The 57,671-nt window shown below is 50.4% G+C and carries 39 protein-coding genes (1 of these 39 running past the window's edge); 2 read left to right on the top strand and 37 right to left on the bottom strand.

From position 1 onward, the window contains the following. The 11 genes from QQZ12_RS15305 to recA all read right to left on the bottom strand — a co-directional run. Positions 1-1,562, bottom strand: the 5' portion of a protein-coding gene (locus QQZ12_RS15305) for a 2-oxoacid:acceptor oxidoreductase subunit alpha (RefSeq protein WP_102992612.1). Its footprint begins 199 nt before the window's first position; the window shows 1,562 of its 1,761 coding nt (coding positions 1-1,562); its start codon is at positions 1,560-1,562; the stop codon falls past the left edge of the window. Between the two features lie 245 nt (positions 1,563-1,807). Beyond that, on the bottom strand, positions 1,808-2,755 hold the full coding sequence (locus QQZ12_RS15300; protein ID WP_284724631.1) for a dipeptidase: 948 nt from the start codon (positions 2,753-2,755) through the stop codon (positions 1,808-1,810). A 75-nt stretch (positions 2,756-2,830) separates the two neighbouring features. Then, positions 2,831-3,091, bottom strand: coding sequence for a stage V sporulation protein S (locus QQZ12_RS15295; RefSeq protein WP_022737614.1), 261 nt, complete (start codon positions 3,089-3,091; stop codon positions 2,831-2,833). A gap of 121 nt (positions 3,092-3,212) precedes the next feature. Further along, positions 3,213-4,010 carry a TIGR00282 family metallophosphoesterase gene (locus QQZ12_RS15290; protein ID WP_102992614.1) on the bottom strand — a complete coding sequence of 266 codons (798 nt, stop codon included), beginning with the start codon at positions 4,008-4,010 and terminating at the stop codon, positions 3,213-3,215. A 55-nt stretch (positions 4,011-4,065) separates the two neighbouring features. Further along, entirely contained in the window at positions 4,066-5,610 is a 1,545-nt protein-coding gene (gene rny, locus QQZ12_RS15285; protein WP_154987713.1) for a ribonuclease Y, read from the bottom strand. Positions 5,611-5,822: 212 nt separating this feature from the next. Further along, positions 5,823-6,497 (bottom strand): ATPase, encoded by a 675-nt coding sequence (locus QQZ12_RS15280; RefSeq protein ID WP_102992615.1) that lies wholly within the window; start codon positions 6,495-6,497, stop codon positions 5,823-5,825. 1 nt (position 6,498) lies between these two features. Then, positions 6,499-6,744, bottom strand: a complete 246-nt coding sequence (locus tag QQZ12_RS15275) for a hypothetical protein (protein ID WP_102992616.1) — start codon at positions 6,742-6,744, stop codon at positions 6,499-6,501. A gap of 4 nt (positions 6,745-6,748) precedes the next feature. After that, positions 6,749-8,197: an AAA family ATPase gene (locus QQZ12_RS15270; RefSeq protein WP_284724630.1), complete on the bottom strand. Its 1,449-nt coding sequence runs from the start codon at positions 8,195-8,197 to the stop codon at positions 6,749-6,751. Further along, positions 8,194-9,174 carry a metallophosphoesterase family protein gene (locus tag QQZ12_RS15265; RefSeq protein WP_102992618.1) on the bottom strand — a complete coding sequence of 327 codons (981 nt, stop codon included), beginning with the start codon at positions 9,172-9,174 and terminating at the stop codon, positions 8,194-8,196. The genes QQZ12_RS15270 and QQZ12_RS15265 overlap by 4 nt, the downstream gene beginning before the upstream one ends. Then, complete coding sequence (locus QQZ12_RS15260; protein ID WP_022737607.1) at positions 9,174-9,827, bottom strand: RecX family transcriptional regulator; 654 nt, start codon at positions 9,825-9,827, stop codon at positions 9,174-9,176. Before QQZ12_RS15260 ends, QQZ12_RS15265 begins: the two co-directional genes overlap by 1 nt. 18 nt (positions 9,828-9,845) lie before the next feature. Continuing rightward, complete coding sequence (gene recA, locus QQZ12_RS15255) at positions 9,846-10,931, bottom strand: recombinase RecA (RefSeq protein ID WP_102992620.1); 1,086 nt, start codon at positions 10,929-10,931, stop codon at positions 9,846-9,848. 184 nt (positions 10,932-11,115) lie between these two features. Between recA and QQZ12_RS15250 the strand changes: the two genes are divergently transcribed. Further along, on the top strand, positions 11,116-11,403 hold the full coding sequence (locus QQZ12_RS15250) for a metal-sulfur cluster assembly factor (protein ID WP_375163200.1): 288 nt from the start codon (positions 11,116-11,118) through the stop codon (positions 11,401-11,403). A 45-nt stretch (positions 11,404-11,448) separates the two neighbouring features. On the opposite strand, the gene QQZ12_RS15245 is transcribed toward QQZ12_RS15250, so the two are convergent. The 18 genes from QQZ12_RS15245 to QQZ12_RS15160 all read right to left on the bottom strand — a co-directional run bounded on the left by QQZ12_RS15245 (position 11,449) and on the right by QQZ12_RS15160 (position 33,635). Further along, positions 11,449-13,032, bottom strand: coding sequence for a DEAD/DEAH box helicase (locus tag QQZ12_RS15245; protein WP_022737604.1), 1,584 nt, complete (start codon positions 13,030-13,032; stop codon positions 11,449-11,451). Then, positions 13,029-14,282, bottom strand: a complete 1,254-nt coding sequence (locus QQZ12_RS15240) for a competence/damage-inducible protein A (protein ID WP_102992622.1) — start codon at positions 14,280-14,282, stop codon at positions 13,029-13,031. The genes QQZ12_RS15245 and QQZ12_RS15240 overlap by 4 nt, the downstream gene beginning before the upstream one ends. Before the next feature lie 43 nt (positions 14,283-14,325). Further along, a complete protein-coding gene (pgsA, locus tag QQZ12_RS15235) occupies positions 14,326-14,910 on the bottom strand; it encodes a CDP-diacylglycerol--glycerol-3-phosphate 3-phosphatidyltransferase (protein ID WP_102992623.1) in 585 nt (194 codons plus the stop codon). A gap of 233 nt (positions 14,911-15,143) precedes the next feature. Next, positions 15,144-16,034, bottom strand: a complete 891-nt coding sequence (locus QQZ12_RS15230; RefSeq protein ID WP_189318834.1) for a RodZ domain-containing protein — start codon at positions 16,032-16,034, stop codon at positions 15,144-15,146. Between the two features lie 116 nt (positions 16,035-16,150). Further along, positions 16,151-17,584, bottom strand: a complete 1,434-nt coding sequence (locus QQZ12_RS15225) for a helix-turn-helix domain-containing protein (protein ID WP_189318835.1) — start codon at positions 17,582-17,584, stop codon at positions 16,151-16,153. Positions 17,585-18,156: 572 nt separating this feature from the next. Then, complete coding sequence (locus QQZ12_RS15220) at positions 18,157-19,050, bottom strand: helix-turn-helix domain-containing protein (RefSeq protein ID WP_284724629.1); 894 nt, start codon at positions 19,048-19,050, stop codon at positions 18,157-18,159. A gap of 26 nt (positions 19,051-19,076) precedes the next feature. Next, positions 19,077-20,291, bottom strand: a complete 1,215-nt coding sequence (locus tag QQZ12_RS15215) for a helix-turn-helix domain-containing protein (RefSeq protein ID WP_284724628.1) — start codon at positions 20,289-20,291, stop codon at positions 19,077-19,079. Positions 20,292-20,312: 21 nt separating this feature from the next. Then, positions 20,313-21,077, bottom strand: coding sequence for a DUF3388 domain-containing protein (locus QQZ12_RS15210; RefSeq protein WP_284724627.1), 765 nt, complete (start codon positions 21,075-21,077; stop codon positions 20,313-20,315). A 174-nt stretch (positions 21,078-21,251) separates the two neighbouring features. Continuing rightward, entirely contained in the window at positions 21,252-21,503 is a 252-nt protein-coding gene (locus QQZ12_RS15205) for a DUF3243 domain-containing protein (protein ID WP_022737596.1), read from the bottom strand. Between the two features lie 74 nt (positions 21,504-21,577). Further along, positions 21,578-22,330 carry an elongation factor P 5-aminopentanone reductase gene (ymfI, locus tag QQZ12_RS15200; RefSeq protein ID WP_102992629.1) on the bottom strand — a complete coding sequence of 251 codons (753 nt, stop codon included), beginning with the start codon at positions 22,328-22,330 and terminating at the stop codon, positions 21,578-21,580. Positions 22,331-22,383: 53 nt separating this feature from the next. After that, positions 22,384-23,676, bottom strand: coding sequence for an EF-P 5-aminopentanol modification-associated protein YfmH (yfmH, locus tag QQZ12_RS15195; RefSeq protein WP_284724626.1), 1,293 nt, complete (start codon positions 23,674-23,676; stop codon positions 22,384-22,386). After that, the gene (gene yfmF / locus QQZ12_RS15190; protein WP_284724625.1) at positions 23,663-24,961 is read right to left on the bottom strand and encodes an EF-P 5-aminopentanol modification-associated protein YfmF; all 1,299 of its coding nucleotides are present in this window, start codon (positions 24,959-24,961) and stop codon (positions 23,663-23,665) included. Before yfmF ends, yfmH begins: the two co-directional genes overlap by 14 nt. Before the next feature lie 149 nt (positions 24,962-25,110). Further along, entirely contained in the window at positions 25,111-26,148 is a 1,038-nt protein-coding gene (locus QQZ12_RS15185) for a BMP family lipoprotein (protein ID WP_284724624.1), read from the bottom strand. 99 nt (positions 26,149-26,247) lie between these two features. After that, a complete protein-coding gene (locus QQZ12_RS15180) occupies positions 26,248-27,183 on the bottom strand; it encodes an ABC transporter permease (RefSeq protein ID WP_102992633.1) in 936 nt (311 codons plus the stop codon). Next, positions 27,176-28,246 carry an ABC transporter permease gene (locus tag QQZ12_RS15175; protein WP_102992634.1) on the bottom strand — a complete coding sequence of 357 codons (1,071 nt, stop codon included), beginning with the start codon at positions 28,244-28,246 and terminating at the stop codon, positions 27,176-27,178. Before QQZ12_RS15175 ends, QQZ12_RS15180 begins: the two co-directional genes overlap by 8 nt. Next, positions 28,243-29,754 carry an ABC transporter ATP-binding protein gene (locus tag QQZ12_RS15170; protein WP_106342220.1) on the bottom strand — a complete coding sequence of 504 codons (1,512 nt, stop codon included), beginning with the start codon at positions 29,752-29,754 and terminating at the stop codon, positions 28,243-28,245. The genes QQZ12_RS15175 and QQZ12_RS15170 overlap by 4 nt, the downstream gene beginning before the upstream one ends. 327 nt (positions 29,755-30,081) lie before the next feature. After that, positions 30,082-31,110 (bottom strand): BMP family lipoprotein, encoded by a 1,029-nt coding sequence (locus QQZ12_RS15165; protein ID WP_022737588.1) that lies wholly within the window; start codon positions 31,108-31,110, stop codon positions 30,082-30,084. Between the two features lie 167 nt (positions 31,111-31,277). After that, positions 31,278-33,635, bottom strand: a complete 2,358-nt coding sequence (locus QQZ12_RS15160) for an FtsK/SpoIIIE family DNA translocase (RefSeq protein ID WP_284724623.1) — start codon at positions 33,633-33,635, stop codon at positions 31,278-31,280. 688 nt (positions 33,636-34,323) lie between these two features. On the opposite strand from QQZ12_RS15160, the gene QQZ12_RS15155 reads away from it, so the two are divergent. Further along, a complete protein-coding gene (locus tag QQZ12_RS15155) occupies positions 34,324-35,793 on the top strand; it encodes a phytoene desaturase family protein (protein WP_284724622.1) in 1,470 nt (489 codons plus the stop codon). Positions 35,794-37,094: 1,301 nt separating this feature from the next. Here QQZ12_RS15155 and QQZ12_RS15150 read toward each other — a convergent pair. The 8 genes from QQZ12_RS15150 to QQZ12_RS15115 all read right to left on the bottom strand — a co-directional run. Further along, positions 37,095-37,298 (bottom strand): YlzJ-like family protein, encoded by a 204-nt coding sequence (locus tag QQZ12_RS15150; protein WP_102992638.1) that lies wholly within the window; start codon positions 37,296-37,298, stop codon positions 37,095-37,097. Next, positions 37,295-38,059 (bottom strand): ClpP family protease, encoded by a 765-nt coding sequence (locus QQZ12_RS15145; protein ID WP_102992639.1) that lies wholly within the window; start codon positions 38,057-38,059, stop codon positions 37,295-37,297. The genes QQZ12_RS15150 and QQZ12_RS15145 overlap by 4 nt, the downstream gene beginning before the upstream one ends. 105 nt (positions 38,060-38,164) lie before the next feature. Continuing rightward, positions 38,165-38,650, bottom strand: a complete 486-nt coding sequence (locus QQZ12_RS15140) for a dihydrofolate reductase (RefSeq protein WP_102992640.1) — start codon at positions 38,648-38,650, stop codon at positions 38,165-38,167. Positions 38,651-38,680: 30 nt separating this feature from the next. Then, the gene (locus QQZ12_RS15135) at positions 38,681-38,809 is read right to left on the bottom strand and encodes a hypothetical protein (protein ID WP_284724621.1); all 129 of its coding nucleotides are present in this window, start codon (positions 38,807-38,809) and stop codon (positions 38,681-38,683) included. A gap of 325 nt (positions 38,810-39,134) precedes the next feature. Beyond that, positions 39,135-39,539, bottom strand: coding sequence for a hypothetical protein (locus tag QQZ12_RS15130; RefSeq protein ID WP_284724620.1), 405 nt, complete (start codon positions 39,537-39,539; stop codon positions 39,135-39,137). Positions 39,540-39,712: 173 nt separating this feature from the next. Further along, positions 39,713-41,659 (bottom strand): threonine--tRNA ligase, encoded by a 1,947-nt coding sequence (thrS, locus tag QQZ12_RS15125; protein ID WP_102992641.1) that lies wholly within the window; start codon positions 41,657-41,659, stop codon positions 39,713-39,715. Between the two features lie 401 nt (positions 41,660-42,060). Beyond that, the gene (locus QQZ12_RS15120; protein ID WP_284724619.1) at positions 42,061-52,755 is read right to left on the bottom strand and encodes a non-ribosomal peptide synthetase; all 10,695 of its coding nucleotides are present in this window, start codon (positions 52,753-52,755) and stop codon (positions 42,061-42,063) included. Positions 52,756-52,818: 63 nt separating this feature from the next. After that, the coding region (locus QQZ12_RS15115; RefSeq protein ID WP_284724618.1) for a non-ribosomal peptide synthetase at positions 52,819-57,671 on the bottom strand (4,853 nt) is incomplete at its 5' end.

Here is a 57,671-nt window from a genome sequence, read left to right as displayed (position 1 = left end):
ATCTCCGTCGGGAAAGGCAAGATTTGGCGGATGTGGGCATGATTCACTTTCAATCCTTCCGCTTCCAACCGCTCTTTTGCTTCCGTGATCGTACCGCGGGTGGAATTGAAGCCCACGATCAGAAGATCTGCCTCTTCATGTTGCGCATCCAGGAATACAGGGGTGTCGAAGTCGATGCCATTGCTCAACTTGGACAAGCGCTTATCCATCATCCGTTTGCGGTTGAGCGGATTTTCAGATGGACGCCCCGTTTCATCGTGTTCTACCCCGGTCACATGATGCAAGCCGTCTTTTTTCCCTGGCAGAACGCGGCGAGAAATGCCGTCTTCCGTGAATTCGTAACGCGGGAACAGCTGTGAATTTTCAAGCGGCGGCAACTCTTCGTTCCAGTCAACCAATTTCCCGCGCTTGATTTCGATCCGATCATAGTCAAGCGGATTGACGGTTTGCTTACCGAGGGAAAGCGCCAAGTCCGACAAGATAATAACCGGACATTGATATTGCTCCGCCAAATTGAAGGCTTGAATCGTGTCATAGAAGCACTCTTCCACCGTGCTCGGAGCCAACACGATTTTCGGAATTTCCCCGTGTGTGCTGTAAAGCATGGCCAACACGTCACTTTGCTCTTGCTTGGTCGGCAACCCTGTGCTTGGACCCCCGCGCTGGGTATTGACAATGACAGCTGGCGTTTCAGTCATTCCGGCGAGACCGATCGCTTCAGTCATCAAGGAGAGCCCCGGTCCAGCAGACGCCGTCAACGCACGCACGCCACCATAGTTGGCGCCGATCACCATCGTCATCGCAGCGATCTCGTCCTCGGTTTGCACTACCGTGCCACCGAGTTCAGGCAACTTTTTGATGAGGTATTCCATGATTTCAGAAGATGGCGTAATCGGATATGCCGCCATCAAACGCGCACCTGCAGCGACCGCTCCCAACGCAATGGCATCATTTCCGATCATATATAAGCGCTTTTTGCCATCAGATGGATCTAAGCGGAACTTTGTAATGGTGTTGCCGATCTGCTCTTGCACATACTCATGGCCTTTTGTGATCGCTTCCATATTTTTGTCTACTACTTTTTGGCCTTTTCGAGCGAATCTTTCTTCGATCACTTCTTTAAAGGCGTCAACCGACAGTCCCAGCAATGCGATGGAAGCACCCACGGCCACCATGTTTTTCATTTGGGCCATGCCAACTTCTTCCGCAATTTTGGTGAATGGAACTGCGAGAAGGTGTGCAGTTACTCCCTCCGGAACGGTTGGTTTAAATTTGGCATCAGCCAAGATCACACCATCTGCAATCAACTCATGCGCATTTAAGTCAATTGTTTCTTGGTCAAATGCAACAAGAATATCCAGCTCGTCGGAAATGGAGCGAACCGGGCTTGTGCTGATGCGAATCTTGGTATTAGAATGCCCGCCTTTGATGCGTGAGGAGAAGTGCCTGTAACCGTATAGATAATAGCCCTTGCGATTTAGTGCGGTCGACAATGTTTCCCCCGCACTGTCGATACCTTCCCCCTGCTGTCCGCCCACTTTCCACGAAAGCTGCTTAACCATGAACTCATCTCCTTTAATCCTGCCACACACTACACAATAATAAGAAATTTGCAACCCTCTTCACAAAGAAGAAGACGGAATAACGCTTCCTTGTGAGTGATAGCATTTTCATGTATTAATTCTAGTCCTCTACCCATTAAAAAGCAACCGGGTAAAGCCCGCTTACAACCCAATTTCTCTTTTTTTTAATCATCTGGTGCTTTTTGCGAAAAGGAGATCCACCTCACGTCTTTTTTTACGCTTTTTTATGGGGACAAATGTCTCTGGTAAAACTGTTTGCCGTTCTCCCAGCCCCACTTGCGGACGAGATCGTCTCCATACCTTTTTGACAAGGCTTCCACCAATTGCGGAAGTCGGCTGTAGCTCTCTAATCCGGGCAACTTGTTAGCAAACCCGTCAAAGTCTGAGCCAAAAAACAGATGATCCGCCCCCCCAAGAGCGCAAATATGCTCAACATGTCGGAGCACTTGGTCGATTGTGGCCTCAGCCGCGCAATGGTGTACAAACTCCGGCACAAACGTGACCCCGATCAATCCTTGGCGTTGGATGAGTGCTTCAATCTGCTCATCTCCTAAATTGCGTTTATGTGCGCACACCGCTCGACAATTGGAATGCGAAGCGAGAATGGGCAAGCCCGTTTCCTCAATCACTTCCCAAAACCCTCTGTCTGATAGATGGGAAACATCTAAGATCATCCCCAGCCGCTTCATCTCCATAATCACCTGACGCCCGAACCGCGTCAATCCCCCACCGCGCTCTTCATAGATGCCGTCAGCTACCTCATTGGCAAAATTCCAGGTCAACCCCATTTGCCGCACGCCGAGCCGGTGAAACAAGCGTAGATTGGCCAAGTCCCCATGCAAGGCGTCTGCCCCCTCCAACAGCAACAGCGCCCCGATGCGCCCATGTCCGCATTCATCCATTTGGCCTCCGTCGGTGACCAAGAAAACCCGCGATCCGTCGCGGACCACTTCCTCATAAAAAAAATCGATCTCTTTTAGCGCCACAGCCAAGCGTTGTTGCCGCGGCACCGACTCCGGCGTCCACACGGCAAACACTTGCATGGCCACATCCGCCTCACACAAACAATGATAAGAACTGTCCAACGGAGACCCTTGAGCATAAAAAGAACGGTACTGGGGATCGCGCCACATTTTACTCAACACGTCGCAATGACCATCTATCCACCTCATCCCATTTCCCTCCACTTAAAAAAAAACCTGTCTATAAAAATAAACAGGTTTTTTCGAATATATTGTTTCCATAAATTATCGAGGTTCCACGATTAATTTAATCGCGGTACGCTCTTCACCATCGATCACAATATCCGTAAAGGCTGGAATGCAGATAAGATCAATTCCACTCGGCGCGACAAACCCTCGTGCAATCGCAACTGCTTTGACAGCTTGATTTAGCGCCCCTGCGCCAATTGCTTGCATCTCTGCTTGACCACGTTCACGCAAGACCCCGGCGAGTGCACCAGCAACAGAATTCGGATTGGATTTTGCTGAAACTTTTAATACTTCCATGAAGGTACCTCCTCGATGGTTGAAGTGAGTCCACTACTTCTATCCTATTCGACCCACACATAAAAATTCCTTCTAATTTACATAGATACCGGTAAAAAATCATAAATAAATTTATTTATAATCAACCGATAAGAGGCATATCATCATCTATCCGAATCCGTTTAATTTTTTTCGCTTTCTTTGTTTCTTTATCAAAGTCAAATAACACGGCATTGAATTGCGTTCTGCCCTTCGCCACTTCAAAGCGCACAGGTAGCTGCGTGACAAATCGTTTGATTACCGCTGTTCTTTCCATACCGATCACGCTGTCGTATGGGCCCACCATGCCCACATCTGTCAAATATCCCGTCCCTTTGGGCAGAATCTTTTCATCCGCTGTCTGCACATGGGTGTGCGTGCCAACCACCGCTGACACTCTGCCATCGACATACCAGGCAAACGCCTGCTTTTCAGACGTCGTCTCCGCGTGAAAATCGATCAGGATATAGGTATTGTGCGAAAGTTGTTGCAACAGGCGGTCGGCGGTGCGGAACGGGCAATCAAGCGCCGATTCCATGTACGCTCTTCCCATCAAGTTGATAACCGCCAGTTTTCCCCCTTTTGTTGACAAGACAGTCATGCCTTTTCCGGGGGTGCCTTCCGGAAAGTTCGCTGGTCGGATCAAATGGGCTTCCTCATCGATAAAGTCAAAGACTTCCCCTTGCCCCCAAGCATGGTTTCCCAGTGTGACACAGTCGATCCCGGCATCGAGCCATTCGCGCACAATCGCGCGTTGAATGCCACGTCCGTTGGCGGCCGCGTTTTCACCGTTAACCACAATCGCATCAGGTGAGTACATTTGCTTCAGTTTTGGTAAATATGTCTTTAGTGTTTGGCGACCAATGTTGCCCACTACATCGCCGATCATTAATACTCTCATATATGGTTTGAGCCTCCAAACTCTTTGTAAAAAATAAAGCGGCCCAAAGGCCACTTTATTTCGCGTACTCAACCGATCTCGTTTCCCGGATGACCGTTACTTTGATATGGCCGGGATAGTCCAGTTGGTTTTCGATTTGCTTCGTGATTTCACGGGCCAACCGCGTCGCTTCTGCGTCATCCACTTCGTCCGGCTTCACTATGATCCGCACTTCCCGTCCAGCTTGAATGGCATATGATTTCTCCACACCATCAAAAGACTCGCAGATTTCCTCCAGCTTTTCCAAACGTTTGATGTACGCTTCCAGCGTTTCTCTCCGCGCCCCCGGTCTGGCCGCGGACAACGCATCTGCCGCCCTAACCAAAACCGCGATCACGCTGGTCGCTTCACAGTCCCCGTGGTGGGAAGCGATGCTGTTGATAACAATGGGATGCTCATTGTATTTCTTAGCCAATTCGACACCGATATCCACGTGCGACCCTTCGATTTCATGGTCGATCGCTTTACCGATATCATGCAACAGCCCTGCTCGCTTCGCCAAGTGAATATCTTCACCCAGCTCAGCCGCCAACAATCCTGACAGATGGGCTACCTCCATCGAATGCTTCAACACATTCTGTCCGTAACTTGTTCGGAATTTCAATCGGCCGATGATCTTGATCAAATCTGGATGCAAACCGTGCACGCCCGTTTCAAATGTGGCTTGCTCCCCATATTCGCGGATGCGCTCGTCCACATCGCGGCGTGACTTTTCCACCATCTCTTCGATTCGCGCCGGATGAATACGTCCGTCGGCAACCAATTTTTCCAGCGCCACGCGGGCCACTTCACGGCGAATCGGGTCAAACCCTGACAAGATGACGGCTTCCGGCGTATCATCAATGATGAGGTCGATCCCGGTCAAAGTTTCCAATGTGCGGATATTGCGCCCTTCCCGACCGATGATTCGTCCTTTCATTTCATCATTTGGCAAGGACACGACGGAGACGGTCGTTTCCGCCACGTGATCCGCCGCGCACCGTTGGATCGCCAACGACAAGATCCGGCGAGCCCGTCGATCTCCTTCTTCGATCGCTTGCTGTTCCATCTCTTTGATGATTTGCGCGGTTTCATGACGCATCTCATTCTCCACTTTCGCCAGAATGAGCTGTCTCGCTTCTTCGGTGGTTAATCCAGATATCCGTTCCATTTCTTTTCTCTGTTCCTGGTATAGCTCATCAATCTCTTGTTGGCGTAATCCTATTTCCTTTTCTTTTCCGTTCAGTTCATCTTCACGCTGTTCAATTGCATGTTGCTTGCGTTCGAGCGTCTCTTCTTTTTGATTTAACCGGCGTTCGATTCGTTGCAATTCGTTGCGTTGCTCGCGAATCTCTTTTTCCGCTTCACTCCGCAGGCGATGCGCTTCATCCCGCGCTTCAAAGATCTTCTCTTTTTTGAGCGCTTCTGCTTCTTTGTCAGCTTTCTCTATGATCTCGGCAGCTTCCTTCTCGGCGCTTCCGATTCTTGCTTCTGCTGCCGTTTTCCTCATCCAGTATCCCGCACCGAGTCCGACTCCGAGAGAGGCAAACAGCAGAATGATGTCAATCGGTTCAAACACCATCGTTCCTTCGCTCACCTCCTCTTTTTCTATTTAGAAAAACAAGACCGATGAACTCGGTCTTCGCTTGTAGTCCGTCGTCATGTCTTGCTATACCAGGTGAAGGCTGGAAAAAACCAGCTAGAACCATTTTCCACTTTACTAACAAACGTTTTCAGTTGGAATCAGGGTGTCTTTGCCCCAAGAGAGGCAAAGACACAAGTCAATTGTATTATTTATGCAATCCCATTGTCAAGGCGACCGCTTTGTTCAACAACTGATTTTCCGCCTTGCAAGCGCACAAAGTAAGCCGCATCGGCCGATTCCGTCAAATGGATGTTATGGGTCACCAAAATCACTTGCCGTCCAAAGGTCTCCCCGACCGACTTTAGAAACTCAATCATCGGGACGATATAATCTTCACTCACATGCTTACCCGGCTCATCGAGAATAATCGGTCCGCTCAATCGCGGTTTCACCGTTTCAATCAGCGCGATGCGCAAAGCCAGCGAGACGATGTCCACAATGCCCCCACCCCGGGCTTCTTGTGGCCTGTTTTTAATTTCTTGCCCGTCCCAAGTCGAGACGACGTAAAATTCAGCCGTCGGCGTCCCGCCATGGTCCTTCAATTCAATCTCAAATCGAAACGCCGACCCAAAGACGTATTTCAACGCATTGGTAACCAGTGTCTCCAATTGTTGTTTTGCCTGCTCGCGGGCGTGTTCCGCCGACAATTGGAACAGCACCCGCACTTTTTCCAGCAAATCGCGCTCATTGAGGCACACTTGCCACCGCTCTTCTGTTTGTTTCAATTGCCCCAAATATAAGTCACGTTCCGATTTGCGCACAATCAACTCGTTTCTAGCACGGGACAACGCTTCTTTCAATTGGGTAAACGAAGACTCGGTCATATTACTTTCTCAGCTCCTGCGGTAAATAGCCCCACGCCTTTTGCAGCTCTTCATTGATCTCTTTTTCCAAGCGCCGGATTTCTTCCTCCAATTGCTCCGGCTCCACTCCCAATTCACGTACTTCTTTGATGATCTCCTCTTCGTTGCGCATCAGGCTCTCCAGCTTTCCCTCCGCTTTCAAAAGCTCGTTTTTCGCTTTTTCCGTTTGCGCCCGCAACAACTCGATGCTTTTTTCAATATCGTTCATGGGTCTACCCTCCCAAATATTCGTTGATCAAGTGTTCCATGTCATGTTCTTCAATCGGCCGTTTGCACATCGGACAATTGCCCAACCGCTTCATATGAGCGGCCAGTTCCTCGGTCAACCGCTTGATCTCTTCTTTTTTGTCGCGGCAAAACGCCTTGCCAATCTGCACCCTCCTCGACACATCCGACCATTGCTTATACAATTCGACCAATCGGTTTAACCGCACCTTCTTCATGGACAAAGCGGGGAGCATCTCTTGCCACACTGCCGGAACCCGCTCATTGCGGTCGATGATACGTTTCCATTGATCGCTCTCTTGCTGAATAAGCTTCCATCTCCGTTGCAATTGCACCAGTCTAGCCAAGCGCTCTGCCTGTTTTTGAAGATGTCCGACTGCCTGGTCCGCATCACGGACATGCACCAATGCTTGCAAGCGATTCTCCAAACGCAGGCGTTCGGCATGATGCTCGTCCCATTTGCGTTTGCTTTCGACATAACGAACCAGGCGATCATGACGCTGTTTTAACGAATCCAGCTCCGTTTCCAATCTCGGCAAGGAAGCAGCGGCCTCGATGATGCGGCTCACTTTCTCCTTTTCCAGACGCAAACGCCCCCATTGCTCATAGGCTCTTGTCAACAAGCGGTATCGAAACTTCTGCGTCTCCAGTTGTTGGACGATTCTCTCCGCTTCGGGCAACTGGCGCAAGCTAGCGATAAATTGCTCCGTTCCCGCTTTGGCCATGCCAAGGAGCCCTAACTGCTCTTGGGCCTTGCGCAACCGTTCGCACAGCGCTTTCAGCTCCGTCGCCTTGCTGAAAGCCTCTTCCGCAAGCGACACTTGTTCTTCCAACTCCGCAATGTTTTCATACGGTTGCAGTTTTTCTTTGATCTCGTCCCGGGATTGCTCGAGCTGTTTGATCTGAGCATTTATCTGCTGACGGTCGGCGCTCGCTTTTTTCAAAGCGTAATCGATCAGATGCGCCCCACTGATCCGCCCGATTGTCTTGGCTTTATTCTGGTTGGATTCAAACAAAAGAAACGGGCTCTCCAATTGGGTGCCAAAGTGGACATACAATTCCTTTTGATCCAGCTTGATCGGCTCAATGCCATGAGCGTCGACGATTTCTTGAGGTACCATGTTGCCGAATCCCTCAAATACCTGTTCTTCTTCGCCTGGCTTTCGCAACAGATAACGATTGACAGAAGTACTGCGCACCCGCACCACTTCCGTCCCGTCGGCAAAGGTTAAGCTGACCCGGCATTCTTTGGCACCGCTCCGGATGTAATCTGAGCCGCGCGGTACATTGAACAGCACCCAACGGATGGCCCGCAAGATGGCGCTTTTCCCACTGTCAGACGCGCCTACAAACACGTTTAACCCATCCGAAAAATCAATCGTTGTATGCTGATGCGACTGGAAGTTTTCGATCACCAACTTCTTAAAGGTGCTCAATGCCCGGCCTCTCCTTTCTCTTGTTCAATGGCGATCCGCCGTTGGGCTTCAAATTTGACTTCTTCGTCTATCCCGTTGAGGCGGGAGATTTCGTCGATGATATCCATCACGTCCACCGCTTGAAAGTCCGTTGCAGAGCGGATCTGTTGGACGAAAGAAGCCAGTTGCTCCTGCCGGTACATGTTCTTCTCAATATAGGAACGATCCAGCACCTCTTCTCCGCTTGTGGCCGAACGAAGGGGAATCAGGCTGATTTGAATCGACTCGCCCAGTTCGATCAAGGCGACTTGTGGCATCCGCTTGATTTCCGACGGGTGGTTATTGATGCGGGCCAGCGCCCCCGGATTGACAATATATTTGCCGGCGCGGTGTTGCAACGGAAATCCCGCATGGTAATGGCCGGTCAATAAAATGTCCACCGTGTCACACCAAACATCCCCCACCATGGTATGCGGTACCCCGTCCGGCAACGCGCGATCCACCAGCATGCCATGCACCATGTGAATGCAGTAGGCCGCTTCGCATTCGTTTTCCACATGGTAATCCAAATGAACATCCCGCTTATCCAAATCATAATGAAAAGGTTGCCCGCTGAGTTGGACGACCAAACCATCTTTCTCCAGCTTGACCTTCTGTCCATCGCTAATCAGCCGAATCGTGCCAAATGCATCCAGCAAGCCCAACATGGTGCGTTCAATCGTGCTTGGATTGTGACCGTAGATATCATGGTTGCCAGCAATGGCGTAAATCGGTGCGCGAAACCGACGAAACACTTGCGCAAACTCGCGCACAACGGCCGGGGACAGGTTGGGGCGGTCAAACACATCGCCCCCATGTAATACGAAATCGACCTGTTCCCGTTCGGCGATTTCAATCACTTCCTCAATCTTGCGCCGGATGGTGAGTTGAAAGTCATCCGTTCGGCTGCGCGGAGAGGTTCCCCGGATATGCGTGTCAGTAAAATATAAAATCCGCATCAACCATTCCCCTTTTCAGCTTCATCACGATCGCGAAATTCCCGTAAAATCTCATACACTAACGATACAGGATAACCTTGCCGTAACAAATACTGCCCCAATCTGCGCTCAATCGTCGGCCAAGGTTCTCCGCATATACGAAGATAGCGCCGTTCGGCAATCTTCATTGCCAGCTGGCGCTGTTCTTCTTCGTCCATCTCTGCAAGCGCCTCATCAATATGAGATGAAGCTACTCCTTTTTTGGTCAATTCCTGACGCAAACGAAGCGTGCCGTACCCTTTGTGCCGATGCCGTTCGGCTACCCAGCTCTTGGCGTACTGGCGATCATCTAGGAAGCCCTGCGCTTCCATCTCCTTGATCGCCTGTTCACCCAAAGCCGCCTCATACCCCTTCTCTTTGAGATGTTGCTTCACTTCGTATACCGTGCGCGGTTTGTAAGAGAGATACCGCATCACGGCCTGCTTCACCTTGTTGTACTCTTCCGCTTGCAACAACTCTTCCAATTGGGACGGCTCCATTTCCATCCCTTTGTACAAATGGAATTTGACCAGCACATCTTCGTGGACAGAACAAACTTCAGTCCCATCCACGAAGATCCGGTAACGCTTCGCCTGCTTGGAACACTTCTCAATTCGGGTGATGTAATTGGTCACTTGTGGTCACCCTTCAGCTCACACCTCAAGAGAAGGAGCGGTCTCCTCTTTTTCTTTCGACTTGCGGCCGCGCTTCTCTTCCTTGGCCGGCTCTGCCGGTTTCTCTTCGACTCGTGTCAGGGGCAGGTCGTGGTGCGCACGAATTCGATTTTCAATCTTCACTGAGATTTCTGGGTGATCCTTGAGGAACTGCTTCGCGTTTTCACGGCCCTGTCCGAGGCGATCCCCCTCGAAGGAATACCATGCTCCGCTCTTATTGACAATGTCCAGTTCAGCCGCGATGTCAAGTACGCTTCCCTCTTTGGAAATCCCCTCGCCGAACATGATATCCACTTCCGCTTGCTTAAACGGAGGTGCGACCTTGTTTTTAACTACTTTGATTTTGGTCCGGTTACCGACCATGTCCGTTCCTTGTTTGATCGTCTCTTGGCGGCGCACTTCCAGGCGAACGCTGGAATAGAATTTCAGGGCCCGTCCACCCGGTGTCGTCTCTGGGTTGCCGAACATGATACCCACTTTTTCACGAATTTGGTTGATGAAGATGGCGATGGTTTTGGACTTGTTGATCGCTCCTGAAAGCTTGCGCAACGCCTGGGACATCAAACGGGCTTGCAAGCCGACATGAGAGTCACCCATCTCCCCTTCGATTTCCGCTTTCGGCACCAATGCCGCTACAGAGTCGATAATGATGATGTCCACGGCTCCACTACGCACCAACGCTTCGGCGATCTCCAGCGCTTGTTCCCCCGTGTCTGGTTGGGACAACAACAACTCATTGATGTTAACACCCAATTTTTGCGCATATACAGGGTCCAACGCGTGTTCCGCATCAATGAAAGCCGCAGTCCCTCCTACGCGTTGCACTTCGGCAATCGCATGCAAAGCGACAGTGGTCTTACCGGAAGACTCAGGTCCATACACTTCGATAATCCGACCCCGTGGATATCCGCCAACACCCAGAGCGATATCCAGAGCCAGCGCCCCACTGGAAATCGTCTCCACTTGTGGAGTGGTTTCTTCCCCCATCCGCATGATTGAGCCTTTGCCAAATTGCTTTTCTATTTGTCTAAGTGCCATTTCTAACGCCTGACGACGATCTGACATGCACAGTTCCTCCTCTTTCCGCTTAATCACATATACCCATCATAACCTGTTTTGACTCATCTGCCAAGATCATTTACGAACATTTATTCGTTTTTTTGCAGGTGTCGGCAACAGCAAAATGTGGTACATTACAAACAGAAAGGGGGATATTCGATTGGATAAAGAGAAATGCAAAGAGCGCATCATGGAACAATTGGAAGAAGTAAACGACCCAGAGCTGAACATCGACATCGTCAACCTCGGCCTCGTCTATGGGGTGGATATCGACGATGATGGACGCGTTCAAGTGACGATGACATTGACAGCCATGGGGTGCCCGCTCGCCGGCACGATTGAGCAACAAGTGCGCGACGCCGTTCAAAAAGTGGATGGGGTGACAGATGTGCAGGTAGATATCGTCTGGAACCCCCCATGGGACAAAAGTCGCATGTCCCGCTTAGCCAAAATCGCGCTCGGTATTCATGATGGTTGAAATAAAAAAAAGACCGCCCACACATTGCGTCGGGCGGTCTTTGCTTTATCCTTTATTGCGCGGTCTTGCCGGTTCCATGTTAACACGGGCCCCGTTGATTTTGGATTGGCGCAACGCTTCATAAACGAATGGCGCCACATCCTCCGGCACTTCTACAAAAGAGAAGCGATCATAAATGTTGATCTTACCTACTTGCCGTAGGCCAATCCCCGCATGTTCAGCGATCGCTTTAGCCAGCTCTTGCGGATTCAGATTGGCATTGCGTCCTACATTGATGAAGAAGCGTACCATCCCGGGCGAAGCACCTGTTTCCCCAAAGTGGTAGGTTGCATCGATATTCTTGACAAACCGCTCCGAGAAAGCTAGGTACATGGCCGCAGCAGCTACTTTCTCCGCAGAAAGCTTCTCATTCATCTGTTCGATCATTTCTTCAAACAACGAGAGATCCGCATCTGATTTCACAATCTCTTCGATTTGACCCATCCAGCTTTGTTGTTGCTTCGCGGCCACTTCTTCCAAGCTGGGCAACTCCCGCGCCCGCAGTTTAACGCCTGTCTCCTGTTCAATGGTGCGCAATTGCTTCATTTCCCGCGGTGTGACAAGCGTGAGAGCAAACCCTTTGCGGCCCGCACGTCCCGTCCGTCCGATGCGGTGCACATAGCTCTCCACATCTTGCGGGATGTCGAAATTGATCACATGGGAAACGCTACCCACATCGATGCCGCGGGCGGCTACGTCGGTCGCAACCAACAATTCAACTTCTCCCTGGCGGAACGCGTTCATCACTCGGTCACGCTGTTGCTGTGCCAAATCCCCATGCAGGCCGCCTGCGAGATACCCTCTAGCCTGGAGCGCGTCAGTCAGTTCATCGACTCCTTTTTTGGTACGGCAGAACACAATGGACAAATCGACTTCCTCACTGTCCAAAATCCGGCACAACGCATCGATCTTATGGTTTTCCAACACGCGATAGTATACTTGCTTGATAACCGGAACTGTCACTTCCCCGCGATTCACAGTAATATACTTGGGTTTGCGCATATATTTTTGCGCCAATTGCCGGATCGTTGTCGGCATCGTCGCCGAGAAGAGCAACAATTGCCGTTGCTTGGGCAGGTATTGGAACACCGCTTCAATGTCGTCGATGAAACCCATGTCCAACATTTCATCGGCTTCATCCAACACCATAATCTCTACACTGGAGGTGTCAATCGTTCCGCGGCGCAGATGGTCGAGCAAACGGCCGGGGGTGCCGATAACCACATGAACCCCTTGCTGCAACGCTTTAATCTGTCTGCCAATCGCTTGGCCTCCGTAAATCGGCAACGTCTTCACCCGCTTGGGCCGGCCAATCCGACGCATTTCTTCAGAGACTTGGATCGCCAATTCGCGGGTCGGCGCCAATATCATCGCTTGCACCGCTTGATGACTGGTATCGATCCGTTCCAACACCGGAATCCCGAATGCCGCAGTCTTTCCGGTACCGGTTTGGGCTTGCCCGATCACATCTTCCCCGCGCAACACTGCGGGAATGCACTCCGCTTGGATCGGGGAGGCTTCCTCAAAGCCAATATCTTGAATGCCTTTTAAAATTTCTTTGCTTAACGCAAATTGGTCAAAACGACTCATCGTGTTGTTTCACCTTTCTTTAAGCATTGCTGAAGAATGAAGCAAGCTTGTTTGGCTGCTTGCAATTGAATTCGCCTACGTGAGCCCCTGAGTTGCAACCGATAGACGCGAACCGGTCCGGATGCTTCCTTCAAGCCGATGAAAACGAGCCCCACCGGCTTCCCTTCAACCTCATCGGGTCCGGCGACACCTGTCACACTGAGCACAAAATCGGTAGCAAACTGCTCCCGCACCCGCTCAGCCAAGGCCTCTGCCGTGTGGGAACTGACCGTTCCATGCTGCTCCAAGATCTCTTCAGGCACGCCGACCACTTGTTCCTTGCTAAACGCGGAATAAGAAACAATGCCCCCCATAAACGCCTGACTGCTCCCCTTCATGGATGTAAGCAGATGGGACAACATCCCCCCGGTGCAACTCTCGGCGACCGCCACGGTTTTCCCTTGTTGAATCAAAGAGCGCATGACCACTTCCTCCAGCGGTTCCTCACGCTCACTGTAGCAGTAATCTCCAGTTCTCTTCAGCACTTCTGTTTTTATTGGCGCGATCAACTCCCGCGCTGCCGACTCTGTAGCTGCCCGAGCAGTTAACCGCAAAGTCACGCCTGCTTCTTTCGCATATGTAGCGATGATGGGATTGTCATTAGCTTCAATCAAATCTTTGCAAGTCTCTTCAAGGAGCGACTCGCCAATCCCAAAAAAGGATAATGCCTCGGACACCAACGCTTGCCCACTAGCAAAGGTGTCCAAGATATACGGACGAACTTGTTGCTCAAACATGGGGATCAATTCACGCGGTGGACCCGGCAGAAGCACGTAAGTCACGCCGTCTTTGGAAACAGCCAATCCAGGTGCTGTCCCATGCGCATTATGAAACACAACACCATCTTCAAAAACATGGGCCTGCTTGTAATTATTGGATGGAATGTTTCGCGAACGCCCTTGAAACCACTCTTCCAACGCAGTCACTACAGCAGGATCCCGCACCAATGGAATCCCCAAAAAATCCGATAGCGTTTCCTTTGTCAAATCATCAAGCGTGGGGCCGAGTCCGCCACACAGGAAAACCAATTGAGAGCGCCTATGCGCCTGCTCAATAACTTCCATCAACCGCGCTTGATCATCACCAACAGAAGTGTGAAAAACCACTTCCACTCCAAGGGAAAAACACTCGCGCGAGAGATAGGCGGAATGTGTGTCCACCGTTTCACCCAACAACAGCTCCGAACCGACCGTAATCACTTCCGCGCGCATGCCATCGTTCCTCTCTAACGTAACTTCCTTCCAATGCATTGGGTTACTGCAAATGGGTCATCGAGACGATCTTTCTGTTTTTGTAGAAATAATCAAGTCCGGAAATCACCGTCACGATAACCGCAAGCCATGTAACAATTTCTGAGAATGGAAAAGAGATCGAAGAAAACGGGACATTGTTCAGCATCAACGCCACAATGGCGACGATCTGAGTGATCGTTTTCAGCTTCCCCAACGGACTAGCCGCGATGACCACCCCTTCAGCCACCGCAATCATCCTCAGACCTGTGATGGCAAATTCGCGACTGATGATAACAATCGCAATCCACGCTTCCAGGCGTTGCATTTCGACAAGTGAAATCAATGCCGCCGTAATCAATAGCTTATCGGCCAAAGGGTCCAAAAACTTACCCAATGTGGTCACCATTTTGTTTTTGCGGGCCAGATACCCATCAAGCCCGTCGGTGACGGCAGCCAAAATGAAAATGAAGGTGGCAATAATCTCACTTACTGTTAGGGTAACGCTTCCCACCTGGACGTAGCCCATATTAAAGCGAACCAACAAAAAAAGCATCACGACTGGTACTAAGAAGATACGGGCCAGCGTAATCTTGTTGGCTAGGTTCACCTTAACCAACCTCCCTGGCTATGACAGATTCACTCAGATAGTAATGTAATTTATAGCACCATCTTAAACCAAGAACCATCTATTTGGTCAGATGGGAAATAGCTGAATAAGCGGGCCCGTCAGCACCCTTGTCAGCACACACCCCTCAAGCCAAAGCTTTCCTAGTGTAATTCTTTCGTAAGTATAAACCAACCGGCTAGGCGGTGTCAAAAAAGAGCAGGGATTCCCCTGCCCTATTCCGTGCTTTCTTGTGCGGACGAGTCTTCCCCGGTTGCGTTGGCCATACGCACTTGGTAAAGCGACACTTCTTTTTGCGTTGAGGTGTCGATCAACACTCCGTTGGCAAACAACGCCACTTGATCGGGGTTATCTAAGCGCACGGACAACCACTTGTCGTCGTTGAACGTCATCGTCTGGTTTGCCTCCAGCCGCTTGTCGAACAGCGCTTTTCCTTTCGGGCCGCCAGCGCGCACACGGATATCCGTCGGTTTTTTGGCCGTGATTTTGACCATCACCTGATCTGCGTTTTCAACTTGATAAACATCGCCAAACTCATAACTGTCTGAGGTTTGAACCAGCATCACGCGGGGGCGCTGCTTGTTTATCGCGGGCGCATCGCTAGGCTTCGCCTCCGAGTCAGCGGAAACGACTTTCACTTCTTTGCCTTCGCTGACCACTGTCCAAGTAACCACCGCCCCGATGGCGAGCACGGCGATTACCGCAGCCGCCACCCAGACGACTTTGTTTTGAGACAGACGGTTCCACCACTCATTGATTAAAGCCGCCCGGCCGGCATCATCCTTTGCCCGTTTGGACCGCTCTTTTCTACTTAACGAGGCAACGGGAACGGCACTGCCAACAGCGGCCTCTGCCTCCATGGAGGATTGGTTTTGTTCCTCCCATTTTTTGTAGTGGCTCAATAAAGGATTGGGGGCCACATTCAAAACACGGGCGTACGTACGGATATATCCTCTTACGTAAACCGGATCCGGCAACTTCGAAAATTCGGCGCTTTCAAGCGCTTCTATATAGTGCGGCTCAATTTGGGTTAACTCCGCCACATCCGACACGCTCAGTTGTTGGTTTTCCCTAGTTGTTCTCAATTGTGTAAAAGGGTTAGGCATTTCACCCATGTACCTCCTATAGGGATGATTGAACAGAATTAACTCCTACAGTATAGCTCACAGGGGAAAGATTCGTCAAAAAAGCAAGCCTGTGTGTGGTTAGGCTTGCTTTTTCGCTATTGGTTATTATCTTGTTTGAGATGAATGAACGTCGCCGATTTCTGCACTGGTTCCCCATTGACTGTCACTTTGGCATTGTCCGGTTTGTTGAGATAGATGTAGATATCAGGACTCTGTGAAAAGTCATGCTTGTAAGTGAACGACTTGCCCTCACTCACCCTTACATCTTTAAACGGACTTCCATCGGCTCGGTGACGAAGATCAAGTCCCAACTCTCCCAAAGCCTCCACCTTGATCTCCGCCCCCGCTCCACTCACTCGGTAATGGTCGGTTGTCTTTCCGCTACTGATAAACTTAAGCGTAGTTGTAGGCGAGGGTGTTGGCGTCGGCTCCTGATTTGGCGCCGGCTGTTGGGATTTGGTCTCGCCTGTCGTGATTTGCTCCTTGCCCTTGCTATCTTCGTCATCCCCAACAAAGGAGGCGACGCCCCAAGCAATCGGAATACACAAGGCCAAACTAGCCGCCGCGATGATCACAGAACGCTTAGGAGCCTTGAACTTCGGCGTGGAGACCTTTTTCGGCTTCTTGTTTTTGACGGCACTTCTAGACAGCGATGGCATTTGTACGGCCTTCTGATCCGTTGGATCATGTTGCTCCTGCTCTTGGGAAAACGGTTCACGCACCGACGGCAATGGATTGGTGGAGCCTGTATCCACCTTTTTCATTTGGGCGGTGCGCGATAATATGCTCTTTGGCCCGGTGCTGGTCGGGTTTAATTTTTGGTTGTCCCGCGTCCGCCTTGAATGCAACGTGTGCGCAAGTGTCGACTCCTGGCTGAGTGGGGTCTCCTCCGGCGGTTGCGGTGCCGTGAACTTAGGCTGATTAAATGTAGCTTGGGCATTCCCCGGAATGGTCTGCTCCAACTCTTGTTTTTGGGAAATTGCCTTCATCATGCCCGTCGTCCGTTGGTAACCCACATCCCGGCGTGCCAGCTCTTTGTCCCTGCGCAACTTGTCGCTTTCTGTGCGCTTCGCGGTCAATGCCGTTTGTGTGTTGATGCGCGATTGAGCAGGTTTTTGGTTGACTGTTGGCAGACGGAATGCACTCGTCTGCTGCCCAACCGGCTTGTGAACACCCGTCGCCTGATTGATGGTGGGCAGTTTGCCAGTCAACTGTCCAGCAAACGAATGCGTTTGGGTCTGCGCTAAATCATTTTCGGTAATGGCTTTGAGAACAGTTGTATTGAAACGTTCCGCCTGCTCCATTTTGCGATATTGTCTCAAAATATGATGAGGTTCAATTTTTACACAATTGGCATATGAGCGAAGGTACGTACGTACATAGAATGGACTAGGCAATTTATCAAACTCGCCATTTTCGATTGCAATCAAAAAGGATTTTTGAATTTTCGTCTTTTCCTGTAATTGATCGAGGGATAGACCAATCGCTTCGCGGGCTTGTCGAAGATATGAGCCGATTTCGACAGACACCCCAGCCACCTCCTGAAAGGCTGTCAATAAACATGATCCAACCTTCAATTTGTTTTCACTTAAAATGGTAGATATACTCCCAATGTATCTGCCGATTAGCTAAGACTAAAAGTGAATATATTACTTTTCAGGCACCAGAACATCCATCTCTCGGTTCATGCAGATACGTTTTTACATATTGCTGATTGTATAAAAGCAACTCAATCACTAACCCATACTTTTCAGATTAACAGAAGTTGTTTATCAAAATCAATAACCATTCTTAGTAGATTTATATAACAAAAAACACCTAAGAAGGTTGTTTAGAATTTGACTCAAGCATACCACGACCTTTTTCATGTGTCAAAAAAGCTCTCTTATCACAGAGAGCTTCACTTCATAACGGAGATATAAATATCTTTTGCGCTTGAATATTTATTGATAACAACAGGAAATCCATTGATATTTACAGAAACATTTTTATTTTATAATAATTTGAGCCGGACCCCAGTCTAAAATGACTGGGTGAATACTTTTTTATCCTCGGTAACCTCGCCTTGGACAAACGACTTGTCTATCTCTTGTTTCCGCACTTAAAATGCGCTACCCGACTCTCTCAACCAACTGATTTTTAACTCCAACTCATGCGCGTTGATCAGTTCATATCGGTCCGGACCCTCAGGCGAGGTGGAGAGAACGGACAAACGCGGTTTGCCCAACGGCTTGTCCGCTTCTTTCACCTGATTTTGCTTCACTGTAAGAGGGGCTTCCTTCGATTTTAATTGCGCTGCGTTTTCTGCCCGGTACCACATAAACGCGATGGTAGCGAGCACCAGCAACACCGCGCCCACGATCAACATAATTGTGTACACCTTGCCGAATACGGAGCCTTGCTTCTTTTTTTCCCGCCTCGCATCTCTTCTACGCGGTTGTAGGGGCGGGCTTGCTTGCCTGCGCGGCCCTGCTACCGGCTCAGGCGGAGAAGGAGTGATTCCCAGTTCTTCCGGATCCGGCACATCCGCCGGCATCTGAGGACGCCGCGGCTTGCCCTTGGCCGTGCGCGCCAACGTCGGTTGCTCTACGAGTTCCGCCGATTCTTCTGTCATTTGGCGCAAGGACTTCGCTTGCTCCATGCGGTTCGGGTAGGCAGACGGTGTCGGAGTCATCCGGGTGTTGGCTTGTCTCAGCTGTTGCCCTCCCGCCACTGGTTGTTGTGGCAACCGCTGGTTCACCGACCTCGCACCAGTCGGTGGTTGGGGCCCTGGCTGGTAAAGATGCAACAATTGTTGTGGATTTTCGCCTACGGCCAAGGCATAGGCGCGCACGTACGCACGAACATACGCCGGACTGGGAAATTGACTGAAATCTCCCTGCTCCAAAGCAATCAGATATTTTTTCTGGATTCGTGTGGTCGCTTCCACATCTTCAAGCGAAAGCCTCAATAATTCACGCGCTTGTCGTAACCGGTAACCTATTTCATTAGACAAGCTGATCCCTCCCGCCAACTACTTCATCATTTCTTCAATTGCACGCGGTAACTTTTCTCCGTATCTTGAGCCGAAGTGTTGATAGTCTGCCCATTCGCTGTCACTTCTACATTGGATGGGGTGCCCAAGCGGAACCAAACCTGATTCTGGTTACCGATCTCCAAGGATTTCTCTTCGCCGACTTTCAAGGTAAATTCTTGCGGGGTGTCTTTGGCCGTCGGGGCAAAACTGACGGTCGATTCGCCGTCCCTGCCTTTCAATTTCACTTCCAGCTTATTAGCGTTTCGCACATAATACAATTGCCCTTCCAATGGATTGTCCGACGTTCCACCTTCTTCCAGATAGACAGTGTTCTGCCCATCCGCACGCACGCTATGGTCAACGGAATCGGCCACATTCTTGCCCCCATTTCCGCCAGCTGAATCGGTTTCCGGCTGGAACACAGTAAAATACAACGTTCCACCCACCAATAACAACGCCCCGATGGCAACGGGCAAAACCCATGTGAGGGGCTTTTTGTCTTTCCTACCTTCACTCTTGCTCTCCAAAGCGATCCGGCGCGGTGCCAGCGGTCGATGTTGCATGGTTTGTTGCAAGTCCGGCAAATTCGAACGCAGAGTTTGTGTCATTTCAAGCGATGGTGTTGGTTGTTGTGGCTGTGATGGTGGCAATGGTGTGGGCGGCTGTGCCTGAGGCGTCATAGATTGTAGTTGCGGTGGTGTCATCGCCTTCGGTGGCATGGGCTGTGCGGCCCTTAGTTGCATCGGAGTCTGGTGTGCATGCCCTCCTGGTTGCATGGAAGCCGGCATCACAGTGCGAGTGGTTTGTTGATCCTGCGGTTTTGTCTTTTTGAGCAAAGATTGCGGCTGTGGCTGGCGCAATGGTTGGCCTTGCGGCAAAGCAAATGGATCTTGTTTTGCTTCAACTGGTTTGATATTGTTTGGTCCGAAAGTAGCGCGCGGTTGTGGAGCCGGCTGCACTGTCGGTTGTGCTGGTTCTTCCGTTTTCCCCAGCACCGTTTTCTCAAAGTAATCCAATAAAGGCCGCGCGTCTAAGCCCAAGCATTTCGCATATGTGCGCAAAAAAGCTTTGGCATAAAACGGACTTGGCAATTGGTCGAAGCGATCATTTTCCAACGCATTCAAATATTCTGTATGAATGTTCGTAGAACTGTTCATTTGCTCGAGCGTGTATCCCTGCCGCTCTCGCGCCTGACGCAAATAAGCTCCAATCCCGGCCATGTTTCCCCCTCCAAACGTTTGTTAAAATCCATCGAATTCTGGTTCCACCACTTCGTACGTAATCTGTTCATCAGGATGATTTCTCAATTCAATGATCGTGTCAAAGTCATCGAGCGTGTATTCCGTCTCTTTGACAAAAATATCTGGATGCTCAATCACTTTGGTTGCTTGCATCCGCAAAATGTCCCTGACCAATTGGTCATGTCGTTCGGTGGCTCTGCGCGTAGACACAATGCCATCGATGATGTACACATGGTTCTCAGACAATTCATCGTGAGCCAACTGACTTCGAACCGTCTGCTTCAACAAGGTGGATGAAACAAATGTCCACCGTTTATTTGCGCAGACACTGGAAGCCACGATCGACTCCGTTTTCCCCACGCGTGGCATACCCCGCACCCCGACCAGCTGGTGCCCTTCTTTTTTGAACAGCTCTGCCATAAAATCAACAAGCAAGCCCAATTCGTCCCTAGTAAAACGGTAGGTTCGCTTGTCTTCAATGCACCGATCCAAATACCGCCCATGCCGTATGGCCATCCTATCCACCAATTTCGGCGGACGCAACGCGGTGATCGTGATATTGTCAACACCGAGGAGGATCTGTTTCAATGCTTCAATTTTTTTTTGTTCCTCTGTTCGCAAAAGCATCCCTCGGCGTCTGTTTTCCACACCGTTAATTGTCACAATGTTTATGGAAAGCATACCCAGCAAAGAGGCGAGATCCCCTAGTAGCCCCGGTCGGTTTTTATGAATTTGATATTCCAAATACCATTCCTGAGAACTCATTCCAAAACACCCCTCCACTCCTTCACCGCTTGCCTTTAGAAGGGATTCATATGACTTTTAGTATAGCATAATCCAAATTGAAGGAGGTAGTTTTAAAAATAAACAAATTATGTAGTTATAAAAATAAAACACCTGATATCTACAGGTGTTTTATTTTTATATACGATGCACTAATCACTTATTTGAATCAACTAATTTTACCATCAAATTCGCCATGGTGCGTTGCTCATCTTCACTAGCCACACTCCACAAATCGGCTAACAGCCGCTCTTGCTCGTTTTGCGGGTCAACGTCTTTTGCCAAGTAGTCACCAATTTGGTAGGCCAATTCGGAAATCGTTTCGCGATCCATCCCCAGCTTCTCCGCTTGATGCACGCGATTTGACAAAAACTCTTTCCACTGATCAAAATTTTCCAAGATGGTCATGCTTTTCCCTCCTATACCACTCAGCGATTTTATCGCTCTAAGAGTAATATGGGACAAAAACATTTTTTTTATGCTTATGTGTACCAACCGCCATTGACCGCGAGTACTTGGCCAGTCACATAACCCGCGTCGCCAGAACACAGGAATTTCACCGCATGGGCCACCTCGTTCGGCGCCCCCAATCTGCCCATCGGGATATCATCAGCCAACGCCTCCTGTTCGTCACGGGTTAGTTGCCCATCCAACAACTTCGTGTGAATGGCGCCAGGAGCCACTGCGTTGACTGTGATTCCCGAACGCGCCAATTCTTTAGCGAGGGCTTTCACCATGCCGATCTGCGCTCCCTTGGCGGCAGAATAAAGCACTTCCAGCGCGCCACCCGTCTGGCCCCATATGGATGAGACCGCCACGATCCGCCCGTGTTTGCGGCTTAACATGCTCGTCAACACGACTTGCGCCAAGTGAAAAAACCCCCGCACATGTACATCCATGACGTCATCAAACTCACTCTCCGAATGATCCTGAAAAAAACCGACCATGCCCTGTCCAGCAGCATGGATAAGAACCGTCGGCGCTCCCAATTGGGAGACAATCGCTTGATGTGCCTGGTCTACCGACTCTCTTCTTGCCACGTCGTGCCGCACCGCAAAAGCCGGCCTGCCGTATGTTCGGCAACGCTCAACAACACGTTGTGCTTCAGCCTCGGAATTCAGATATCCGACCGCCACCGCGGCCCCTGCCTCTGCCAATGCTTCTGCGACAGCCGCGCCGATCCCTCCGCTCGCTCCGGTAACCCACGCGACTTCCCCTGCCAACTTCGCTTCCATCCGTCCATCCCCCCATTTAAAAAGGCGCCCTTTTTCAAGGACGCATACATTTATTATCCCAATGGCCGCACTAGCGACACAGCAAAACGCGACCAATCGATATGTTCTTTCATTCGCTCGTTCACGTCAGCCAGTGTTAACTCCTCCAACATCGGAATGATGCGGAACAAGTCTACCCCTTTGAATTGGTAACTGGTGAATTGGTTAGCAATCCACTCAGGGGAATTGAGATACCGCAAATTGCTACCGATTTTTTTCTTGCGAATCCGGTCAAAGGTATCCTGCGAAATGCCTTGGTCGATCTTCTGCGGCAACTCTTCCCGTATCCGCTCCAGCAACCGATCGGGATTAGGTGTATCCCCTCCCATCATCGAAAAGCCAAATCCGCTTTCCAATGAGTAGTCAAAACCGAAGTTATCGTCGATCAAACCTTCGTCATATAGGGATTGATACAATTCAGTCGCCGGGCCGACCAAGGCCTCCAGCACGATTTGGGTCGCCAATTCTTGTTTCAATGCGGCTTCCCCTTCCACTTGTGTCCAAGCTTTGCCCTCTTTGAAACCAAATAGGCACTTGGAAATACCCACACTCAATTTCATTTCGTTCAGCGGCTGGGCCACCTCGTCCGGCTCTTCGTCAAAGAAACGGACGATCTCCGCTTGTTGCTCAAACTTTTTAGCGACTTGGTTTTCCCTGATCAAGGTCATGGTGCGCTCCGGGTCCACCGCACCGACGACAAATAACAGCATGTTGCTTGGATGGTAAAACGTCTCGTAACAGGTGTACAGCAACTCTTTGTTGATTTGTGCAATGGACTCAACTGTGCCGGCGATGTCGATTTTCACGGGATGTTTTTGGTACATCGCCTCGATCAGACCAAAGTAGGAGCGCCAATCTGGATTGTCATCATACATACGGATTTCCTGACCGATGATTCCTTTTTCCTTCTCTACGTTTTCATCCGTGAAATGGGGCGATTGCACAAAATCGAGCAGAGTGGTCAAGTTTTTTTCCACATGGTCGGTGCAAGAAAAGAGATAAGCTGTTCTAGTAAAGCTGGTAAAGGCATTGGCTGAGGCGCCCTGGCGTGAAAATTCTTGGAAAACATCTTCTCCGGAAGGCTGTTCGAACATCTTGTGCTCCAAAAAGTGGGCGATCCCGTCGGGTACGGAGATTTTCTCCTTGCCAGGCACTTGAAAGGTGTTGTCAACCGAACCGTATTTCGTCGTGAAAGTGGCGAACGTCTTGCTGAACCCTTGCTTCGGCAAGATGTACACATGCAATCCATTGGGCAGCTTTTCATAAAACAGGGTTTCTTGGATTTGGGCGAATTCAATTTTTTGCATCAGCATTCCCCTCCTGGTCACGCAGGAAATAAATCGTATCCAATTGCACCTTTTGCGCCACCCGCACGACATCTTCTATGCTGACGCGCTGAATGGCTTGCAGCATCTGCTCCAGCGTTCTTTCTTGCCCAGCCAACACCGATTGGTGATGGAAATGGATCAACTCATAAGAGCGGTCTTGCTGTTCTTTGTAAGCATTGGTCAATGTCGCTTTGGTTTGTTCCAATTCTTGTTGGTCGATTCGTCCCTGACGCATGGCTTCCAATTGTTCTTTGATGATGTCGACCGCTCGTTGGAAATTGCCGATTTCGATGCCGGATTGGATCATCAGCAAGCCCTTGAGGCTTTCCAATCGGGAAGAGCAGTAGTACGCCAGGCTAGCCTTTTCACGCACATTGCGGAAAAGCTTAGAGTGCGGGAACCCACCCAAAATCCCGTTGTAGACAACCAGCGCCGGATAGTCGTTCGAAGTGATCTCCGTTTGTGTACGGCAACCGATGTTTAATTTGCCTTGTTTTACATTGAGCCGATCGACAACCACCTTTTCTTCCTTTACTTCGCGGACGACGGGGGCGAGTGTATATGTCTTGCGTTGCCCAGTTACCTGCGAGGCCAAGCGGTCACGCAACAGTTCGACAACCTGTTCCGTCGAAACATTGCCTACGCAGTACAGGTCGATGGGGCAGGTGCGAATCACATCTTGATAATATGTATAAAGTTCGGTCGCCCCCAATTGCTCCAAATCAGCTAACCGTCCGTGATTAAACAAGGCGTAGGGTTCGCCTTTGCACATCTCTTCTACCATGCGCTGAGCGGCATAGCGGATTTTGTCGTCTTGCAGACTTTCGATTTTTTGCTTGAGGTTCTTCTTTTCAGCCTCCACATAAGAAGCTTTGAACCCATTTCCTTCGGTTGCCGAGGCAAACAAAACTTCGGTGAAAAAGGACAGCCCTTCTTCCAAAAGCGCCGGCTTGTCCTGCAAATACCGCTCATTGGCGATTTCCAGACCAAATTCCATTAGGTGGCGTTCCCCACGTTTAGACACGTCGCCAAACAGGATGGCTCCGTACAGGTCATCCAGCTTCCTTTTCAATTCGATCGTGGTGGGGGTCGATTGTGTACCCCGTTGCAACACCGCCGGCAACAGCGCGGTTTTGGTTACGGTTTCCGGCTTGAGTTCTTGTCCGATATAAGCTACAAACGTGGTCGTTTTAAACTTGGTGCTTGGTAAGACATGCACTTGGATATTTCCAATCGAAACGGTTTCAAAATGGTTATTGGCCACGTTGACACCTCTCCTTTAATGTGCCGATGTATTAACATTATAGACTAATTCCAACTGAATGGAAACGATAACCACTTTTTCGGATGAATTCCCTTTCGAAAAAGCGCTACCGCCCAACGGCTCGTTCACAGCAGTCAGGCGGCGCCGTTTTAACTCTGCATGAATTGTTTCAGATCAGCTTCTGTTGCAGGAACAATCAGTTCTTTATTGACCACTCTTTGTTTGAATTCATCCACCCGTTTGAGCACGTCAGGCTTGACATGTTTGGTAGTGGTTGGGGCATAGTCCACCCCGTTTTCTTTTAAGCCGAATTGCAACAATTTGCCTGCTTTGTGCTTCTTCTGTTGCTGTGCTTTCATCACGTTGAAAACAGCCACATCCACTCTCTTAACCATCGAGCTCAAAGTGTGATCTGGAGCCAAGCGACTCTGATCCATGTCCACTCCGATAGCCCAATATTTTCCTTTTTCCCGTGTCTTTACTTCGTCAAACAATCCTTTTCCAACACCGCCAGCCGCATGATAAATGATATCAGCTCCACCATCGTACATCGCTTTGGCCAGCGACCGCCCTTTGGTGGCATCATTAAAGCTCTCAGCGTACGCTACTTGCACTTTCACTTTGGGGTTTGCCGCATGAACACCGGCTCGATACCCCACTTCAAACTTTTTGATGAGGGGGGAGCTAATCCCGCCAATGAAGCCAACCTTTCCCGTCTTGGTGCTCAAAGCGGCAATCATTCCCATCAAAAATGAGCCTTCTTCTTCCTTGAAAGTGACAGCGGTAACATTTTTGGGAATCTTGCCGCCCATATCGCTGTCCACGATCCCAAACTGAGCATTTGGAAATTGATTTGCCACATCAGCAATGGCTTTTTCAATCTTAAAACCGACACCCCATATCATGTTGCGGTTTTCCCTGGCAAATTTGGTCAAGTTGGGCACATAATCCTCATCCCGCTTTGACTCAAGTGCCTTGATATCTATTCCTAATTCCTTTTGTGCCCGTTTCAAGCCGGCGTAAGTGATTTGGTTGAATGATTCATCGTTCAAACCGCCCGTGTCAGTCACCATCCCGGCGGAGAAATCGCCTTTCGCCTTTTGGTTGACGTTTCCGCCGCCTGCACACGCAGACAGCAAGAATACACAGCAAGCCAGCAGCAACGAAGCCCAACTCATCCGTTTCATGATAATCCTCCTTTGTTTTGATCTGGATGAACTTAGTATGAACCTGAGCAAATAAAAAAAACCTCAGCCAATCAATTGGCTAAGGTCTTTTGATGAGGATTAACGGCTTCCTTTTTCGTATGGTTTCCCAACTGCTGCCGGCGCTTCCGCCCGGCCTACGAAGCCGGCCAACGCCAGGATGGTCAACACATAAGGCAACATGCTCAGCACTTCACTGGGCACGTATTTCGTTACATTGAACAGCTGGCCTGTCAGGGTCAAAGCTACGGCAAAACCGAAGAACGTTGCCGCCCCCAGTACCCCAAACGGACGCCACTTCCCGAAAATCAGCGCAGCCAAAGCGATGAACCCTTGACCCGCCACTGTGCCTTGGTTGAACTCACTACCGATGGCAATCGACAATCCAGCTCCCCCTAATGCGGCCAGCGCGCCACTGATCAATACGGCAACATAGCGCATTTTCACCACGGATACGCCCGCTGTCTCCGCCGCATGCGGATGTTCACCCACCGCGCGCAACCGCATGCCGAAGGTGGTACGAGTAAGCAGATAGTAACTGATCAGTACCACCAAAATCGCGATATACGTGGTCGGCAACGCTTTAAACAGAGAGGGGCCGATCACAGGAATATCGCTCAGAAACGGAATCGCGATGGCATTTAACTTGTTTTCCACCACCGGGGTTTGCCCCGCGCCATCATACAAGTGCTTAACCAAATAAACGGATAACCCTAAAGCCAAAAAGTTGATCGCCACACCGCTGACCACTTGATCCGCTTTAAATGTAATGGAGGCGACAGCGTGCGGCAATGCGAGCAACACCCCTGCAAGAACTGCAAACAGCAGGCCCAGCCATGGACTACCGGTTGTTAGAGTGGAAACGACCGCGGTAAACGCACCAATGGTCATCAATCCCTCCAACCCGATATTGACGACACCGGACCGCTCAGAATACAGGCCACCCATCCCGGCCAAAATCAACGGGGTGGCATAAATGACAGTTGTTGATAATATGTTGGTCAACGTATCAAGCACGCTTGTCCCCCCCTTTATTCCGGCTGAATTTGCCCAAGAGCCGGCCGGTCACATTGGCAGCCACAAACAAGATGATTGCGGCAAACACTACCCGAATGACTTCAAACGGCACCCCGGCTTCGAACTGCATGTTTCCGCCGCCATATGTGAGGATACCAAACAGCACAGAAGCCAACACGACACCTAGTGGAGTGCTGGCGCCCAACAGTGCTACCGCAATGCCATCAAACCCGATACCCGTAAAGGCAGGTTGAATCGCCAGATAACCGCTTGTACCCAACGCTTCGCCCGCTCCGGCCAAACCGGCGAACGTACCACTGAACATCATAGACAAAATGATGTTGCGTTTAACGCTCATGCCTGCGTATTCCGCTGCCAGCGGATTGTGTCCAACCGCGCGCAATTCATATCCCAACCGGGTGCGCCATACAAGCACATACATGACGAAAGCGGCCAAGATCGCAAGGATAAGTCCAAAATGCAAACGGGCGCCTCCGAACATTTGTGAAACAGCATCAATGCGTAGCGAAGCGGAATCCATGATTTTCGGCGTCGAATCGGCCCCATTGGACATCCAGTGGAAAACCAATGCGTTCGACAGGTACAAGGCGATAAAGTTCATCATGATAGAGATGATCACCTCGTGAACCCCGCGCGTCGCCTTCAACAAGCCCGGTACCAAGCCCCATACAGCTCCGGCCAAGCCACCAGCGATCACAGCCACAACTGCATGCAAAACAGGAGGCAGATTCAATTTGAGCCCGACGATGATCGCCACCAACTGACCCACGATAAACTGCCCCTCGACGCCGATGTTGAACAAGCCCGTCCGAAACGCCAAGGCAACCGCCAAACCAGTCAAGATCAGAGGCGTGATCGTCCGGAGCGTTTCACCGAGGTCGTATGGCTGCACCAACGCACTGACGAACAACGCGTTGTAAGCCGCAATCGGATCATATCCGGCCACCACCATCATGATCGCGCCAATCAACATCCCTAGCAAAATGGACAACAGGGAAGTGATAAAAGTAGATTGTGAATTGATGCGAGACAAGACTTTCATTCCGCCTTCACCTCCTGTTGTTTGACACTGCCAGCCATCAACAAGCCCAATTCTTCTTCGGAGGTGTTTTTCGGATCAACCCAGCCGACGATTTTCCCTTCATAAATCACGGCCACCCGATCACTCAATTTCAGGACTTCATCCAGCTCCAAAGAGACCAACAGCACGGCTTTGCCATTATCCCGTTGTTCGATGATCCGGCGATGGATGAACTCAATCGCCCCTACGTCCAACCCACGGGTCGGTTGCGCCGCGATCAAAAAGTCAGGATTGCGGTCCACTTCCCGAGCGATGATCGCTTTTTGCTGGTTACCGCCGGATAAAGCACGAATAGGCACGTGTTTATCAGGCGTGCGCACGTCAAACTCGCTGATCAATCGCTCCGCGTATTTATCCACTTCATCTTTTTGTATCAGCCCATTTTTCGAAAACGGCTCTTGGTAATATGTTTGCAAGACCATGTTTTCACTAACCGAAAAGTCAAGGACGAGCCCGCGTTTGTGACGGTCCTCGGGGATGTGGCCCACGCCCGCTTCGGTCACCTTGCGAGGGCTTGCATTGGTCACATCGTGCCCGCCAAGGCGAATCACCCCGCCTTTTACCGGACGCAAGCCGGTGATCGCTTCGATCAATTCAGTTTGTCCGTTGCCGTCCACACCAGCCAAGCCGACCACTTCACCAGCTCTCACTTGCATGTTCAGCCCGCGAACCACTTCTACACCGCGATTGTCTTCAACAACCAGATTGGCAATATCCAACACCGTTTGACTCGGATTGGCTTCTGCTTTTTCGATCTCGAAAGAGACTTCCCGGCCAACCATCAGCGCGGCTAGTTGATTCTCATCCGTATCTTGCACATCGACCGTCTTGATCACCTTTCCGCGGCGAATCACCGTTACCCGGTCGCAAGTGCTCATGATTTCTTTCAGCTTATGTGTGATGAAAATAATTGTTTTCCCTTCTTTTACAAGGTTCCGCATAATTTCCATCAACTCATTGATCTCTTGCGGAGTCAACACGGCAGTCGGCTCGTCAAAGATCAAAATGTCAGCGCCACGGTACAATGTTTTGAGGATTTCCACCCGTTGCTGCATGCCTACGGAAATATCAGATATTTTAGCCGTGGGATCCACCTTGAGATTATAGCGTTCCGACAGGCGCCGGATCTCACTTTCCGCTTTTTTCACATCGATGATGCCCAACTTGCTCCGTTCGTCACCCAGAATGATGTTTTCGGTGACAGTGAATGGTTGGACTAACATAAAGTGTTGGTGAACCATACCGATTCCAAGCTTATTGGCCATTGTGGGGCCTGTGATGGTAACCGGTTGTTCCTTGATGCGAATTTCACCCTCATCCGGCTGATACAAGCCAAACAGGATGTTCATCAATGTTGACTTTCCAGCTCCATTTTCCCCAAGCAAGGCATGAATCTCACCCTTTTTCACAGTGAGATGAATTTGATCATTGGCAACGATTCCCGGGAACCGTTTGGTTATTCCTAGCATCTCAACGACGTTCACAGGCTTCCCCCCTTTATAAATGAAAAGGATCGTGCTTTCTCCCCTTGTTTATATCCCTTGTCTTTCCATTTTAGAATGAGACAACGCTTTCAGCAGTATGCATGATGCCAAAATCAAAAAAAAACGGCGAACCATCTCGCTTCCAAATGAAAGCGGATTAAAACAAGAGGGATTTCTAGTATACATGAGATAATTAGAATTAGGAAGAGATATTTTTATAAATAGCTACTATAACCACAGAATTTCAATATGTTTTTCTAATTTGGACATAAAAAAGAGTTGGAGTGTTCCTCCAACTCTTGCTCCGCCTGATTAGTTCGCTTTAAAGTTTTTCGCTTCTTCAGGCGTGGTTGGCACCTTGATTTCGCCTTTGATGATTTTTTGTTGGAACTCTTCCACTTTTTTCACTACATCGTCGCTGATGTGTTTGCTTTTTACAAAGCTTACGCCGCCCTCTTTCAAGCCGAACTCTTTTTGCTCGCCGCCTTTGAGTTTTCCTTCTTTCAATTCTTTGATCACATCAAACACGGCAACATCTACTTTTTTGATCATGGAAGTCAAGGTGTGTTCCGGAGCCAGTTTGGATTGGTCCATGTCGACACCGATAGCCCAGAATTTGCCTTGTTCACGTACTTTCACTTCATCAAACAGCCCTTTGCCAACACCACCGGAAGCATGGTAAATGATGTCAACGTTTCCATTGTACATGGATTGAGCCAAAGAGCGACCTTTCGTCGCGTCGGTGAAACTTTCAGCATAAGCAACCTGTACTTCCGCGTTAGGGTTTACCGCTTTCACCCCTGCGATGAAGCCAGCTTCAAACTTCTTGATCAAAGGAGAGGTCATTCCGCCGATAAAGCCGACTTTGTTTGTTTTCGTCGTCAGACCAGCAATCGCCCCAACAAGGAAGGAACCTTCTTCTTCTTTAAAGGTTACTGCCGTTACGTTCTTCGGAATGTTTCCGCCCAAATTGTCGTCCACAATGCCAAAGTGCACGTTTTGAAATTGGTTAGCCACTTCTGGGATCGCTTTGTTGAACTTAAAGCCAATGCCCCAAGTGATATTGCGGCCTTCACGGGCAAATTTGGTCAAGTTAGGAACATAGTCTTCGTCACGTTTGGATTCTAGTGCCTTGATATCCGTGCTCAATTCTTTTTTGGAACGTTCGATGCCGGACCAAGCGCTTTGGTTGAATGACTCGTCATTCAAACCTCCCGTATCCGTTACCATGCCTACAGAAAATCCTTTGCCTCCAGCTTGTCCTGCATTTTGACCGGAACAACCGACCAATGAGACAGCTAGGACACCCGCCAACACGGCAGCCCATGCTTTTCTTACCATTTCCATTTTCCCCCTTGCAGCAACAAATCGCTTGTAGTGCTAAGCTTCATCTGACGCAAAAAACCCCCCTCTAACCAATACAGAAAAAATACGTATCAATCCAGAGGAATTCTATATTTTTGATAAAAACATTATTTGGATGTCAAATAAAGCTTCGCCCATAAATGTTATACCATGGGTTTACTTATTTGGCTACTGTTTTGTTTCTGTTCATATTGTTCTTTCGTCATCAACACTTCGCGCGGTTTGCTACCTTCATAGGGACCGATCAGACCGTCTCCTTCCATCATATCGATAAGGCGCGCAGCCCGGGTGTAACCCACCCGCAAGCGGCGTTGCAGAAGCGAAGCTGAAGCCGCCTGTGATTCCAACACGATCTGAACCGCTTGCGGATAAAGCTCGTCAGTCATGTCCTGCGCCTGATTCTCACCCGCCTGCGGAATCATCTCTTCTTGGTAATGGGGTTCCTGCTGGCCTTTTACAAACTTCACCACCGCCTCCACCTCTTCATCCGTGACAAATGCCCCTTGAATCCGAATCGGTTTGGACGCACCGGTTGGCATATACAACATATCCCCTCGACCCAACAACTTTTCGGCGCCGCCCATGTCGAGAATGGTCCGCGAGTCGGCTTGTGAGGAAACGGCAAAGGCGATTCGAGAAGGGATATTCGCTTTGATCACACCCGTGATGACATCGACGGACGGACGTTGCGTGGCGATGATCAAATGAATCCCAGCGGCACGGGCCATTTGTGCCAGGCGGCAAATCGCGTCTTCCACATCGGATGGCGCCACCATCATCAAATCCGCCAACTCATCGACAATTACTACAATATAGGGCAACGGCTCTCTTCCATCCTCTTTCCGTTCGGCGACCATCTGGTTATACCGTTCAATATCGCGCGCACCCATCTTGGCGAACAACTCATATCGCTTCTCCATCTCGGCCACCACTTTCTTGAGAGCAACAGCCGCTTTACGCGGCTCCGTCACCACTGGCACCAGCAGATGAGGAATGCCGTTGTACACGTTCAATTCAACCATTTTGGGGTCAATCATCATCAGCTTCACTTCGTCGGGACGCGCCTTGTAGAGCAAGCTGACAACGATGCCGTTAATACAGACACTTTTACCCGAACCGGTCGCCCCCGCGATCAGCAAATGGGGCATTTTCGCCAAGCTGTCCACTTTGGGCTCACCATAAATATCTCGTCCTAAAGCGATGCTCAGTTTGGATTGGTTGTCTTGGTAAGGCGAACTTTCTATCACATCACGCAACCCGACTTTGGCGACTTCGGAATTGGGGACTTCAATCCCCACCGCGGACTTACCGGGAATAGGTGCTTCAATGCGAATATCTTGCGCTGCCAACGCCAATGCGATGTCATCTGCCAGATTGACGATCCGGCTCACTTTCACCCCTGTCTCCGGCTGAATCTCATACCGCGTCACAGCCGGCCCCCTATGGATTCCGATCACATTGGCCTTTACGCCGAAACTCTTCAACTTATCGACCAGGATTTTGGCGTTTTCTTGATAATCGCCTTGATTCAGCTGATGTTTCCGTTTGAATTTGGTGAGCAATGAAAGCGGAGGCAACCGGTATTCCGCCGGCGTGTGCGACTGGAACCGGACCACCAATTCTTCCTCTTTGGCCGGTTCAGCTGAACCAGTCGCCTGGGCAGGGATGTCTTGGTGGAGAGTCGATCCTTCTTCTGTCTTGAGCTGAAGTTGCAATTGCTTCGGCTTTATGCCATCTCCCGCTTCTTTCCGGTAAGCATGATCGGCGAAATCATAAATGATCGGTTCGACGATCGGCTCATTGCTAACACCTTGCTCGGCATCCTCCCGCCGTCGCGACGAGGCAGTCGCTTTGTGCCGCTTTTTCTGGCGGCGAGCTTGTTTAGCTACATATCCACGCAGCCATTCAATCAGGCTCCGTTTCGCTTTTTTCTTCATCTTCTTGATCCAGCCCTTGGTCTTCTTAAACGCCTTTACATACGAGAAATCAGCGATCAATAGAAGCCCGCTCAGCACAAACGCCCCCAGCACAATCAACGTGCCTGTGTCAGCAAACAAAAACCGCAATAGAGCGTAGAGGACAGCACCTACCATGCCACTGCCAATGTCCTGGGGAACGGCGGAAGTCCGCTCATTCAACAAAAGGTACCACGTGGCGTCGACGATGCCTTGTTTGGTCTGCAATGTGTGGAAGGTGAGATAATGGTTATAAGCCAGTAGCGACAAAAACACCAACAACACGCCTGTCATCCGTGGCGACCAGCGTTGCAGCCATTTCCGATTGACCATTACATACACTGCCAGCCAGATACCGATGATGGGCACAGCAAAATCCCATGTTCCCACGATAAACCGAGCCAAATACGTCAAGTTTCGCCCGATGGCGCCATAACTTGCCATAGTGATAAAAGATAAGGCCAAAAGGGTGATGCCATAAATTTCGAATAATATTTCACGCTTTAGTTGTTCAGGTTGCTTATTTTTTTTCTTTTTCCTTGCCATTTCGATCACCTTTCACTTAGCCATCGCTTTCCATTATAACATGGAAAAGCTCACCAGCAGGATTTCTTCCCTTGACATTTCTGATTAATCTGTTCTTTTTGCCCCGGCTGGTCGGCGAATGATCCCATCTTACGAAATTTCCCATCGACGTGCCCATTCCCTGCCCACCGATCAAGCGAAAATTAAAAAAACCCTGGTTCGGGCGTTCGCATAGGACATTACATTATTAGGGTGTGTCTGATAAATAGGCCAGCGACTCCAAAAACATTTTCTCATTCGCTTCACGCGTGGCGAGGCCTCCTCGAGAAAAGGTTTTATCCGCCGCTTCTTCCCCACTAACTTGATTTGCCAGACACACCCTAATAAAGGTTCTATCTTGCAAAACCACAGCGTATGCCAACATAACGTAAAAAAACTCATTTTGAATAGAGTTTTATTTGTTGATTAACGAAATCAGCATTTCGTTAATCAATTTAGGCGGCAAATGCTGTTTTTCATCAGAGTATTTCAATTCAGTTCATCTCTCATCGTGCACAAGCCTTCAACACGTGCGCGTCAAAGGGGTTCGGATCACCGCACTCACACAAAATTAAACTAATTGTCATTAACTTATCTATTTTAATGCCCCTTTATATATTTATTAATCATAAAATAATTAAATAAATATTATATTTGTGGAGGAACGAAAGTGAAACAAGTGCACACAGACCTTGATGTCATCATTATCGGTTCTGGATTGGGCGGTCTCACCGCTGGAGCGTTATTGGCCAAAGCGGGAATGAAGGTGTCCGTTTTAGAACAGCATTATGTGGTTGGGGGGTGCGCCCAGTCTTTCCGAAGGGGCGCCTTTCTTTTTGACGCGGGAATTCATTTGATCGGCGGATGCGAACCTGGAGGGATCATTCATTCATTGTACGAGGAGTTGGGCCTATCTGGTGACATTGAATTTTTGGAAGTAAACCCCATGTTCCACCTCAAGCTAGGCACCCGTCATTATGAGATTCCTGCCAACCTCGACCAACTGTCTGCGTTGATGGGGAAATGGTTTCCCGCAGATAAAAAGGTGATTGAGGAAACCATCGCAGAGATTAAGCAATTGGGAACCATCATCTTGCACGATCAGTTTCAACAGGAACCCCATGTTCTCCAGCGACTGATGGAAGTAACCCAACTGTCTTTCGCCCAGTACTTGCATGGGCGTTTCTCTCATCCCCATGCTACATTGGTACTGGGAGCATTGCACCCCTATGGCGGTGTACCGACCAACCAATTGGGCACCCCGTTTATGATGGCAATGATGGCTTCTTATCATCATGGTGCGTATTATCCGCGAGGAGGTTCGCAAACGATGGCCAATCTCTTGCGCGACTATATCGAATCAAAAGGCGGGATCGTCCAACTCAATAAAAAAGTGGCAAAAATCCTGTTCGACGGCAAGCGCGTCACGGGCGTGCTTGACCATAAAGGAAACTGTTACCAGGCAGACACCGTGATTTCCAATGCCGACGTCCGAACAACGCTGATAGATCTTTTAGGCGCGGAACATTTGCCTTCCACTTACCTACAAAACATGAATCAAATGATGCCTTCCCACTCGGCGGTGATACTATACGGAGCGGTGTCCAACCATGATACCCGATCTCTTCCACACGAACTGTTCCTCTTTCCCGATCGAGAATTGGAGACAGAAGCACAATACTTGTATGATCCACTGAACCCGGAAACAGACCCCTGTATCCTTGTTTGTTGCCCTTCTTCCGTTGATCCCGGATTGGCCCCCGACGGATATGCAATTGTGACATTTATGTCCTTGTGCTCAGCCTCCCATTTGGAAAATGCTCGCACCCAACTCGGAAAAGAAGCGATTGAACGCCATTATGTGGCATTAGTGGAGAAAAAACTTCCAGGTATTCAAGAAAAATTGGTTTTTCAAGAGTTCGCCACCCCGAAAACGGTTGAACGGTACACATCCAACCACAACGGAGCGATTTATGGTTGGATGAAATCTGCCACCCAACCTTGGACAGACAACATGGGGCCCGCCACGCCGATCGAGGGATTGTATTTGGCCGGTCATTGGACACCTAACACACATGGAGTCATCGGAGCCGTCAAATCAGGAAAAATCACCGCCAGCCACATTCTTCAGTCGAGATGAAGTCCTCGATAAATGAGGAAATCGATATAACTCCCTTTGATACACAATGATATGCAATGATATGAAAAAGCCACAAAGCCAATGGAATGTGGCTTTTTCACATATTTAGAATATCGCTTTACGGTAGGCGTAGCTCCTCTGCTAATCATGGTTTTCGTCGCTCGAAACTGCCAAACATGTTTGGTTTACGCCAAAAGGGATCGATGTCGAAACTAGTTCGATAGGGAAAGGACAGACCTTTCCCCCTATCTTGGTACGTCCAGAAATTCATCATCATCGATACGGAGAAACAGGTGTTGCGAAAAACCGAATAAAAAATGTAGGGGTAGAAGAAGCATCCATCAAGTTGATGCTCCTTCTACCCCTATTCTTTGGTTGATCGATGGCTGAAAAAGGGGGGGCACGAAGATAAACAGTTCTACTGGGCAGACTTCTCACAGACAATCAAATAAAACCAGCCAGATAGGTTGTATTTGTTTGTTTCTACTCTATAACTATTGTCCCATTAAAGAACAAAAAGAGAAAAACGATGATCAAGATAGCATCCAAAATAATAAACAACATAAAGCTCGTTTTTTGTTTCCATTCCAGCTTTTGACCTAAAATGTTTGTGCCAAAGAAAAGGATCGATGTCAGTACTGCGTATATCAAAACCACATATTGTATTGCCATAATTATCCCTCCGTTTTAAGATGCTAGACAAGAAAGCAGATCGTTGTAAACAAACTACGTATTCGGATAATAAAACCCATCGAATCGATCTGTTTCTCAGTGAACCAAGTTTGCCATCCATCGATCATGATCATATTGAAGTTGATCAGTTGCCCCAAATATATATTCGTAAATAAATTAATTTTTTTGTCAAAAATACGTCAATTTCTACAAAAGGTTACCTCCATGTATCATCTTAAGACTTTGATCAAAGCGTTGTGTGAGTAAGAAAGGTTCCCCAATTTTAAAGGGAGCCTCTTCTTGCAAATCACAAAAATGACTTCGACATTTGTGTTTGTATGTATTGAAGTTCTTATTGTTGAATTTTGAAAATAGAACGACTTCTCACCCAAACATCATCAAGTTTAGAATGCATGAGAAGCCAATGATGTATAACGGATATGCTTACTGCTTAGGCCAGCAAGTTGCGGTTGGAAACCAAAAGCAGATGCTAACATATTGGGCCTGGGACAAATTTTGATCAGTTGAGCCACCATAAGCATTTAACTATCACATGTGTTGTTCTTTTTAATCTTCACCATTTCCATCCATAATAAATAAGCTCCCCACTCAGGAGAGCTTTTCTCTCATCATAGACTAATTCGTAGGCCGGGTTGAAACCGGGGATCGAGATAATGGGCAGGATCGGCGCTGAGCAAACGAACAATAGTCTTTTCCCGTTCATTATGCTTGCGCACCAGCATGGGCACCCCCTCGATCTCCACTTCTTCCAACGGTGTTTGTGATTCATCAAAAAAAGCGAGTTCCATCGGCACCACCGCATAATAAATCACTGCAAAATCTCCCCTTTGGACTCAGCGATCATCCGGTTCAATTCCGCTAGCGCATCCGAGATTCCACCCACACGGTCGATCAGCCCATATTTGACCGCGTCTTTGCCAATAACATTGGTACCGATGTCCCGGGCTAAATCCCCAGTCCGAAACATCAACTCCCGGAACTTTTCCTCCGTGACATTCGAATGTCGGGATACAAACCGTATCACGCGATCCTGCATTTTCTCCAAATACTCAAAAGTTTGGGGCACACCGATCACCAAACCGGTCAATCGAACTGGGTGCACAGTCATTGTTGCGGTTTCCGCAATGAAAGACGTGTCTGCCGCCACAGCAATTGGCACGCCGATACTGTGTCCTCCCCCCAATACAATCGAAACGGTCGGTTTGCTCATGGAAGCGATCATTTCGGCAATGGCCAGTCCAGCCTCGACATCGCCGCCCACGGTGTTGAGAATGACGACCATTCCCTCGATTTTGGGATTTTGCTCTACTGCCACGATTTGCGGAATGATATGTTCATACTTGGTTGTTTTGTTATGCGGAGGCATGACGAGATGCCCTTCCACTTGTCCGATGATGCTCATGCAGAATACATTGGATTCCAGTTGTGGGACATTGGTTTGCCCCAATTGCTGGATAGCTTGCAGCGTGGCATCCTTTTTCTTTTGCTCATCCGCCCCCTCCGCTGGCCGCTCCGGATTCACTTCAGGCGATTCAACTTGGTCATTCTTTATATTCAAACGATCTTCAGACATGTGCTAATCCCTCCAACCTCGTGTCCCTGTTAGTATGGTCGGAAGGAAGGGTTCTTATTGCACCCGCAGGGAAAAACGGCGACGACACGATGTAGCATGAGGGTGTCATCGTTTTTCATAGAGATAGAAAGTGCAACTATACTTGTTCTGGTCATCCCGAAGATGCCGGCGTGAAGCAACTATTTCCCAGACACCCGGCAGAGGTGGGAAATAGGCGTCTCCTTCAAACTCATGTTCCACTACGGTGATGAAGGCTTTGGAGGCGATGGGGGCGAACAGTTCGTATATTTCTTGGCCACCGATGATAAAGGCAGGACGGGAGAAGGTGGCCGCCATCACCCCGTCAAAATCCATCACGCGCACTTCGGGAAAGTCGCTCAAAAACGTACGCTTCCTGGATAACACAATATTCTCCCGGCCCGGCAACGGTTTACCAATCGATTCAAATGTTTTTCTACCCATGATGACGGTGTGTCCCCATGTCACCTTTCGGAAATGCTGCAAATCTGCGGGCAAGTCTCTGCCCCAAGGCATGTTACCGTCTTTTCCGATTACGCCGTTGAGATCCTTGGCCACGATCATATAAAACATGTGAGTTCCTCCGTTAATAAATGTTCGCCATCATTCGTTTCCGTTAGATTGGGAAACGACTTCCACATACTTGCGCAACAACGTTTCGTCAAACGGGAATTCGCCGTTGGCGATCTTGAGTCGCAAGCTGTCCAGCGAACTGACTGCCTGGTGGATCAATTCTCCTGGATAAGACCCACCATGGCCAATTGGTCCGGCAACCTGGCCATTCCATCGTAAGCGGCTTCACAGGAACCTCGCTGAAAGAAACCGATCTTTCTGGTGCCATCGTCGAATAACTTTCATTATATCACCCTTGCCAAAAACGATTTATGTATAAAATGAAAAAATCATAACAACATTCAAAACACCACAAATCAGGACAAGGGGAGTGAACGTCCAGGCTTATCTTAACTGTACTGGCTCACACGCGCTAAACGATTGACCGAATACTTATGGCTTCCTTCCCCTGCCGAAGATAAATGACAGGGCTAGAATCGTTCTTTCAAGCCCTGTCACTTTGTCTTACGGCCCTAATGATATCCAGCACGTTTGCAGGCATCTTGGCCCCTTCAGCCTCATTGGAAAGTCGAAAATTCATTAACAGGGGCTTCAAGACATGTTCATTGAGCATATTACTATCCGCCAATTCGTTCAAGAATAGTAATACGGCGCGAATGTTGGTACCTCGTAAATAAAACTCCCTCGTCCGCAGTTCTGTGCGGGTACCGATTTCCTCAATTAAGCGCTGAAACGGATCTACGAACTCCTGGTTCTTCCCACCACCGCTCGGTGTCTCATCCTCCCTTGCCCCCGGCGACGCGGACGGCTCAGTTGCCGACAACTTCTTCGGGGAAAGCTGCCGGGCCTTTCTTATCCGCGATGTTTTTGGCTTCCGTCCATCCGCCATCCCACATCCCCCTTTCTTTGCGCAACTGGCCCAACGGAACGTCGGTTTTCCTTATTTCGAGAAAAACCACGCATCTTCATACGGCATAAATTGGCAACAGCATCTTCTTACGCACACACAAAAAAACCGCAGTTCGTTATCATCGAACTGCGGTCTATGGGATGGATTTCCCCTTAGTTTTTCACCAGCAACCCTTTGTTCCCCACTTCTTCCTTGAGGAGGTTGGCGAAGGCGTCCACCGTCATCGCGCCTAGATCCCCTTCACCATAACGGCGCACCGCTACAGAGCGGGATGCTTGTTCTTTCTCCCCGATCACCAAGGTGTATGGGATTTTCTCGGTTTGCGATTTTCTGATCTTATAGCCGAGCTTCTCGTCACTATTGTCAAACTCCACTCGCAATCCGGCGCCGGTCAAGGCATCCACCACTTCCTGCGCGTAAGTGTCAAACACTTTGCTTACCGTCAGCACGCGAGCTTGCACCGGTGCCAACCAAGCCGGAAATGCTCCTTTGTATTGTTCGATGAGGAAAGCGACAAAGCGCTCCATCGTTCCTACAATACCGCGGTGGAGGACAACCGGGCGGTGCATCTTGCCATCTTCGCCCATGTACTCCAATTCAAAACGCATCGGCAATTGGAAGTCCAGTTGCACGGTAGACAAGGTCTCATCTTTGCCCAACGCCGTTTTGACTTGAACGTCCAATTTCGGACCATAGAAAGCAGCCTCACCTGGGGCAATCACATAGTCCAATCCCATGTCATCCATGGTCTCTTTCAACATGCCTTGCGCCAATTCCCACATCTCATCATTTTGGATGTATTTCTCCTTATCTTCCGGATCGCGGAAAGACAAGCGGTGATAATAATCTGTGATGCCAAAATCCTTGTACACTTGCTCGATGAGCCGCACCACTCGGGTAAATTCTTCTTTGATCTGATCGGGACGGCAGAAGATGTGGGCATCATTCAAGGTCATCACCCGCACCCGTTGCAAACCGGCTAGGGCCCCCGACATCTCATAGCGGTGCATCATGCCCAGCTCAGCGATCCGGATCGGCAGGTCGCGATAGCTATGCAACCGGGATTTGTACACCATCATATGGTGCGGGCAGTTCATTGGCCGCAACACCAACTCTTCTTGGTCGATCTTCATCACCGGATACATGTCTTCTTTGTAATGTTCCCAATGGCCCGAAGTTTTGTAGAGATCCACGTTGGCCAAATGGGGAGTGTACACATGCTCATAACCCAAACGCTCTTCCAAGTCCACAATGTAACGCTCGATGATGCGGCGGATTTTGGCCCCTTTCGGCAACCAGATCGGTAAGCCTTGACCCACGTCTTTGGACAAGGTGAACAAGCCTAATTCTTTGCCCAGCTTGCGGTGGTCGCGTTGTTTAGCCTCTTCCAACAGCTTCAAATGGGCATCCAGTTCTTCTTTTTTATTGAAAGCCACGGCATAGATGCGGGTCAGCATCTCCCTGTCGGAATCCCCACGCCAGTATGCCCCGGAAATGTTCATCAGCTTGAATGCTTTCACCTTGCCAGTAGAAGGCAGGTGTGGACCGCGGCACAAATCAACAAACTCGCCCTGACGGTAGATGGTGATCACTTCATCTTCCGGCAAGTCTTGAATCAACTCCACCTTAAAACGATCCTCCCGCTCGGCGAAAAACTTGATCGCTTCGTCGCGGGACAGCACTTCGCGCTCCAACGGCAGATTTTCCTTGATGATCTTCTTCATCTCTGCCTCAATTTTGGGCAGATCTTCCGGAGTGAAGGTATGGTCAGCAAAATCATAGTAAAACCCGTTTTCAATCACCGGACCGATCGCGAACTTGACGCCAGGATACAGGCGGGACACCGCTTGTGCCATAACATGGGCCGCAGTGTGGCGCATCACGTCAACCCCCTCAGCATCCTTTAGGGTCAACAGCTCCAAATCGCCACTCTCTTCTAATGGGCGCATCAAATCCAACACTTTTCCGTTCAGTTTGGCGGCCACCGCCTCCTTGGCCAAGCTGCGTGAAATGGACGCGGCAATTTCCTTAAACGTGGTGCCAGCTGGGTATTCTCTCTCCGAACCATCTTTTAGCCTGATCTTCAGCTGTTCTGCCACTGTTAAACACCTCTTTTTAGGTAAAATAAAAAACGTCCCCGCCGCCTCATTAAATGAGGGACGAGAACGTTGTTCCCGTGGTTCCACCCTAATTTGATGGGTTCCCCGACTAATAGGGGCAAACGCCATCCTTGTTGGTGTATAACGTACACCCCGGCCATCATTTCATAAGTCGCCTTACTCCCTGATGGCAGCTTGGAAAGTGGTATCCGCTAAAAGTCCTATGGGCGCGCTTGCAGCCACGGCAACGCCTCTCTGGTGCATAGGTTTCTTTAGGGCATGTCTTTCCGCATCGCTGTGAAAAATAAATTTGTTTATGATTATAGTCCCCCATTATAGCGTTGTCAACCATGTTTGTTTACTTTGGCGGCGCAAGTGTTAACACTTACGCTACCAGCACTTCACTTGATCAACACTTTGCTCCGGCAGTGGTCGATAATCTGTTCCAAGTTCCCTTTGTAATTCGCGGCAAACCGTTCTATCGTCTCCCGGTAAAATAGGGTGCTTTGATAACGGATCAGGATGAGGAGTTCGCCGTTCTCCACAAAGATGTTGAAATCCATTTTGTAAGGCCATTTGGTGAGCGGATTGATTCCCTGCCCCACGGGCATGTCAGACAAACGATACTCTTCTTTCTCCATATCCCGCACAAATTCACCTTGATAGTTGAAGTTGATCTCCGCTCTTGGCGGCAGGCGCAACGCTTGTTTGAGGGCAGGGTCCGTCAAATATTTCATGATGCCGTATCCCACACCTTTGTGGGGAACTTGGCGCAGGGCTTCTTTCACATTGTGGATGGTGCGTCTCAGATCTTCCCGGTCCGCTTCCAATACGACCGGATAAATGGAGGTAAACCAACCAACTGTGCGGGTGAGATCCACCCCATCGATGATTTCCTCACGGCCGTGCCCCTCCAGATCAACGGCGACCTTGCCTCCGACCCATTCCGATACCGTTTGTGCCAAGGCAGCCAGCAAGAGGTCGTTCACCTCAGTTTGATAGGCACGATGCGCATGTGTAATCAACTCTTTGGTTTCCTCAGCGGGAAGGCGCATGGTGATCGTATGCAAGTCTTGGAATAAATACGTTTCCATCCCGCGCTTGTCAATGGGTAGTTTCGGCACCCGTTCAGCCGCCATTCGCTCCCAATATGCTCGCTCTTTCAGGAAGTCCGCAGAGTTCGCATAGCGGGCCAATTGATGGCTCCATTCTTTGAATGAAGTCGTTTTGGCCGGCAAAACAATCTCCTTGCCCGATAGCGCTTGTTCATAAGCACTGTCCAAATCCTCAGAGATGATCCGCCATGATACTGCATCAATGACCAAGTGATGGATGATCAGAAGCAGATAATCCCCGTCATCCGCATGAAAGACGGCAAGCTTGACCAAGGGTCCCTCTGCCAATTTGATCGAACGATGAAGGCGGTTAGCTTCTTGTTCGATGCGTTTGGCTATGTTCGCCTCCCCCGCCAAGTTAAACTCCTCCAAGGTGAAGTGCACTCCGTCGCGTCCGCGATTGAAGAGGCGAATGCGTTCCCCCTCCCGCCGGCAAACCATCCGCAACGCATCGTGGTGTTCAGTGATTTTGATGAACGCCTTGCGCAAAGCGGCCGATTTCCAGCCTTCTTTCCGCTTAAGGATAATCGCCATGTTCCAATGGTCAACCGTTTCGTTCATGTCAAAAATCCAGTGCTGAATCGGAGTTAATGGGACTTCTCCGACAACAAGATCCTGTACAGACTCCTTCTCCACTGTCCGCAACGCAGGGGCCAACTCCGCGATTGTCGGATGCTGGAAGAGATCCTTTAAGCGCATTTTCAGCCGGTTCTGTGCGAGGCGGGCCGCCACCTGCATCGCTTTGATCGAATCACCGCCCAATTCAAAAAATGGATCGTGCACACCTACGCGCTCAAGATGGAGCACTTCTTGCCACACCTCAGCCAGCACACACTCCACCGGGGTTCGTGGTGGCACATACTCCCGAAGCGCGCTTCCCGTTTCTGGGGTGGGTAAAGCCCGCTTATCCACCTTGCCGTTGGCCGTGAGCGGAAGGTCAGCCAACTCCACAAAGTGCGTCGGCACCATGTAATCAGGCAATTCTTGGGCCAAATGCGCCCGCAAATCTTCGATGGAACAATCATGAAACGTCGTGTAGTAAACACACAATTCCTGTCTTCCATCGGGCATGGCCTGCGTGAGCGCAACGGCCTCTTTCACCGCCTCATGCTGCAACAGGCGCGCGCTAATCTCTCCCAGTTCGATGCGATATCCGCGAATCTTCACCTGATCATCGATCCGTCCTAGGAATTCCAAGCTCCCATCTGGCAACCACTTGACCAGGTCTCCGGTCTTGTAGAGTCGCTCACCCAAGTCAAACGGGCTTTCGACGAACTTTTCCGCTGTCAACTCCGGAAGATGCAGGTATCCCCTAGCTAGACCGACGCCGCTGACGCACAGCTCACCTGGCACTCCGATCGGTTGCAATTGATGGTGTTTGTTCAAGACGTAAACGCGGTGGTTGTCAATCGGCTTCCCGATCTGGATCGGCTGATCGGCTTTCAGCTCACAGCTTGTCGTCACCACGGTGTTCTCAGTAGGTCCGTAATTGTTGATGACAGCATATGTTTGCGGAACCATCCGTTGCAATCGGTCACCGCCGACAAGCAACGTTTTCAGCGTGCGGTTGGGCAATTGCATGAATTGCTCCGCCACTTGGGTCGGCAAAAAGCTGATCGTCACTCCTTGTTTCTCCATGTAGCGATTGAGAGCTTCTATTTCATAACGCAATTCCTCGTCAATGATGATGAGGGCCGCTCCCGCTACCAAAGTGGGGAAAATCTCCCAGACGGAGGCGTCGAAACCAACTCCGGCATATTTGGTCATCCGGTCTTCTTCCGTCACATGAAACCGGCGGTTATGCCAAGTAACCAGATTTACTAACGCTTTGTGCTCCACCATCACGCCCTTTGGTTTTCCTGTTGAACCTGATGTGTAAATCACGTACGCCAGATCATGGGGGTTATGAGACAACGCCAGTTCCTCTTCCGCACCTCCGCCATAATCAAAGACATCCAAGTCTAATTGCCGGACGCTCGCCAACGCGGGAACGTCGCCATGCGTCAACACGATTTCGGCTTCGCTGTCCGCCACCATATAGCGAATGCGTTCTTCCGGATATTGCGGGTCTATGGGCAAATAAGCGGCTCCCGCTTTCAAAATGCCCCAAATGCCAATGATCATCTCGATAGAAGGCTTCGTGAGCAAACCTACGATCTGCCCCCGAGCAACTCCCATTCTATGAAGCGCTCCGGCCACGAGATTTGCCCGCCGGTTTAATTCACGGTAAGTAATCCGCTTTTGCCCATGGATCACTGCGGTTCGGTCGGGAACCAGGCTCACGCGCTCGGCAAACAATTGTGTGACAGTGCGTTGATGTGGATAAGGTGCTTCCGTTCGGTTAAACTCGTACAGGACTTGCGTTTTCTCCATCTCTGTCATCAATTCCACCTGACTGACCAGCAGTTCCGGCTTCTTGGCTACCTGCTCCAAAATATGTGTAAAATGCTGTGTCATGCGGCGGATGGTCGCTTCAGAGAACAAGTGCGTGCTATACTCGACACTTCCTTCCAACGCTTCCCCTTCTGCAATCACCCAACTGAGGTCAAATTTGGCTTTTTGCCACCCCCACTCAAATGGGTGGACTTCCAAATCCGGCAACGACAAACGGGGAGCTTCCAAATTCTGCACGGCAAAAACCGTGTCAAACAATGGATTGCGGCTCATATCCCGTCTCAGTCCCAGCTTTTCCAACAAGTCTTCCATGGGGTAGCTCTGATGTTCCATCACATCGAGCACCCGTTCCTTCACGTGATCCACCAGCTGGCGGAACGATTGATCCTCCCGCACTTGATTGCGTATCGCCAGCGTGTTGGCGAACATCCCGACGATCGGCTCCATCTCGGCATGCGTGCGCCCGGCCAGCGGGGTGCCAACAACGAAATCATCTTGCCCCGTATATTTGTTAAGCAATACGCAGTACGCCGCCAACAGCACCATATACAAGGTCGCACCCGTTTGGCTGGCCACCTTGCGCAAGTTCTCGGTGGTGTCAGCCTCTAAGTGAAAGGCGAATCGCTGCCCTTCAAAACGTTGCACGGGTGGACGCGGCCGGTCAGTCGGTAGCTCCAAGACGGGCAAATCCCCTGCAAACATCTCAAGCCAAAACGCCTCGTGACGGCGGCGGGCCGCTTGCGCAGATTCACTTTCCTGCCACATGGCAATGTCTTTGAATTGCACCGTGGGAGCAGGCAACGTTTCACCTTGATACAGTCGCATTAGATCGCGAATCAAGATGTTGACTGATACCCCATCACTGACAATGTGATGCAAGTCAAGCACCAGCACGTGTTGATCAGCATTTAACCGGATTAAGCCGACTCGGAACAACGGTGCCTCATCCAAGGCAAACGGGCGAACGAATCGCCGGAGTTCAGCCTCGGCTTCCACTTCGTCCTGCGCTTCCATCCATTCAATCGCGAAAGGCACGTGGGTGTGAATCTTTTGCTTCAATGCCCCACCGATCAAATGGAACGAAGTGCGCAAGCTTTCATGCCTTTCTATTAACTGCTGGCACGCCCATTGCAATCGCTCCTCTTGGAGTTTGCCATGCAGGCGGAACGCTAACGGCATGTTGTACCCTGTGCCTACTCCTTCGAGTTGGCTCACCACATATAAGCGTTTTTGTGCGGATGTGACAGGATAATATTCCTGCATTGGCGCCACTGGAATCGCTTCTTTCGCATTGGCCCGACCATGGATGAATTCAGCTAACTCCTTGATCGTGGGATGCGCGAACAACTCCCGTAGCGAAAGATCTACCCCCCACTCTTCTTGCAAGCGGGCCGTCAAAGCCATCGCTTTCAACGAATGTCCACCCAAGGCAAAGAACGAATCAGTGCGGCTAACATGCTTTACCTGTAACAGCTCTTGCCAGATAGCTGCCAACTTCTGCTCTGTAGGAGTGGCTGGTGGCGTGTACGCTTCTGCTTTAGAATCCCCACTCGGTTCCGGCAGGGCCTTTTTATCCACTTTGCCATTGGCCGTCAGCGGCATCTGTTCCAATGGAACCCAATGGGAGGGAATCATGTAATCAGGCAATTCTTGCGCCAGATGTGCCCGCAACTCGGCGATGTCGCAAGCTTCTTCCAATGTGAAGTAAGCGCACAGCCTTCTTTCTCCATCGGTCCCTTCCCGTGCAAGCACTACCGCTTCCAGAATCGCCGGGTGCTGCAAGAGTCTAGCCGTAACTTCTCCTAGTTCAATCCGATATCCCCTGATTTTCACCTGCTCATCGACCCGGCCGATAAACTCGATCTGGCCATCAACCGTCCACCGTACCAAGTCTCCGGTTTTATACATTTTTTCCCCCGCCGCAAACGGGTTGTCTACAAACTTTTCCGCGGTCAGGTCAGGACGATGCAGATAGCCGCGGGCCAAACTCTCCCCGCTGACGCACAACTCGCCGGGCACACCGACCGGTTGTAACTGGCCGTCGCGATTGATGACATACACCCGATTGTTGGCGACCGGCTTGCCGATGGTTATCGCTTCGCCCGGCTTTACCGATCCGCTCGTCGTCACCACTGTATTTTCCGTTGGGCCGTAATTGTTGACGACGACATAAGGGCGCGGCTCCACTTGTTGTAAACGGTCCCCACCGACCAACAGCGTCCTTAAGGAATGGTTTTCCAAGCGCATGAACTGTTCGGCCACCGGCGTGGGCAAAAAGCTGATCGAGATCCCATTTTCATTCATATAACGGTTTAAACCGATCACATCATGGCGCAGCGACTCCTCAATCACATGAATGGTCGCCCCTGCGATCAAATTTGGGAAAATCTCCCAAACCGAAGCGTCGAAACCGAGGCCCGCGTACTTGGTTGATCTGTCTCGCTCCGTCAATCCAAATTCCCGCACATGCCAGCAGGCGAGGTTGACCAGCGAGCGGTGTTCCACCATCACCCCTTTGGGTTTTCCGGTCGATCCGGAAGTATAAATCACATAGGCCAAGTCGGTAGCTTCATTGACAAGGGGCACGGACGGTACCTCGTTGCCTGATAACTGTAGTTCATCCAACGTCAAAACGGGTGCGTCTTTGACCCGTTCCTTGATCCCCGCGTGCGTCAACGTGAACGGCACTCGGCTATCCTCCAACATGTACTTGATCCGCTCCGCCGGATACGCCGGGTCGATCGGCAAAAACGCGGCCCCCGCTTTCAATACACCCAATATGGCCACAAACAAATCAAGTGATGGAGAGAACATCAATCCGATGATCTGCTCCCGTTGCACGCCCCGGTCACGCAACTGCTGCGCTAATTCATTGGATCGCCGATCCAGCTCGCTGTAGGTGAGTGACTGTCCCTGATGCACTACCGCCGCATGCGTTGGCGTGCGTGACGCTTGTTCCACGAACAATTGATGAATCGGTTTGTCTTGCGGGTAAGGGTGAGCCGTCTCATTGAAAGTCCCTAGCAGAAGCTCTTTTTCCGCTTCAGTCACCAATCCGATGTCCCGCAAGCGCATCTGCGGCCGTTCCACGATTTGCTCAATGATATGGATGAAATGACCGATCATGCGTTGAACCGTTGCCTCCGTAAACAAATGAGTGCTATACTCAACGGTCCCTTGCACTTGCTCGCCTTCCGCCATCACCCAACTCATGTCGAATTTCGCCTGTTTCCACTCCATTTCAAGCGGCGTCCATGTCAATCCAGGCAAAACGAGTGCGGACAAGTCCATGTTTTGCACGGCAAATAGTGTGTCAAACAACGGGTTGCGGCTTAAATCGCGGGCAAGTCCCAGCTTTTCCACCAATTCTTCAAACGGGTAGTCCTGATGTTGCATCATTTTCAACACGCGTGCTTTAACTTGGGCCAAAAATTCAGCAAATGTCTGCTCAGGCTGGTGTGTGTTGCGCACAGCCAGCATGTTGACGAACATACCGGCTACAGGTTGCATGTCTGCGTGGGAGCGGCCTGCGATGGGGGAACCGATGATAATGTCTTCTTGCCCAGTGTATTTTGCCAATAGCACATGGTAAGCGGCCAACAGCAACATATACAGGGTGACATTTTGTTTTTCCATCAATCGCTTAAGTTTACGCGTCAATTCCTCGTCCAGCGCAAAGGTCGCATATGCCCCATCAAACTGTTGCACGGGGGGACGCGGGAAATCGGTCGGCAATGCCAACACCGGCAACTCTCCCGCCATTTCCTGTAGCCAAAATGCTTCGTGACGCTTCCACTCGGCACGCACTGCATCACTTTGTTGCCACACAGCAATATCTTTGTACTGCAACGGAAGCGGGGGCAGGCGCTCCCCTTCGTACAGCCGCACCAAGTCTTGGAACAAGAGATTCATCGTCACTCCGTCGGCGATCATATGATGCAGATCCATCACCAACACAGCTCGCTCCGGTGCAAGGCTAATCAGCCCTACTCGAAACAGCGGTGCCTGATCCAAAGCAAACGGTCGGACGAACGAACGCAACTGATCCCGCATTTCCTTCTCAGACTCCGCCGTCATCTTTTGGATCGCAAATGAAACGTCCTGATGCACTTTTTGTTTTAGTTTCCCCTCCACCAGATGGAAGGAAGTGCGCAAACTCTCGTGCCGGGCGATTAACTGGCCGAAAGCTAGCTCAAGCCGCTCCACTTCAAAACGTCCCTGCAAATCAAAAGCCATGGGCATATTGTAGCTGACACCCGATCCCTCCAGCTGGCTGACCACATACAACCGTTTTTGTTGGGAAGATGCAGGGTACCACTCCTGCTTCGGTGCCGGTTTGATCACCAGCTGTTCCGATTCTCGGCTTGCCTGCACATAGCTTGCCAGATCCCTCACCGTCGGCCGCGCAAACACTTCTTGGAGCGGCAAATCGACACGAAGTCGCTTATGCACTTGTGAAGCCATAATCATCGCTTTAAGCGAGTGCCCGCCCAATTGGAAGAAGTTTTCCGTCACACTGACCCGCTCCAGATTCAACACCTCTTGGAAGATCTCCGCCAAGCAGGCTTCCAGCTCATTCGCTGGGTGGACATAATCGGCTTCAGTCCGCAAGCTGTGCGTGGGCTTGGGCAAGGAACGCTTGTCGATTTTCCCATTGAACGTAAGTGGTAAATCAGCAATCTCCACAAAATAATCTGGCACCATGTACTCCGGCAATCCAGCCTGCACATGCTGGCGCAATTCGGACATTTCGCATGGCTGTCCCAACATGACATAGGCACATAAGTATGAGTGCCCGTGCTCATCTTTGTCTGCGATAACAACCACTTTTTCTACTGCGGGATGCTCAAACAGTTTGACTTCGATTTCTCCGAGCTCAATACGGTGGCCGCGTATTTTCACCTGGCCATCCATCCGATCGATATACTCTATGTTGCCATCGGGTAGCCACCGCACCAAATCCCCGGTGCGGTACATGGTTCTGCCCTGCTCAAAAGGGTCGGGCACAAACCTTTCCGCGGTAAGCTCCGGCCGGTTGAGATATCCCAAAGCCACTCCGTCGCCACTGACGCACAATTCTCCTGGCACGCCGATCGGTTGCAACTGATTAGATTTGTTCACCACATAAAGCTTGGTCGCATTGACAGGCTTACCGATGGGGACCGTTTGCCGCTCCAGCCAGTACGGTTCACACCGATACATGGTCGCATACACCGTGCCCTCAGTGGGGCCGTAGGCATTGACAAGGCGATCATTGCCCAACACCGCCAACGCTTTGCGCACATGCTTGAGTGAGGCTTTTTCCCCACCAAATATCAGTTTCCGCAAATCGGCGAGGGCGGAGACGTTCAGATCGACGATGGTGTTAAACAATGCCGTCGTCATAAAACAGATGGTGATTTTCTCTTCTCGAATCAATGCCGTTATTTGATTCAAATCAAGCAAAACCTCTTTGGGCGCCAACACCAATTTTGCGCCGTGAAGCAAGGCCCCGAATATATCAAACACGGACCCGTCAAACGTGAAGTTGGCAAGCTGTAGCATCGCATCTTCAGCGGTGATGTCTACATCCCCCGTCTGAACGATCGTGCGTACAACGTTGTAATGGCATGAGATGCTCCCTTTGGGCGTCCCGGTGGAACCTGACGTGTAGATCACATAGATCATGTCCTCCGGCCCGCTCATAAGCGGGAGGTTGTCCCCCTCTTCCCCGGCCCAGACTTTTTCGTCAAGGATAACAACATCTCCCATGAAAGTGGGCGGCAAACATAGATGCGGCTGTTTCACAATCAAGGAAATATGGCCGTCATCCAGCATGAATTGGATGCGTTCTTCCGGATAATTGGGATCGATCGGCACATAGGCGGCACCGGCCTTAATGATCGCAAACATGCCGATGATCATCTCCAAAGAGCGCTCCGCCATGAGGCCGACCAACTGGCCTCTTACCACCCCACGTCTGCGTAGCACGCGAGCCAAGCGATTCACCACGGTATTCAACTCCCGATAGGTCAGCTGGCGGGTGCCCATCTTGAGCGCGACATGGTCGGGTGTCCGTTCAACCTGCTCTTCAAACAGCTGTTGGACCGGTTTATGTTTGGGATAGGGACGTGTTGGTGGATTGAAGTCAACCAGCAATGTCCGCTTCTCCTCTTCGGTTACCACTTCGATCTCAGCGATCGGCAGGTCGGGGCGCTCCACCACTTGTTTTGCAATATGTGAAAAGTGCCGGAAAACCTGGTCGACAAACGACGCAGTGTAGCTCAACCCATTGTAATGGAACAGGATCTGGCATTTTTCTTCGGGGACCACGATCACGTTGAAATCATAATTGGTTTTGTCGAACGTGCTGTTCGCCCCGCATATGTCAAACCCGATGTGCTCCCGGTGTTTTTCGAAAACCGAACGGTCAAAATCATAGTTTTCGAAAACCATGATATGATCAAACAATTGCTCTTTCAGTTCGGTTCGCTCTTGCACTTCCGCTAGGGAAAGGTAATCAAATGCCTCTTTGTCGAGGGAAGCTTGATGTACCTCTTTGGCTAACTCGATGAAACGTTGAGACCCCACCCCTTTGACGCGAACCGGTACCGTATTGATAAACAAGCCCACAATGTTTTCGATATCGTGAATCTCTTTATTGCGACCCGACACAACCGCGCCGAACAAGGCATCCTCTGTATCGTTGTATTTCTGCAGCAGTATGCCCCAGATGGTCTGAAACAAGTTGTTCAACGTGACATGCGACGTACGGGCCAATTGATGCAACCCTTCGGCCAACGCCGGATCAAGCTGATAAGAGGCCTTTTCCAACCGGTAATCTTGCGGCTTCTCCAGCCCTTGCCGAGGCAACCCCGTGCGCTCATCGAACCCAGCCAAATAATCTTTCCAATATGTCAAAGCCTGTTCTTTGTCTTGCTTTTCCAACCAACGAATGTATTCTCGATATGGTGTGACCCGTTTGGTGGGAATCGGGTGCCCTTTTCGCAAACGGCCATACGTTTCAAACAAATCCTCCAGAATGATCCCCATACACCAACCGTCCGTCAGGATGTGGTGGCTACTAAAAATGATGTGATGATGCCCCTCTCCCATATGGACGACGGTCACGCGCCACAAGATATCTTTGGTCAGATCGAACGGTGTTTCTTGATCTTGGCGAAGTAGCTGGGAAAATGCGCTGGTACGCTCCGATTCCGGCAGATGGGACAAATCCCGCACACCTATTTTGAATTTCCTTTCCTTCAACACAACTTGGCGCGGCTTCGTCATGCCTTTATATACAAAAACGGTACGAAACACCTCATAACGTTGAATCAATACGTTCATGCTTTTTTCTAACAAAGCGGGGTCCAGATCTCCCTCAGTTTTCATGACCATTTGCAAAAAATACGAATTCCCTTGGTCATATAAGGAATGAAACAACATCGCCTCTTGCATCGGAGAAAGGGAGTATATATCCGCCATGTTTTTCTTATCCATCCATATCACCTGCGCTGTCGCATAAATGAATTCCGCCGCCGGTGTCCCTTCGCGCACGCGGACACCGACAGCGGTGATGTGTTTTTTATTACTAGGGCTTTCCACACCCGCTTGCATTAGAACGTGTATGGCGTATCACATTGGCATTGGCCTATTTATCAGCACGTTCTAATCAAGATCCAACTCTGCCAACAATTCTGTGATCTCTTCCACTTCTTCAAACGTCAAATCATTGGCACTAAAGTCGCTTGGCGTATATTCACTCTCTTCTTTGTTCAAGCAGTGGGTGATGATTTCGCGCAACCACCACAGGAACCTATCGGCCAATCTGGTAATGGTTTCATGCCGATGCGCCCCCGCATGATAGTGGAAATGTACCGACAACTGTTGTTCCATCACGATGCCCACGATATTTAGGAGATGTGGGGTCTCAGACAAGGGGCTCAATTCATCCCCTTTAGGCATGGGCGATTGAACAAACGCTTCCGTCGACATCTCTTGGTCAAACTGCCCCAGATAGTTAAAACTCAACTCGGGTTCCATGTTGAAAGGTACATCGTGTTTGTGCGCGGGGTCGGTCAAATACCGCAGGATGCCGTAACCCAAGCCTTTATTGGGAATTTGGCGCAATTGTTCTTTCACTTGCTTGATTGTGTCCGACAATTGCTCCGTTTCCACCTCGATCACCACGGGGAACGTAGATGTGAACCAACCCACTGTTCTCGTCAAATCAAGGTCTTCAGCAATTTCTTCCCGACCGTGCCCCTCCATGTTGACCGCCACGATTTTGCTTTGGTTCCATTCGCTGATGGTCAGAGCCAATGCGGCCATCAGCACGTCATTTATTTCAGTGTGGTAAGCGGCATGCACTTCCGTCAGGAGCTGTCTGGTTTCCGCTTCGGGCAATGTGACCGTCACCGTCTTGCAACCGTTGATCGTCAACGGTTTATCCACCGGAAAATCTTTGGGCAAGGCGGAGACGGACTTCGCCTCAATCTGGCGCCAGTATTCCTTTTCTCGCAACAACTCGGGACTGTTGGCGTACTCCTCCAACTTGCGGCTCCACTCTTGAAACGAACTCGTTTTCGGCGGTAGCTGAATCGGCTTGCCTTGCATCACTTGTTGGTAAGCTGTAGCAAAGTCTTCCAACAGAATACGCCAAGACACTCCGTCAACCACCAAGTGGTGAATGCTGATCAAAAGGTGATCCCCCGACTTCGTCTTAAACAAACCCACCTGCATCAATGGTCCCTCTACGAGACGATGCTGCCGTTGCAATCGTCCGGCTTCCCGCTCAGTGCGCCCCTGAAGATCCAGCTCCTGCGACAGGTCAAAGACGGTGAAGGCAAAATGGGTTCCTTCCAAACCACGGTTGATCTGCTTCAAGCTCTCCCCTTCTTGGTGGTAAACCATGCGCAACGCGTCATGGTGAGCAACCAACGCTTGGAGCACCTGCTTCACCGCATCCGCGTCCCAACCCGCTTCCCGGTACAGCATCATCGCTTGGTTCCAGTGGTGCGCTTCTGTAAATTGCTTATCGAAAAACCACCGCTGGATTGGGGTGAGCGGCACCTCTCCCGTAACCGGCCCCCACTCTGCCGCATGTGGCTCCAACCGCTGAACGCGCGTGGCCAGCTCGGCAATCGTCGGATATTGGAATAGATCATTGATTCTCACTTTACAATCATGTTGCTTCAAATAGGCGACAACTTGAATCGCTTTAATGGAGTCTCCACCCAGCTCCAAGAAATGGTCGTGGATACCAATCCGTGCAATCCCCAGCACCTTTTGCCAGCACGTTGCCAACAATCGCTCGATATCGGTGGCAGGAGGAACATGATCTACCCCCGTCTCCGATGGTTCCGTCGGTTCGGGCAGGGCGCGCTTATCCACTTTACCGTGCGGGGTGAGCGGAATCTTATCTAGCTGAATAAAATGGCTCGGAATCATGTAATCCGGCAACTCACGCGCCAAGTGTTGCCTTAGCTCCGCGACGGTCCATGAGCCCTTCTCCGTGAAATAGGCGCAGAGATAGGAATGCCCACGTTCATCTTTTCTAGCTATGACCACCGCTTCATGGACAGCGGGATGCTCTAACAACCGCGCGGTCACTTCTCCTAATTCGATCCGATGTCCACGGATTTTCACTTGGTCGTCAATTCGGCCCCAATATTCGATGCTGCCATCCGGCAACCAACGGGCCAAATCCCCTGTTTTGTACATACGCTCACCCGGGACGAATGGGTTAGGCACAAACTTCTCCGCCGTAAGATCGGGGCGCCGCCAATAACCACGGGCCAATCCCGCTCCGCCGATGCAAAGCTCGCCCACAACCCCCACCGGCAACAATTGATGTTCGCGATTTACGATATAAACCTGTTGGTTTTTGATTGGTCTTCCAATCGTCACTTTGTCCATATCCGGTGTGAGGCGCGCCAACGTCGCGCAGACGGTTCCCTCTGTCGGCCCGTATTCATTGATAAACGTACGTCCCTGCCCCCAGGTTTGCACCAAATCCATCGTGCAAGCTTCTCCCGCGCTGATCACTGTTTTCAGATCTGGTAATGCTTCATAAGGCACGGTGCGCAATACAGAAGGGGGGAGCGCCGCGGTCGAGATCCGGTTTCGCTTCAGATACTGCGTCAATTCGCCCAACAGGATGTCACGATCCTCGAAATAGAGGGTCGCTCCCGTAAACAAGGCGGGAAAGATTTCCGCCACCGAAGAATCAAAGCTAATCGAAGCGAATTGCATTACTCGGCTGTGTGGTTCAATCTCCCGCAATGGGCCCAGCAGGCCGAGGTTGCACAAACTACGGTGCTCAATCATCACTCCTTTGGGTTTGCCGGTCGAACCGGAAGTATAGATCATGTAGACCAAGTCAGTCGGTTCATTGACCGGGGTCAGATTGGAATCGTCTTCGGCATGGGTTTCATCGGCCACGATCACATGGCCCCGGTAATTGCTAGGAATTTCCGTCCCGCGATTAACCAACAACCATTTTGCCTGGCTGTCTTCAAGCAGATACTGAATGCGGCTTTCAGGATATTCAGGGTCGATCGGCAGATATGCACCGCCCGCTTTCATGATCGCTAACATGGCAATGACACACGCATGCGACCGTTTCATCATCAACCCGACAATCTGGTCACGAGTCACCCCTTGCGCCCGCAACACCCGAGCCAGTTGGTTGGCGCGCCTGTTCACCTCGCTGTAAGTCAGCGCCTCCTCTTGATACACAACAGCCAATTGTTCGGGTGAGCGTTCCACTTGCTCTTCAAACAGCTGGTGCGCCAACGCCCGGTCACGGTAGGGCGCCCGAGTGGCATTAAATTCGTTGAGAATTTGCATTCGCTCCGCTTTGGTTGTCAGTTCAATCCTGTCTAGCGTTATGTCCGGATTATCCACAATCTGTTCCAAAATGTGCAGGTAGTGGCCGATCATGCGCCTTACCGTCGCTTCCGTGAACAGGCTCGTGCTGTATTCCACCATTCCCGTGAGGGATGTGCCGTCGGTGAAGAGCCAGCTCAGGTCAAACTTCGCGCTATTCCATTCCAACTCATCCGGCGTCAGTGTTGCTCCGGGCAACTGCAAGACCGGTGGGGAGATGTTTTGCATCCCGAGTGTCGTGTCAAACAACGGCGTCCGGCTCATGTCACGTTGTCCACCCAGCTTTTCAACCAATTCCTCCAGCGGATAATCTTGGTGCTGGGCCGCTTGCAACACCTTTTCTTTGATCTGCGCCAAAAGCGACGAGAAACTTTCCCGCAACCGGGGCTGGCTACGAATCGCCAACGTGTTGACGAACATCCCCACGATCTCATGCGTGTCCGCATACGAACGGCCTGCCACCGGCGCCCCCACGATAACATCTTCCTGACCGGTATACTTGGCCAGTAACACCGCATAAGTGGCCATCAATGCCATATAGGGCGTCGCTCCCCGTTCTTCCGCCAACTGCTTCAATTTGCCGCTTAATTCTTCATCAATAATGAAGGTGAGATAACTCCCCTCAAAGCGTTGTACCGGCGGGCGCGGAAAATCAGTCGGCAATTCCAAGACAGGCAATTCCCCAGACAATTCCCGCAACCAATATGATTCATGCACACGCTTGGCTTCTTGTGCAGCATCTGATTGTTGCCACACAGCCACATCCTTGTACTGCAACCGAAGCTCAGGCAAGACCTCGCCTTGATACAATTGGGCGAAATCGGCAAACAGCCTCTCCATTGAAACGCCATCCGCGGCAATATGATGCAAATCCCACATCAAGAAGGATTCCCCCGCGTCCACACTGATCACTCCGACTCGGAATAAAGGTGCCTGTTCCAAGTCGAAGGAGCGGATAAACGCTCGCATGATTCGTCTAGCTTCCTCTTGATCAGCGGCTTGCTCATACTCTATGGCAACAGCCGCTTCCGGATGAACCTGCTGTACCAATTCGCCCTCAAGGAGATGGAACGAGGTGCGTAAGGACTCATGCCGTTGCACCAGCTTGGTGACCGCCTGCTCCAGTCGCTCCAGATCAAGTTGTCCCCTGACCCGGAAGAAATACGGCATATGATACCCCGTACCGACCCCATCTATCTGTTGAAGCGCATAGAGGCGCTTTTGCGCAGAAGTGACCGGATAGTGAGCGGCTGGCGGTGCGGGGTTGATTTCCCTATGCGCTTTGTGATCCAATTCCGACAAATATGCCGCCATTTCTCTTACGGTCGGACGAGCGAAAATTTCGCGTAGCGGCATCTCCATATTCAATTCTTTATGGATCTGAGCCGATAACGACATCGCTGTCAACGAATGCCCGCCCAATTCGAAGAAACGGTCATCAATACCCACGCGCTCCTTCTGTAACACTTGTTCCCAGATGCGGACCAGTGCTCTCTCCAAGTCTGTCGATGGCGCCACATATACGCGCTTGCCACTGATGTTCGGTTCGGGCAACGCCCGCTTGTCAACCTTGCCATTGGCGTTAACCGGCAACGCGTCCAGGCCGATGAAATAGGTTGGCACCATGTAAT

Source organism: Laceyella tengchongensis (assembly GCF_900182735.1).
Classification (GTDB): domain Bacteria; phylum Bacillota; class Bacilli; order Thermoactinomycetales; family Thermoactinomycetaceae; genus Laceyella; species Laceyella tengchongensis.
Note: the sequence above shows the minus strand (reverse complement) of the source record. Positions and strands in the feature narration are given on the sequence as shown.

Bases quoted from the DNA above. Each gene is read 5' to 3' on its own strand.
- QQZ12_RS15300 (WP_284724631.1), bottom strand. From the start codon at position 2,755: ATGAGGTGGATAGATGGTCATTGCGACGTGTTGAGTAAAATGTGGCGC.
- QQZ12_RS15295 (WP_022737614.1), bottom strand. From the start codon at position 3,091: ATGGAAGTATTAAAAGTTTCAGCAAAATCCAATCCGAATTCTGTTGCT.
- QQZ12_RS15290 (WP_102992614.1), bottom strand. From the start codon at position 4,010: ATGAGAGTATTAATGATCGGCGATGTAGTGGGCAACATTGGTCGCCAA.
- rny (WP_154987713.1), bottom strand. From the start codon at position 5,610: ATGGTGTTTGAACCGATTGACATCATTCTGCTGTTTGCCTCTCTCGGA.
- QQZ12_RS15280 (WP_102992615.1), bottom strand. From the start codon at position 6,497: ATGACCGAGTCTTCGTTTACCCAATTGAAAGAAGCGTTGTCCCGTGCT.
- QQZ12_RS15275 (WP_102992616.1), bottom strand. From the start codon at position 6,744: ATGAACGATATTGAAAAAAGCATCGAGTTGTTGCGGGCGCAAACGGAA.
- QQZ12_RS15265 (WP_102992618.1), bottom strand. From the start codon at position 9,174: ATGCGGATTTTATATTTTACTGACACGCATATCCGGGGAACCTCTCCG.
- recA (WP_102992620.1), bottom strand. From the start codon at position 10,931: ATGTCAGATCGTCGTCAGGCGTTAGAAATGGCACTTAGACAAATAGAA.
- QQZ12_RS15250 (WP_375163200.1), top strand. From the start codon at position 11,116: ATGGAACAATTGGAAGAAGTAAACGACCCAGAGCTGAACATCGACATC.
- QQZ12_RS15245 (WP_022737604.1), bottom strand. From the start codon at position 13,032: ATGAGTCGTTTTGACCAATTTGCGTTAAGCAAAGAAATTTTAAAAGGC.
- QQZ12_RS15240 (WP_102992622.1), bottom strand. From the start codon at position 14,282: ATGCGCGCGGAAGTGATTACGGTCGGTTCGGAGCTGTTGTTGGGTGAA.
- QQZ12_RS15230 (WP_189318834.1), bottom strand. From the start codon at position 16,034: ATGCCTAACCCTTTTACACAATTGAGAACAACTAGGGAAAACCAACAA.
- QQZ12_RS15215 (WP_284724628.1), bottom strand. From the start codon at position 20,291: ATGGCCGGGATTGGAGCTTATTTGCGTCAGGCGCGAGAGCGGCAGGGA.
- QQZ12_RS15210 (WP_284724627.1), bottom strand. From the start codon at position 21,077: ATGAGTTCTCAGGAATGGTATTTGGAATATCAAATTCATAAAAACCGA.
- QQZ12_RS15205 (WP_022737596.1), bottom strand. From the start codon at position 21,503: ATGACCATCTTGGAAAATTTTGATCAGTGGAAAGAGTTTTTGTCAAAT.
- ymfI (WP_102992629.1), bottom strand. From the start codon at position 22,330: ATGGAAGCGAAGTTGGCAGGGGAAGTCGCGTGGGTTACCGGAGCGAGC.
- yfmH (WP_284724626.1), bottom strand. From the start codon at position 23,676: ATGCAAAAAATTGAATTCGCCCAAATCCAAGAAACCCTGTTTTATGAA.
- QQZ12_RS15185 (WP_284724624.1), bottom strand. From the start codon at position 26,148: ATGAAACGGATGAGTTGGGCTTCGTTGCTGCTGGCTTGCTGTGTATTC.
- QQZ12_RS15175 (WP_102992634.1), bottom strand. From the start codon at position 28,246: ATGAAAGTCTTGTCTCGCATCAATTCACAATCTACTTTTATCACTTCC.
- QQZ12_RS15170 (WP_106342220.1), bottom strand. From the start codon at position 29,754: ATGCTAGGAATAACCAAACGGTTCCCGGGAATCGTTGCCAATGATCAA.
- QQZ12_RS15165 (WP_022737588.1), bottom strand. From the start codon at position 31,110: ATGGTAAGAAAAGCATGGGCTGCCGTGTTGGCGGGTGTCCTAGCTGTC.
- QQZ12_RS15160 (WP_284724623.1), bottom strand. From the start codon at position 33,635: ATGGCAAGGAAAAAGAAAAAAAATAAGCAACCTGAACAACTAAAGCGT.
- QQZ12_RS15145 (WP_102992639.1), bottom strand. From the start codon at position 38,059: ATGTCTGAAGATCGTTTGAATATAAAGAATGACCAAGTTGAATCGCCT.
- QQZ12_RS15140 (WP_102992640.1), bottom strand. From the start codon at position 38,650: ATGTTTTATATGATCGTGGCCAAGGATCTCAACGGCGTAATCGGAAAA.
- QQZ12_RS15130 (WP_284724620.1), bottom strand. From the start codon at position 39,539: ATGGCGGATGGACGGAAGCCAAAAACATCGCGGATAAGAAAGGCCCGG.